52 protein-coding genes and 1 pseudogene (1 of these 53 running past the window's edge) are annotated in these 57,671 nt (G+C 63.6%); 10 read left to right on the forward strand and 43 right to left on the reverse strand.

Going from position 1 to position 57,671, the window contains the following annotated elements:
* The 9 genes from GOEFS_RS08865 to GOEFS_RS08905 all read right to left on the reverse strand — a co-directional run.
* On the reverse strand, positions 1 to 292 hold a 292-nt coding region (locus GOEFS_RS08865; protein WP_007317560.1), incomplete at its 3' end, for a carbamoyl phosphate synthase preATP-grasp domain-containing protein.
* Entirely contained in the window at positions 292 to 1,431 is a 1,140-nt protein-coding gene (gene carA / locus GOEFS_RS08870; protein ID WP_007317561.1) for a glutamine-hydrolyzing carbamoyl-phosphate synthase small subunit, read from the reverse strand. The genes GOEFS_RS08865 and carA, both read right to left, overlap by 1 nt.
* Positions 1,428 to 2,003 carry a PH-like domain-containing protein gene (locus GOEFS_RS08875; protein ID WP_007317562.1) on the reverse strand — a complete coding sequence of 192 codons (576 nt, stop codon included), beginning with the start codon at positions 2,001 to 2,003 and terminating at the stop codon, positions 1,428 to 1,430. Before GOEFS_RS08875 ends, carA begins: the two co-directional genes overlap by 4 nt.
* Positions 2,000 to 3,316, reverse strand: coding sequence for a dihydroorotase (locus tag GOEFS_RS08880; protein ID WP_007317563.1), 1,317 nt, complete (start codon positions 3,314 to 3,316; stop codon positions 2,000 to 2,002). The genes GOEFS_RS08875 and GOEFS_RS08880 overlap by 4 nt, the downstream gene beginning before the upstream one ends.
* A gap of 55 nt (positions 3,317 to 3,371) precedes the next feature.
* Positions 3,372 to 4,304: an aspartate carbamoyltransferase catalytic subunit gene (locus GOEFS_RS08885; RefSeq protein ID WP_007317564.1), complete on the reverse strand. Its 933-nt coding sequence runs from the start codon at positions 4,302 to 4,304 to the stop codon at positions 3,372 to 3,374.
* Entirely contained in the window at positions 4,304 to 4,909 is a 606-nt protein-coding gene (gene pyrR, locus GOEFS_RS08890) for a bifunctional pyr operon transcriptional regulator/uracil phosphoribosyltransferase PyrR (protein ID WP_007317565.1), read from the reverse strand. The genes GOEFS_RS08885 and pyrR overlap by 1 nt, the downstream gene beginning before the upstream one ends.
* Before the next feature lie 62 nt (positions 4,910 to 4,971).
* Entirely contained in the window at positions 4,972 to 5,430 is a 459-nt protein-coding gene (gene nusB / locus GOEFS_RS08895; protein WP_007317566.1) for a transcription antitermination factor NusB, read from the reverse strand.
* 13 nt (positions 5,431 to 5,443) lie between these two features.
* Positions 5,444 to 6,007: an elongation factor P gene (gene efp / locus GOEFS_RS08900; RefSeq protein WP_007317567.1), complete on the reverse strand. Its 564-nt coding sequence runs from the start codon at positions 6,005 to 6,007 to the stop codon at positions 5,444 to 5,446.
* Positions 6,008 to 6,094: 87 nt separating this feature from the next.
* A complete protein-coding gene (locus GOEFS_RS08905) occupies positions 6,095 to 7,195 on the reverse strand; it encodes a M24 family metallopeptidase (protein WP_007317568.1) in 1,101 nt (366 codons plus the stop codon).
* 102 nt (positions 7,196 to 7,297) lie between these two features.
* Here GOEFS_RS08905 and GOEFS_RS08910 point away from each other — a divergent pair, with 102 nt between their 5' ends.
* The 4 genes from GOEFS_RS08910 to GOEFS_RS08925 all read left to right on the forward strand — a co-directional run bounded on the left by GOEFS_RS08910 (position 7,298) and on the right by GOEFS_RS08925 (position 10,971).
* Positions 7,298 to 7,795, forward strand: coding sequence for a B-4DMT family transporter (locus GOEFS_RS08910; protein WP_007317569.1), 498 nt, complete (start codon positions 7,298 to 7,300; stop codon positions 7,793 to 7,795).
* 200 nt (positions 7,796 to 7,995) lie between these two features.
* Positions 7,996 to 9,189, forward strand: coding sequence for a thiolase family protein (locus GOEFS_RS08915; protein ID WP_007317570.1), 1,194 nt, complete (start codon positions 7,996 to 7,998; stop codon positions 9,187 to 9,189).
* Positions 9,182 to 9,823: a TetR/AcrR family transcriptional regulator gene (locus tag GOEFS_RS08920; protein ID WP_007317571.1), complete on the forward strand. Its 642-nt coding sequence runs from the start codon at positions 9,182 to 9,184 to the stop codon at positions 9,821 to 9,823. The genes GOEFS_RS08915 and GOEFS_RS08920 overlap by 8 nt, the downstream gene beginning before the upstream one ends.
* Positions 9,820 to 10,971, forward strand: a complete 1,152-nt coding sequence (locus tag GOEFS_RS08925) for an acyl-CoA dehydrogenase family protein (protein ID WP_007317572.1) — start codon at positions 9,820 to 9,822, stop codon at positions 10,969 to 10,971. Before GOEFS_RS08920 ends, GOEFS_RS08925 begins: the two co-directional genes overlap by 4 nt.
* A 105-nt stretch (positions 10,972 to 11,076) precedes the next feature.
* Here the strand turns inward: GOEFS_RS08925 and GOEFS_RS08930 are convergent, their stop codons facing one another.
* A complete protein-coding gene (locus tag GOEFS_RS08930; protein WP_007317573.1) occupies positions 11,077 to 11,964 on the reverse strand; it encodes a LysR substrate-binding domain-containing protein in 888 nt (295 codons plus the stop codon).
* A 94-nt stretch (positions 11,965 to 12,058) separates the two neighbouring features.
* Here GOEFS_RS08930 and GOEFS_RS08935 point away from each other — a divergent pair, with 94 nt between their 5' ends.
* The 3 genes from GOEFS_RS08935 to fabG are packed head-to-tail and all read left to right on the forward strand — an operon-like array spanning position 12,059 to position 15,293.
* Positions 12,059 to 13,342, forward strand: coding sequence for an acyl-CoA dehydrogenase family protein (locus tag GOEFS_RS08935; RefSeq protein ID WP_083837278.1), 1,284 nt, complete (start codon positions 12,059 to 12,061; stop codon positions 13,340 to 13,342).
* Positions 13,339 to 14,553: a CaiB/BaiF CoA transferase family protein gene (locus GOEFS_RS08940; RefSeq protein ID WP_007317575.1), complete on the forward strand. Its 1,215-nt coding sequence runs from the start codon at positions 13,339 to 13,341 to the stop codon at positions 14,551 to 14,553. Before GOEFS_RS08935 ends, GOEFS_RS08940 begins: the two co-directional genes overlap by 4 nt.
* A gap of 14 nt (positions 14,554 to 14,567) precedes the next feature.
* Entirely contained in the window at positions 14,568 to 15,293 is a 726-nt protein-coding gene (gene fabG, locus GOEFS_RS08945; RefSeq protein ID WP_007317576.1) for a 3-oxoacyl-ACP reductase FabG, read from the forward strand.
* A gap of 98 nt (positions 15,294 to 15,391) precedes the next feature.
* Here the strand turns inward: fabG and GOEFS_RS08950 are convergent, their stop codons facing one another.
* The 14 genes from GOEFS_RS08950 to aspS form a co-directional block, all read right to left on the reverse strand.
* Positions 15,392 to 16,882, reverse strand: a complete 1,491-nt coding sequence (locus GOEFS_RS08950; RefSeq protein ID WP_007317577.1) for a bifunctional phosphatase PAP2/diacylglycerol kinase family protein — start codon at positions 16,880 to 16,882, stop codon at positions 15,392 to 15,394.
* A gap of 150 nt (positions 16,883 to 17,032) precedes the next feature.
* Positions 17,033 to 18,139 carry a 3-dehydroquinate synthase gene (gene aroB, locus GOEFS_RS08955; protein WP_007317578.1) on the reverse strand — a complete coding sequence of 369 codons (1,107 nt, stop codon included), beginning with the start codon at positions 18,137 to 18,139 and terminating at the stop codon, positions 17,033 to 17,035.
* Positions 18,136 to 18,642: a shikimate kinase gene (locus GOEFS_RS08960; RefSeq protein ID WP_245549802.1), complete on the reverse strand. Its 507-nt coding sequence runs from the start codon at positions 18,640 to 18,642 to the stop codon at positions 18,136 to 18,138. The genes aroB and GOEFS_RS08960 overlap by 4 nt, the downstream gene beginning before the upstream one ends.
* 26 nt (positions 18,643 to 18,668) lie before the next feature.
* Positions 18,669 to 19,877, reverse strand: coding sequence for a chorismate synthase (gene aroC, locus GOEFS_RS08965; RefSeq protein WP_007317580.1), 1,209 nt, complete (start codon positions 19,875 to 19,877; stop codon positions 18,669 to 18,671).
* Positions 19,878 to 19,958: 81 nt separating this feature from the next.
* Positions 19,959 to 20,414: an A24 family peptidase gene (locus tag GOEFS_RS08970; RefSeq protein ID WP_245549803.1), complete on the reverse strand. Its 456-nt coding sequence runs from the start codon at positions 20,412 to 20,414 to the stop codon at positions 19,959 to 19,961.
* A 40-nt stretch (positions 20,415 to 20,454) separates the two neighbouring features.
* Positions 20,455 to 21,270, reverse strand: a complete 816-nt coding sequence (locus tag GOEFS_RS08975) for a shikimate dehydrogenase (RefSeq protein WP_007317582.1) — start codon at positions 21,268 to 21,270, stop codon at positions 20,455 to 20,457.
* A 6-nt stretch (positions 21,271 to 21,276) separates the two neighbouring features.
* A complete protein-coding gene (mltG, locus tag GOEFS_RS23775) occupies positions 21,277 to 23,019 on the reverse strand; it encodes an endolytic transglycosylase MltG (RefSeq protein ID WP_245549804.1) in 1,743 nt (580 codons plus the stop codon).
* 88 nt (positions 23,020 to 23,107) lie between these two features.
* Positions 23,108 to 23,545: a Holliday junction resolvase RuvX gene (ruvX, locus tag GOEFS_RS08985; protein ID WP_007317585.1), complete on the reverse strand. Its 438-nt coding sequence runs from the start codon at positions 23,543 to 23,545 to the stop codon at positions 23,108 to 23,110.
* Positions 23,546 to 23,549: 4 nt separating this feature from the next.
* Entirely contained in the window at positions 23,550 to 26,339 is a 2,790-nt protein-coding gene (gene alaS / locus GOEFS_RS08990) for an alanine--tRNA ligase (protein ID WP_007317586.1), read from the reverse strand.
* Between the two features lie 104 nt (positions 26,340 to 26,443).
* Positions 26,444 to 27,805 carry a replication-associated recombination protein A gene (locus GOEFS_RS08995; RefSeq protein ID WP_007317587.1) on the reverse strand — a complete coding sequence of 454 codons (1,362 nt, stop codon included), beginning with the start codon at positions 27,803 to 27,805 and terminating at the stop codon, positions 26,444 to 26,446.
* 23 nt (positions 27,806 to 27,828) lie between these two features.
* A complete protein-coding gene (locus tag GOEFS_RS09000) occupies positions 27,829 to 29,010 on the reverse strand; it encodes a hypothetical protein (RefSeq protein WP_007317588.1) in 1,182 nt (393 codons plus the stop codon).
* A 64-nt stretch (positions 29,011 to 29,074) separates the two neighbouring features.
* Positions 29,075 to 29,989 carry a transglutaminase family protein gene (locus GOEFS_RS09005; protein WP_007317589.1) on the reverse strand — a complete coding sequence of 305 codons (915 nt, stop codon included), beginning with the start codon at positions 29,987 to 29,989 and terminating at the stop codon, positions 29,075 to 29,077.
* The gene (locus GOEFS_RS09010; RefSeq protein WP_007317590.1) at positions 29,986 to 32,538 is read right to left on the reverse strand and encodes a circularly permuted type 2 ATP-grasp protein; all 2,553 of its coding nucleotides are present in this window, start codon (positions 32,536 to 32,538) and stop codon (positions 29,986 to 29,988) included. Before GOEFS_RS09010 ends, GOEFS_RS09005 begins: the two co-directional genes overlap by 4 nt.
* 99 nt (positions 32,539 to 32,637) lie before the next feature.
* A complete protein-coding gene (aspS, locus tag GOEFS_RS09015; RefSeq protein WP_007317591.1) occupies positions 32,638 to 34,413 on the reverse strand; it encodes an aspartate--tRNA ligase in 1,776 nt (591 codons plus the stop codon).
* Between the two features lie 130 nt (positions 34,414 to 34,543).
* On the opposite strand from aspS, the gene ypfJ reads away from it, so the two are divergent.
* Together ypfJ and GOEFS_RS09025 are read left to right on the forward strand one after the other, a co-directional pair.
* Positions 34,544 to 35,413, forward strand: a complete 870-nt coding sequence (ypfJ, locus tag GOEFS_RS09020) for a KPN_02809 family neutral zinc metallopeptidase (RefSeq protein WP_007317592.1) — start codon at positions 34,544 to 34,546, stop codon at positions 35,411 to 35,413.
* Positions 35,414 to 37,048, forward strand: a complete 1,635-nt coding sequence (locus GOEFS_RS09025) for a DUF885 domain-containing protein (protein WP_007317593.1) — start codon at positions 35,414 to 35,416, stop codon at positions 37,046 to 37,048.
* A gap of 122 nt (positions 37,049 to 37,170) precedes the next feature.
* Here GOEFS_RS09025 and hisS read toward each other — a convergent pair whose 3' ends face one another.
* Positions 37,171 to 38,439, reverse strand: a complete 1,269-nt coding sequence (hisS, locus tag GOEFS_RS09030) for a histidine--tRNA ligase (protein ID WP_007317594.1) — start codon at positions 38,437 to 38,439, stop codon at positions 37,171 to 37,173.
* Positions 38,436 to 39,170, reverse strand: a complete 735-nt coding sequence (locus tag GOEFS_RS09035; protein ID WP_007317595.1) for an MBL fold metallo-hydrolase — start codon at positions 39,168 to 39,170, stop codon at positions 38,436 to 38,438. Before GOEFS_RS09035 ends, hisS begins: the two co-directional genes overlap by 4 nt.
* Before the next feature lie 242 nt (positions 39,171 to 39,412).
* Here GOEFS_RS09035 and GOEFS_RS09040 point away from each other — a divergent pair, with 242 nt between their 5' ends.
* Positions 39,413 to 40,423: a peptidylprolyl isomerase gene (locus tag GOEFS_RS09040; RefSeq protein WP_050949839.1), complete on the forward strand. Its 1,011-nt coding sequence runs from the start codon at positions 39,413 to 39,415 to the stop codon at positions 40,421 to 40,423.
* Positions 40,424 to 40,505: 82 nt separating this feature from the next.
* On the opposite strand, the gene GOEFS_RS09045 is transcribed toward GOEFS_RS09040, so the two are convergent.
* The 17 genes and pseudogenes from GOEFS_RS09045 to pdxS all read right to left on the reverse strand — a co-directional run.
* On the reverse strand, positions 40,506 to 42,875 hold the full coding sequence (locus GOEFS_RS09045) for a RelA/SpoT family protein (RefSeq protein ID WP_007317597.1): 2,370 nt from the start codon (positions 42,873 to 42,875) through the stop codon (positions 40,506 to 40,508).
* 46 nt (positions 42,876 to 42,921) lie between these two features.
* Positions 42,922 to 43,485: an adenine phosphoribosyltransferase gene (locus GOEFS_RS09050; protein WP_007317598.1), complete on the reverse strand. Its 564-nt coding sequence runs from the start codon at positions 43,483 to 43,485 to the stop codon at positions 42,922 to 42,924.
* Complete coding sequence (locus GOEFS_RS09055; protein WP_007317599.1) at positions 43,482 to 45,176, reverse strand: ABC transporter substrate-binding protein; 1,695 nt, start codon at positions 45,174 to 45,176, stop codon at positions 43,482 to 43,484. Before GOEFS_RS09055 ends, GOEFS_RS09050 begins: the two co-directional genes overlap by 4 nt.
* A gap of 10 nt (positions 45,177 to 45,186) precedes the next feature.
* Positions 45,187 to 46,533, reverse strand: coding sequence for a protein translocase subunit SecF (gene secF / locus GOEFS_RS09060; protein ID WP_007317600.1), 1,347 nt, complete (start codon positions 46,531 to 46,533; stop codon positions 45,187 to 45,189).
* Complete coding sequence (gene secD, locus GOEFS_RS09065; protein ID WP_007317601.1) at positions 46,530 to 48,173, reverse strand: protein translocase subunit SecD; 1,644 nt, start codon at positions 48,171 to 48,173, stop codon at positions 46,530 to 46,532. The genes secF and secD overlap by 4 nt, the downstream gene beginning before the upstream one ends.
* 122 nt (positions 48,174 to 48,295) lie before the next feature.
* The gene (gene yajC, locus GOEFS_RS09070; RefSeq protein ID WP_007317602.1) at positions 48,296 to 48,727 is read right to left on the reverse strand and encodes a preprotein translocase subunit YajC; all 432 of its coding nucleotides are present in this window, start codon (positions 48,725 to 48,727) and stop codon (positions 48,296 to 48,298) included.
* 121 nt (positions 48,728 to 48,848) lie between these two features.
* Positions 48,849 to 49,946: a Holliday junction branch migration DNA helicase RuvB gene (gene ruvB, locus GOEFS_RS09075; protein ID WP_007317603.1), complete on the reverse strand. Its 1,098-nt coding sequence runs from the start codon at positions 49,944 to 49,946 to the stop codon at positions 48,849 to 48,851.
* Positions 49,946 to 50,551: a Holliday junction branch migration protein RuvA gene (gene ruvA / locus GOEFS_RS09080; protein WP_007317604.1), complete on the reverse strand. Its 606-nt coding sequence runs from the start codon at positions 50,549 to 50,551 to the stop codon at positions 49,946 to 49,948. The genes ruvB and ruvA overlap by 1 nt, the downstream gene beginning before the upstream one ends.
* Positions 50,548 to 51,126: a crossover junction endodeoxyribonuclease RuvC gene (ruvC, locus tag GOEFS_RS09085; RefSeq protein WP_007317605.1), complete on the reverse strand. Its 579-nt coding sequence runs from the start codon at positions 51,124 to 51,126 to the stop codon at positions 50,548 to 50,550. The genes ruvA and ruvC overlap by 4 nt, the downstream gene beginning before the upstream one ends.
* Positions 51,127 to 51,297: 171 nt before the next feature.
* The gene (locus tag GOEFS_RS09090) at positions 51,298 to 52,053 is read right to left on the reverse strand and encodes a YebC/PmpR family DNA-binding transcriptional regulator (RefSeq protein WP_007317606.1); all 756 of its coding nucleotides are present in this window, start codon (positions 52,051 to 52,053) and stop codon (positions 51,298 to 51,300) included.
* Positions 52,054 to 52,148: 95 nt separating this feature from the next.
* Positions 52,149 to 52,895, reverse strand: coding sequence for a pyridoxal 5'-phosphate synthase glutaminase subunit PdxT (gene pdxT / locus GOEFS_RS23780; RefSeq protein ID WP_050949840.1), 747 nt, complete (start codon positions 52,893 to 52,895; stop codon positions 52,149 to 52,151).
* Positions 52,896 to 52,915: 20 nt separating this feature from the next.
* Complete coding sequence (locus tag GOEFS_RS09100) at positions 52,916 to 53,773, reverse strand: acyl-CoA thioesterase (protein ID WP_007317608.1); 858 nt, start codon at positions 53,771 to 53,773, stop codon at positions 52,916 to 52,918.
* A 68-nt stretch (positions 53,774 to 53,841) separates the two neighbouring features.
* Positions 53,842 to 54,357, reverse strand: a complete 516-nt coding sequence (locus GOEFS_RS09105) for a response regulator transcription factor (protein WP_007317609.1) — start codon at positions 54,355 to 54,357, stop codon at positions 53,842 to 53,844.
* Between the two features lie 165 nt (positions 54,358 to 54,522).
* Positions 54,523 to 55,245, reverse strand: a complete 723-nt coding sequence (locus tag GOEFS_RS09110) for an FHA domain-containing protein (protein WP_007317610.1) — start codon at positions 55,243 to 55,245, stop codon at positions 54,523 to 54,525.
* 272 nt (positions 55,246 to 55,517) lie between these two features.
* Positions 55,518 to 56,375: pseudogene (locus GOEFS_RS09115) on the reverse strand (PP2C family protein-serine/threonine phosphatase); the annotation flags it as partial.
* A gap of 155 nt (positions 56,376 to 56,530) precedes the next feature.
* Positions 56,531 to 56,848, reverse strand: coding sequence for a putative endonuclease domain-containing protein (locus GOEFS_RS23035; protein WP_138917946.1), 318 nt, complete (start codon positions 56,846 to 56,848; stop codon positions 56,531 to 56,533).
* Between the two features lie 607 nt (positions 56,849 to 57,455).
* Positions 57,456 to 57,671 carry the 3' end of a pyridoxal 5'-phosphate synthase lyase subunit PdxS gene (pdxS, locus tag GOEFS_RS09125; protein ID WP_050949841.1) on the reverse strand. Its footprint extends 690 nt past the window's final position, so only the last 216 of its 906 coding nucleotides appear in the window; its start codon lies off the right edge, out of view; it ends in the stop codon at positions 57,456 to 57,458.

Here is a 57,671-nt window from a genome sequence, read left to right on the forward strand (position 1 = left end):
GACCGCCGAGAGTCGCGAGCACCGCGTCGATGGGGTGCCCCGCGTCGCGCTCGGCCTCGATGACCTTCTCCACGTATTCCGCGGTGATGGGTTCGACATAGGTGGCGTCCGCGAATTCCGGGTCGGTCATGATGGTCGCCGGGTTGGAGTTGACCAGACTTACTCGCAGTCCTTCGCTGCGCAGTACGCGGCATGCTTGGGTTCCGGAATAGTCGAATTCACAAGCCTGGCCGATGACGATCGGGCCGGACCCGATGACCAGGATGTGGTTGAGATCGCTGCGGCGTGGCATCAGGCGTTGCCTCCGTTCTTGGAGTGGCGGGCGTCAAGCAGGTCGACGAAGCGGTCGAACAGATAGGCCGCATCATGCGGGCCGGCGGCGGCTTCGGGATGGTATTGCACCGAAAAGGCTTGGCCGTCAAGTAGTTCCACGCCCTCGACGACGCCGTCGTTGGCACAGACATGACTGACTCGACCGCGCCCGAAGTCGGTGTCGAACTCTTCGCCCGCCTCGCCTTCCAGTGCGAACCCGTGGTTCTGAGCGGTGATGGAGATCTTGCCGGTGGCAGCATCGACAACCGGGATGTTGATGCCGCGGTGGCCGAATTTCATCTTGTACGTGCCGCGACCGAGGGCGCGGCCCAGGATCTGGTTGCCGAAGCAGATGCCGAATAGCGGCAGTCCGTCGCCGAGCACATCTCGGGTCAGGTTGACGGCCGCATCGGCGGTCGCCGGATCACCCGGCCCGTTCGAGAGGAACACTCCATCGACGCCGAGGGCGGTGATGTCGGCGAAGCTCGACGACGACGGCAGCACATGTACCCGCAGGCCGCGCTGCGCGAACATCCGCGGGGTGTTGGTCTTGATGCCGAGGTCGATGGCGGCGACGGTGTATTTCGGTTCGCCCGCCGGCTCCACCAGGTAGGTGTCGTCGGTGCTCACTTCACCGGCCAGATCCGCCCCCGCCATTTCGGGCTGATTACGAACGCGGGCCAGTAACTCGTCATGGCTCGCCAGCGCAGCGCCGGAAAAGACCCCCGCGCGCATCGAGCCGTGCTCGCGCAATACTCGCACGACCGCGCGGGTATCGATCCCGGCGATGCCGACGATTCCCTGACGGTCGAGTTCGTCTTGCAGGGATGTGGTTGCGCGCCAATTGGATACGCGGCGGGTTGGGTTGCGGACGGCATAGCCGGCGACCCAAATCTTATCTCCCCTGGACTCGTCATCCTCGTCATTCCAGCCGGTATTGCCGATCTGCGGCGCGGTGGCCACCACGATCTGCCGGTGGTAGCTCGGGTCGGTGAGAGTCTCCTGATACCCGGTCATCGCGGTACAGAACACCGCTTCACCCAGTGTCTCGCCCACCGCTCCAAATTCGGCTCCGGTAAAGACCTGTCCATTCTCAAGCACCAACAGTGCTGTACTCATTCGTCCGTTCCCTGCGTTGTGCTTGTGTTGATGTCGGTAGCTGTCGACTCAGTCGCGCCCTCGTCGAAGTCGGCAACCGGTGTATAGCGCTCGATCCACGTTTCGTAGACCTGTTTGTCGTCCGCGCGTAGACCCGAGTCGATCTCGGTGCCCGATGGCAGCACCCATCGGATGACGAGTAGTCCATCCGCGGTCATCACTTTGCCGGCCAGACCACGTTCGGTGCGGATCGCCGTCAGCGACCCGCGCGGAATCCATATCGCGCTTGCCCCCTTGCGCTGAAACAGAATTCCCGATTCATAACCGACTAGCTCGGTCGCCGCTCGGTCGCCGTAGTCGCCGACGGCGATGCGGTCCTGCCAGCTCGGTGCGAGCGTGGAGCCGACATACAGCCCACTGTGCGGGCCAATGACGATCTCACCGAGATCGTCGGGTACCGCCGGAAATTCGCCGATGATATTCTCCTGGCGCCGTCCGCGATTGCGCCATCCGCGCAGCACCAGGCTGATCAGCAGCAGCCAGAGTGCCAACACTCCGATGACGATGATGATGTTGTAGAAGATCTCGTTCACCGCGACTGCCTTCCGACGATCGCACCATCACGCGCGGTTACCTTGCCGCGCAACAGAGTTGCGGTGATCGTGACCGGCATCGTCATCGTCTCGTACGGGGTGTTGGTCGACAAACTCGCCAAATCGGCGCCGTTGACCACCCATTCGCGGTCGGGGTCGACCAGCGTCAGATTCGCTGGCTCGTTCACCGCGATGGGGCGGCCCTGATCGGCCAGCCGCACGATCTCAGCTGGTCGCTCACTCATCACGCGAGCGACACCGCGCCAGTCGAGCAGCCCGGGCTTGACCATCGTCTCGACGATGACTCCCAGCGCGGTCTCCAGTCCGAGCATCCCGGGACGAGCCTGGGCGAATTCACAACACTTATCCTGGCTCGCATGCGGCGCGTGATCGGTTGCGACACAGTCGATCACGCCGTCGGCGAGTGCCTGGCGCAGCGCGAGGTTGTCGCTCTCCTCCCGCAGCGGCGGATTGACTTTGTTGATGGGATCATATGTTTCCAGCCGCGCATCGTTGAGCAGCAGGTGATGCGGCGTTACCTCGGCGGTAATCGAGATCCCCTGTGCGCGCGCCCATTTCAGCAATTCAACGGTGCCCGCGGTCGAAGCGTGGCAAATGTGAACACGCGTGCCGGCATCGCGCGCCAGAAGCGCATCGCGAATCACGATGGATTCCTCGGCGGCCCGCGGCCAGCCCGCCAAGCCAAGACGCGATGCAGTCGGACCCTCATGTGCAACCGCACCCACCGTCAGGCGCGGCTCCTCGGCATGTTGCGCGATAAGGACGTCGAGTCCCTTGGCGTATTCGAGGGCACGACGCATCAGCAGCGGGTCATCAACACATTTGCCGTCGTCGGAGAACATCCGGACACCGGCCGCGCCAGCGTTCATCATTCCCATCTCGGAAAGCTGTTTCCCCGCCAACCCCACCGTGACCGCACCCACCGGGTGCACATCGACCAGGCCGACTTCGCGGCCGGCGCGGTACACATTGTCGGTGACGGTCGAATTGTCAGCGACCGGATTGGTATTCGCCATCGCGAAGACCGCGGTGTAACCGCCAAGTGCCGCCGCGGCCGAGCCGCTGGCGACGGTCTCGGTGTCCTCACGACCCGGTTCACGCAGGTGGGTGTGCAAGTCGACAAAGCCGGGCAGGACGATCGCGCCGTCGCCGTCGAGCTGATCGACACCTTCGGGCGCAGCCAGCTCGGTGCCGATCTCGGCAATCGCGCCGTCGACCACGAGAATATCGACCGCCTCATCCTGACCATATGGCCGCACCGAAGTGATCAGAATGGACTGACCCGCACTCACGAAATGCCTCCTGTAAAGGTCATCATCAAATCCCCGTCGCTTCGCTCGCCCCTCATCACAACCCCGTCGCTTCGCTCGCCCCGGCTAACAACCGGAACAACACCGCCATCCGCACATGCACACCGTTGCGCACCTGCTCGAGGACGGCGGCCCGCGGTGAATCGGCAACCGAATAGCCAATTTCCATGCCGCGCAACATCGGTCCCGGGTGCAGCACTACCGCGTCGTCCGACAGTGCGGTCATCCGCTTTTCACTCAGTCCGTACCGCACCGCGTATTCACGGGGCGAGGGAAAGAAGCCGCCATTCATCCGCTCGGCCTGTACTCGCAGCATCATCACCGCATCGGCGGCCGGCAGTTCAGCATCGAGTGAGTTGCTGACGGTCACCGGCCAGTGCTCGACGCCGGTCGGGAGCAGCGTCGGCGGCGCGACGAGGGTGACGTCGGCACCGAGTGTCGACAGCAGAAATGCGTTGGAACGCGCGACACGCGAGTGCAGCACGTCGCCGACGATCACTACGCGTCGCCCGTCGAGTGATCCGAGGCGCTGGCGCAGAGTCAGTGCATCGAGCAGGGCTTGCGTCGGATGTTCGTGCGTGCCGTCACCCGCATTGATCACGGCCGGGCCATCGGTCCACGCCGCGATCTGATGGGCCGCTCCCGACGCGGGATGGCGCACGATCAGCGCGTCGGCGCCAGCGGCGTGCAGGGTCTTAACGGTGTCGCGCAGGGATTCGCCTTTGCTCGCCGACGAACTCGACGCGCTCACATTGATGACGTCCGCACTCATCCATTTTCCCGCTACTTCGAACGAAACCCTTGTGCGAGTGGAGTTCTCGTAGAAGACCGTCATGACGGTGCGGCCGCGGAGGGTCGGCAATTTGCGTACCTCGCGACCGGCCAGCGCCTGTTCGAACCGCTCGGCATCGTCGAGGAGTTCGGTGGCCTCGTCGCGGGACAGATCGGCGGTGGACAGGAGATGTCGCATCAGTGCTCCCCCTCCCCCGACCGATTACCCGTCGGCGACGTCAACACCACTTCGTCGACGCCGTCGTGCTCGGCGAAATGAACGGCAACATCCTCGTCGCGTGCGGTCGGAATATTCTTGCCGACGTAGTCGGCCCGCAATGGAAGTTCCCGGTGACCACGGTCCACCAGTACCGCGAGCTGGACGCTGGCCGGTCGGCCGAGATCACGCAGGGCGTCAAGCGCGGCCCGAACCGTGCGTCCGGAGAACAACACATCGTCGACGAGGATCACTCGTGCGTGGTCGACGCCACCACGCGGAACCATCGTGCGTTCGAGTGCCCGGTGCGGTTTATCCCGCAGGTCGTCGCGATAGAGGGTGATGTCGAGATAGCCGGCGGGAACCTCGACTCCGGAGAATTCGGCGATGCGCTCAGCCAGGCGGTGACCGAGGAACGTGCCGCGAGTCGGAATGCCGACGATGACGACCGGCTGCCCGTCGGGGGCGTCGAGCGCGGTCTTCTCGATGATCTGATGGGCCATCCGTGCGATGGTTCGCCCGACGTCAGCGGCGTCGAGCAGAACTCGGCTCGGCCCGGTGGCCTCGCCGTCGCTGCGATTGGACAATCTGACCTCCTTCTCCGCCTCACAGGACGGTCCGTTAAAGGATGTCTTACCGGTCGATCACTCTACACGTCGTCGCCGGCCCGTGCGGCTGACCGCACCTGCGGTGCGAGTTCGGCGATCTTTCCGAGCACACCGTTCACGAAGGCCGGCGAATCATCGGTCGACAATTCCTTTGCCAATTCCACCGCTTCGTCGACGATGACAACCGGGTCAACATCGTTGGCATTGAACAACTCCCACGTCGCCAAGCGCAGGATGGCGCGGTCGACGGCTGGCAGGCGTTCGAGGGTCCACTCCTTCAAATGCGATGCCACGACGGCATCGATCTGCGGATAGTCGCCGGCGATTCCCTCGATCACCGTCGCGGTGTAGTCGTGCACCGTGCCGACGCTCTCGTCGTCGCGCACCAACTCGCGGCGCTCGACGATCAATTCCGCCGGAGACACATCCTTGGCCTCCGCTTCGAAGAGCAGATCGACGGCGCGCTTGCGCGCCTTGTGCCGGGTTCCCGAATGCTTCACGTGCTACTACGACCTAGCTGTTGACGCGACCGAGGTAGCTGCCGTCGCGCGAGTCGACCTTCAGCTTGTCACCCGTGTTGATGAATAGCGGGACGGCGATCTCGGCGCCCGTCTCCAACGTCGCCGGCTTGGTGCCACCGGTCGAACGGTCACCCTGCAGGCCGGGGTCGGTCTGCGACACGACGAGCTCGATCGTCACCGGCAGTTCGATGAACAGCGGGTTGCCCTCGTTCAGCGATACCTGGACGGTCATATTTTCCAGCAGGAACCGCGACCCGTCGCCGACGATCTCCGGAGAGAGCGGCAACTGCTCGAATGTCTCCGAGTCCATGAAGACGAAGTCGGTGCCATCGTTGTACAGGTAGGTCATATCGCGACGGTCGACCGTCGCGGTCTCCACCTTCACACCGGCGTTGAAGGTCTTGTCGACGATCTTGCCCGACAGCACATTCTTGATCTTGGTGCGCACGAATGCGGGGCCCTTACCCGGCTTGACGTGCTGGAACTCCTGGATCTGCCACAACTGGTTGTCCATCCGCAGCACGAGGCCGTTCTTGAAATCTGAGGTATTCGCCATTGGCGTCGCCTTCCTCTTTGCTCGTCCCGGCGACTTCTCATCGGCACCGCCGCCCGATGTCGTCGGGTGGCAGATGCCGAAAGGCCGTCACAGGACCGTAAACGTCTTGTCGGTAGTGGTCAGCAGTAGCGGGTCGCCGTCGGTGACGACAAGTGTGTCCTCGATGCGGACGCCACCTGCGCCGGGCAGATAAACACCAGGCTCCACAGTCACTGCTGCGCCGAAGGGCAGTGTACCGGTCGCGGCCGATCCGATTCCCGGCGCTTCGTGTATCTGCAGGCCGACGCCGTGTCCCAGCCCGTGGGTGTAATGGTCACCATGGCCGGCGGCAGCGATGAGATCACGGGCGGCAGCATCGATACCGCGCAGGTCAGCACCCGGTTGCAAGGCAGCGCGGCCAGCCGCCTGGGCGGTTGCGACCAGGTCGTAGATATCCCGCTGCCAATCGGCCGCGTGATGAAGGACATAGGTGCGCGTCATGTCTGAGTGGTATCCGCCGACGACCGCGCCGAAGTCGAGTTTGACGAAGTCACCGGCGGCCAGCACCGCTTCGGTCGGGCGGTGATGCGGGATCGCTGAATTAGTTCCGGCCGCGACAATCGTCTCGAACGCGATCGCGTCGGCACCCTCGGCATACATTTCCCATTCCAGTGCGCGTGCCACCTCGCGCTCGGACCGGCCGGGCTCGAGAATCCCCTTCTCGATGATCGCCGCGAGGGCCCGATCGCCGACCGCACAGGCGCGAGTTAATAGTTCGATCTCGCCGGCGTCTTTCACGCTGCGCAGGTCTTCCACGACTCCCGACGTCGGGATGAGTTCAACCTTCCCGTCGAACCGTTTCGTCAGCCGATTGAAGGCCGCGACGGACAGGGCTCCAGCTTCGAAAGCGACTCGGCGGATGCCGTTGTCCACCGCATGCGTTAATAGAGCACCGACGACGTCACGTTCGATCGTTGCGGGCAGGTCGGGACTCTCCTGAGCGACCTGCGTCGTATAGCGACCGTCGGTGGCGATTTGATCGGCGTCGTCGCCCGCATCGATCGAGCACAGCAGCGCGGCATTCGACCCGGTGAACCCGGTCAGGTACGAAACATTGATCAGATCGGAGACGAGGAACGCGTCGGCGTCGAAGCCGGCCCGCAATCGGTCGCGACGAGCCCGGTGACCTGTGGAGATCGAAGCAGTCATGGCTGCCAACCTACTCGCCTCGGCTGCCACTGCACCGCTGGCCGGGCCCCAATCCGCGGGTTGTGATTCCGTTCACCATTGGGCGTTGATAGGCTCGCCCCCATGAATTCGTGGTTGCTCCGTGGTGTTGTCATGTCCGCGGTACATATCGTCGCGCGGGTGATACTGGGCATCCTCATTGTCAACGTTCCCTTGCACGGCACGTTATGGAAGACGCTCACGCTCGCCGTGGTGGTACTCATCGCGATTATCGCGGGCGGCATCGACGGTCTGCGCGACGCCCACGCTCACGATGATCCCGACGATTACGAAGACCTCACGGTCCGCTGGCTCAAAGCCGGGCTGTTCGCCGGCTGGGTCGCCGGATTCGTGTGCTGGCTCCTGGGCACACTGGTCTTCTCCGGAATCGGTGAATCCAGTTTCTGGATTGAGATGACCGCGGGCGCGTTCTTTACCGCGCTGATCATTTTTGTCCCGGCATTCGTCGGCGCGAGCCTGGGACGGATGCTGGTACGCCGACAGCAGCGCAAAGAGACGCAGCGATCCGACGACGCGGACGGATCGAATCCGCAACTGGCTGACGCCGCAGTCGCCCAGTAACGCAAGATCTTTCGATGCCCCCGACCAGTTGTGGTCGGGGGCATCGTCGTTTCGGCGGTCTTGGTTACGCGCATCGTGCGGGGCGACTTCTTGCCCGCGCGGGGTTTCGCATGCTAGACCAATATAACGAGCGTTAGATCGGGAAGGCGTTTGGTCATCGTCCGACGCGCTCTCAACACAGTCTTGAGAAGGGACTCCACATGCCCGAAGCCGTCATCGTCGACGTCACCCGCCTCGCCTCCGGCAAAGGAAAACCCGGCGGCGCCCTGTCGGGTACCAAACCGGTCGAACTACTCGCACATGTCCTGCGCACCCTCGTCGAACGCAACGACCTCGACCCCGCCCTGGTCGACGACGTCATCGGCGGGTGCGTCGGCCAGGCCGGCGAACAGGCCCTCAACATCTCCCGCACCGCCCTCCTCTCAGCCGGTTTCCCCGAGTCGGTGCCCGCGACCACGGTCGACCGTCAGTGCGGATCGAGCCAACAGGCCGCCCATTTCGCCGCGCAGGGCGTGATCGCCGGGGCATACGACATCGTGATCGCTGCCGGCGTGGAGTCGATGAGTCGCGTGCCGATGGGTTTCACCTTGGCGGGTCAGAACCCCTACGGCCCGTCGATCGCTAGCCGCTACCCAGAAGGTCTTGTCGGACAGGGCATTTCAGCGGAGCTCGTTGCCGCGAAATGGAAACTCGATCGCGAAGCACTCGATACTTTTTCCGCCGAGTCTCATCGTCGCGCTGCAGCGGCGATCGCTGACGGCTTCTTCGACCGCGAGATCACCCCGATCGAGGTGACCGCCGCCGACGGCTCCCCCGTTACGCATAGCGTCGACGAAACCGTCCGCGCGTCGACAACCGCCGAAGGTCTCGCCGGCTTGAAATCGTCCTTCTACTCCGAGGAGTACTCGACTCGCTTCCCGGAGATCGGTTGGCACATCACGCCCGGCAACTCATCGCCGCTGACTGACGGCGCTTCGGCCGCGCTGATCATGAGCGACACGATGGCGGCGAAACTGAATCTCACTCCGCGCGCGCGGTTCCACTCCTTCTCGGTAGCCGGCGACGACCCAATCTTCATGCTGACCGCGCCCATCCCGGCGACACATAAGGTCCTGGCGCGTTCGGGACTCTCGATCGACGACATCGACGCCTACGAGGTCAACGAGGCTTTCGCCCCGGTTCCACTGGCTTGGGCGCACGAGTTCGGTGCCGATCCGGCGAAACTCAATCCACGCGGCGGAGCGATCTCACTCGGCCATGCGCTCGGCTCATCCGGTACCCGCTTGCTATCGACTCTGGTCAATCACCTCGAAGCGACCGACGGGCGATACGGTCTGCAGACCATGTGCGAGGGCGCGGGTATGGCAAACGCAACGATCATCGAACGTGTCTGACTGGCGCACAACGGATCCGGTGATCTTGACGCCGATTTTGGCAGCGGCCAAGACGTCGTTTCACGCTCGCGGATTCCACGGCACCTCGACCCGCGATATCGCGTCGCGTGCCGGGGTGTCGTTGCCGACGCTGTATTACCACCACGAGAACAAGGAGGGCATCCTTCTTGCCGTGCTGATCAGCGCGATGGAATCGGCGCTGGCTCGGGTCAGCGCCGCCATCGACGATGGGGATGATCCCCGCGAACAGTTCGCCAACGGCATCGAGGCAGTTGTCCTGCATATGACCGCCGATCAGGAACTCGCCGCCAGCGAAGGCGAAATCCGCTACGTCGAGACCGATAATCCGTTGCGCCGCAAGTACATCGATATGCGTGCGAGTTTGGAGAGTCAGCTCGACGACGTATTGCGACGTGGCATCGCGGACGGTTGTTTTCAGATCGACGGCGACGTCAAGAACATGCTGCGCTACCTACTAGGCGCGTGCCGATCGGCGGCCGACTGGTACCGACCCGACGGCCCACTCACCCCCGCCGACGTCGCTGCGTCCTATGTGGAAATTTCGCTGCGCGCCGTCGGCGCCAGCCTCGACCTACTGAAGTCACTCAACCATCAGGAGTCTGAAAAGCGATGAAACGCAACGTTTTCGAACCCGAGCATGAGCAACTACGCCAGACCGTCCGAACTTTCCTCGAGCGCGAGGTTGCGCCCCATACCGCCGACTGGGAACGCAACGGACAGGTAGATCGCGAGGTCTACCGCAAAGCGGGGGAAGCCGGCCTACTCGGCTTCAATGTGCCCGAAGAATTCGGCGGCGCCGGCATCAGCGACGACTTCCGGTTCAATGCCGTGATCGCCGAGGAACTCGGCCGATTCGGCGGCAGCGCACCAGCTTTCACACTTCAGAACGATGTCATCGTGCCCTATTTCCTGCATTTGGCAAATGATGAACAGCGGGCTCGATGGATGCCGGGGATGGCAACCGGCGAGACCATTCTGGCCATCGCGATGACCGAACCCAGCGCGGGCAGCGACCTCGCCGGCATCAAGACATCTGCGACCGCTGACGGCGACGACTACATCGTGAATGGCTCCAAGACGTTCATCTCGGCGGGGATCAATTCCGACCTCGTGGTCGTCGTGGCCCGCACCAATCCCGACCCGTCTGCTGGCCATAAAGCGTTCTCGCTCATCGTCGTTGAACGCGGTATGGCAGGTTTCGAGCGCGGTCGAAAACTCGACAAGATGGGCCAGAAGGCACAGGACACCGCAGAATTGCATTTCGACAACGTGCGAGTCCCCAAGGCGAATCTCCTCGGCGAGGAGGACAAGGGGTTCTATCACCTCATGCACAATCTCCCGACCGAACGGCTGTCGATCGGTATCGCGGCGATCGGTGGCGCGCGGGCAATCTTCGACGAGACGCTTCAATATGTGAAGGATCGCAAGGCATTTGGGCAGCCGATCGGCGCGTTTCAGGCAAATCGATTCACGATGGCCGAGCTGTCGACCGAACTCGACATCGCCGAGCAATACATCGATCGGTGCCTGCAGGCCGCGCTCGATGGCGAACTGACGGCGGTCGACGCGTCGAAGAACAAGTGGTGGTGTACCGAGCTCGCGAAGAAGGTCATCGATCGATGCCTGCAACTACACGGCGGTTATGGCTACATGAACGAGTACCGAGTGGCAAAGGCGTACACGGACGCTCGTATCCAAACGATCTTCGGCGGTACGACCGAGATTATGAAAGACATCATCGGGCGAGATCTGGGACTGTAGATCGGTCGTACGTTGCCCGAAACCTGCATTCTGGCGTCGGCGAGGGAAAATGCTCCTTCGTCGACGCCAGGAAGCAGTTTGATCCGGCGGCGGCCACGAAATGACTCACTCCCGCAAGGCGAACATGGCATCAAGCACCGCACGCAACGCCGGATTTGTGTCGTCGCGGCGCCATGCCGCACGCAGGTCCACATCCGGTGCGTCGTCAGTGAGGGGCACAAACGACACATGCGGCTCGTGGACATTGCGCGCTACCGACGCCAATGTGAGGTGACAGCCGACCTCGGCACTCACCAGCGCCAGCGCCGTTTGTGTATCCGGCGCCACCTGAATGATGTTGGCTACGAAGCCTTTTGCCTGGGTCACTCGCCGCAACCGGTCAGGCATAATCGCGCCCTCGTGTAGAGGTAACGACACAAATCCGTCCTCGGCCAACGCAGCGATGGAAATACTCGGCAGTTCGGCCAGCCGATGCGTATCCGGCAATGCGACAACGAGTGAATCGGCCATCACCACTTCGGTCGCGACCTCGGCGGGCACCACATCCCATCGTCCCAACGCGAGGTCGGTCTCGCCGATGACGACCTTCTTCATCGCTGGCTGCGCGAAGTTTTGGCTCGACAACTCCAGATGCACACCTGGATGCCCGGCGCGGACCGCACGGGCGACTTCGGCTACCAACAGGTGGGTGGATAGGCCGGCGAACGCGATCCGCACCTCGCCCACCTCACCGTTGGCCGCCGATCGCACCGCGATCTCGGCGCGTCGTATCGCCTCCAACACCTCACGCGATGGTCCGACCAACGCTGCTCCGGAAGCGGTGAGCTGGACCGACCGGGTGTTCCGATCGAATAGGGTCGCACCGAGCTTGCGTTCAAGTCTTTTGATCGTCCGGCTGAGCGGAGGTTGCGCCATGTGTAGCCGCGCCGCCGCGCGACCAAAATGCAACTCCTCCGCGACTGCTAGAAACGCCCGAATATCAGCGAGATCCACGTGTACACCTTCACAACATTAAGACCCCATTGGTATCACAGAACGATCAATTCAATATTGGACTGATCATAATGATGCCGGGCATAGTATGACCATGGTCACTAATACTCCCGAAGTCGACGACGACGTATTCGCCGAGATCCTCAAGCAGATCAACCATTTCGTGCGGACGCGAGTACTACCTCGGGAGAACGAGATCATGGCCGCCGACGCGGTGCCGGCCGATTTACGCAACCAGGCCGCCGAGATGGGGTTATTCGGCTACGCGATCCCACAGGAATGGGGAGGCCTCGGTCTTGACCTACGCCAGGACGTGGAAGTCGCGATGGAACTCGGCTACACCTCGCTGAGCGTCCGCTCGATGTTCGGCACGAATAACGGCATCGCCGGACAGGTGTTGGTCGGTTTTGGAACCGACGAACAACGCTCGCGCTGGCTACCGGGCATAGCCTCCGGCGACGTCGTAGCGTCCTTCGCGCTCACCGAACCGGGTGCCGGTTCAGATCCTGCCGGGCTGAAGACTACGGCGCGTGCCGACGGCGACGGCTGGATCATCAACGGCGGCAAGCGGTTCATCACCAACGCGCCTGACGCCAATCTCCTGGTGGTGTTCGCACGGATTGATCCCGCACCGGGCGCCGGGAGCGAAGCGAGCGGGCCCAAAGTAGCGGGCGCCGGGAGCGAAGCGAGCGGGCCCAAAGTAGCGGGCGCCGGTAGCGAAGCGAGCGGGCCCAAATCAACAACGAGTAGCGGAATCGCGGTGTTTTTGGTGCCGACTGATACCGACGGGGTCGAGGTCGGCCCGAAGGACGTCAAGATGGGCCAGGAGGGGTCGCGTACCGCCGACGTCACCTTTACCGACGCCCGGATCGGCTCGGATGCCCTCGTCGGCGCCGATGCCGCTGTGGGCTACCGCGCGGCTATGACGATTCTCGCGCGCGGTCGCGTACATATCGCCGCGGTCGCGGTCGGCCAGGCACAACGTGCCCTTGATGAATCAGTCGCCTACGCTGCGACCGCCACTCAAGGTGGCACTCCGATCGGTGACTTCCAACTGGTTCAGGCGATGATCGCCGACATGCAGACCGGTGTGATGGCGGGCCGGGCCCTGGTGCGCGACGCGGCGAAGGCGTGGGTCGACGAAACAGATCGTCGCATCGCGCCGTCGGTCGCGAAATTGTTCTGTACCGAAATGGCCGGCAAAGTGGCCGATCTGGCTGTTCAGGTACACGGCGGAACCGGCTATATGCGCGAGGTGCCAGTGGAACGCATTTACCGCGACGTTCGGTTGTTGCGGCTCTATGAGGGCACCAGCGAGATCCAGCGGCTCATTATCGGCGGCGGCCTCGTCCGGGCGGAAAAGAAGAAGGCACAGTGACCCTTCCGCTCGAGGGCTATACCGTCGTCGCGATTGAGCAAGCAGTGGCGGCGCCGCTCGCTACACGCAATCTCGCCGATCTGGGCGCCGAAGTGATCAAGATCGAACGGGTCGACGGTGGCGACCTGGCGCGCGGCTACGACCATGTCGTCGAAGGCACGGGTGCGCATTTCGTTTGGCTCAACCGTGGCAAGAGGTCACTGGCAATCGATGTGAAATCGGCTCGCGGACAACAGATTGTCCGAGGAATGATCGATCGTGCCGACGTCTTCGTCCAAAATCTCGCACCGGGCGCGACGGATCGGTTGGGCTTCGATGCGCGGACCCTGCGCGCCGACCACCCCGAGCTCGTCGTCGTTAACCTGTCCGGCTACGGCTCCGGCGGGTCGCATTCGCACCGCAAGTCCTACGACATGTTGATCCAAGCCGAAGCCGGGCTGATCTCGCTGACCGGTACGCCGGACGAGCCGGTCAAGACCGGCATTCCCACTGCCGACATCGCGTCGGGAATGTATTGCGCCCAAGCAGTTCTCGCTGCTCTGCTGCGTAGGGCGCGCACCGGCGAGGGGGCCGAGATTGAGGTGTCGATGCTTGAGTCGACGGTCGAGTGGATGGGCCATTCGATGTACACCCAGCTACATACCGGCGCGCAGCCGCCGCGAATGGGTGTGAGCCACAGTGCGATTGCCCCCTACGGCTCCTTCCCCACCGCCGACGGCGACATCCTGATCGGCGTCCAAAGTGACAATGGGTGGCAGAGTCTCGCGGGCGATGTGCTCGATTCACCTGAATTGGCAGCAGATACAAGATTTCTCACCAACGTCGGCCGCGTGCGACATCGCGCGGACTGCGACGCGGCCGTCGCTTCCCTCACTGCTCGTTGGTCCACCACCGACCTCGATACTCGCCTTGCCGCAGCGGGAGTGCCCGCCGCGCAAATCAAACAGGTCGACGACATGATCGGTCACGAGCAGTTGCGGGCGCGAGATCGGTGGCGCACCGTACACACCGAAAACGCCGATGTCCGTGCACTATTGCCACCGGCAACCTTCACCGACTACGAGTCCCCGATGGGTGCGGTACCCGCCCTCGGTGAGCACAGCATCGAAATACTTGCGGCCACTGGGCTCGACGAGGCTGAGATCACCGACCTGGTGACGTCGGGCATCGTCGGCACGGCTTCGAAAAGCACTACTACCCCAGCTATCTGAACTAGGAGACGTGAATGTTGCAAGATAAGACCGCGGTGATCACCGGCGGCGCTCAAGGTATTGGCTTGGCCATCGCGCAGACCTTCGCCGAGCATGGCGCGCGAATCGTGATCGGCGACCTCAACGAGGATCTGGCCAAGAAGGCCGCGGCAACTCTGCCCGACGCGATCGGTGTTGCCTGCGACGTATCCGACGCTGCCGACGTCGGCAAGCTTCTCGCCGCCGCTGTCGAGAAGTACGGCTCGCTCGACGTTATGGTCAATAACGCTGGCATTACTCGTGATTCGACAATGCGCAAGATGACCGAAGAGGATTTCGATGCCGTGATTTCGGTCCACCTGCGCGGCTGTTGGAATGGCACCCGACAGGCTGCCGGCATCATGCGTGAGGCTGGCGGCGGCTCGATAATCAACATGTCGTCGATCTCCGGCAAAGTCGGCATGGTCGGTCAGACCAACTATTCGGCAGCAAAGGCGGGCATCGTCGGACTTACCAAGGCGGCGTCGAAAGAGGTTGCGCACCTTGGTGTTCGGATCAATGCGATCCAGCCCGGTCTGATCCGTACCGCGATGACCGAGGCGATGCCACAGAAGGCGTGGGATTCCAAAATGACCGAGATCCCGATGCAGCGCGCGGGCGAACCGTCCGAAATCGCCTCGGTCGCACTGTTTTACGCATCAAACCTGTCGTCGTATATGACCGGCACGGTGGCCGAAGTGACCGGCGGCCGACACCTATAGGTTGACGCAAACCCGACCGGGTCGGACATTCCCGACCCTCGTTCTGGGTCGGGTATGTCCTGGCGAGTTGGGTTTGCGAGCTATTCGACGGCCGCTGCTCACGGCACCGGACGAAATACCTTCAGTGCCCGGTAGCGCACGCTGAAGCTGGCTTCGTCCACCTCATCGGACAGTTCGCCGTCGCGGGCGAGCAGGGTCGGTCCGTCCACCGCGGTGAAGCGGAATTCGGGCACCCGCAATTCGTGATAGAGCGGGCTGCGAACTAGGCGGCCCAGCACCAGCGAGGTGAGGATGCGCGCCGTGGCGAAGGGACGCTCGGTCTCCAGGATCCGGATATCCATCAGCCCGTCGTCCATCCGCAGCCGCCGCGCCGGTGCGAATCCCGACGGTAGGTAGGACGAGTTGCCGAGGAAGAACAGCGACGTCCGCAGGGTCTTGTTGTCGTAGGAGATGCGCACCGGTTCGTCCCGCCGCAGCGTGTGAAACATGGCGTAGGCCCCGGCCAGCGGCTTGCCGATCTTGTGCTCGAGCTTCTCCCTGGTCTGCACGAACGTGGGATACGCACCGATGCTGGCGGTGTTGATGACGGTTCCCGTCTCGTTGAGCCGCAGGACGTCCACGCAGCTGACGTCGCCGGCGCGGATGGCCGCTACGGTCTGCGCAACGGTGTCACAGCCGATGTCCTTGGCGAAATGGTTGAACGTGCCGCCGGGGAAAACGGCTAACGGACGGTCGGTCGCTAGGGCCACCCCCGCCGCAGCGGCCACCGTGCCGTCGCCGCCGCCGATCGCGATAACCTCTGCCCGCTCGGCCGCCGCGCGGAGGACATCCTCGACGTCGTCGTCCTTGCCGACCTCGACGATCTCCATCTTCGGCAGGGCTTCGCGAGCCTCAGCGAGGACCCTCGCCCCGGTACCGCTGCCCGACGCCGGGTTGATGACCAGCACCACGCCGTCGCCGTCCGGACGCGGCGGGGTGTCGATGCGCAGGGGGTCGGCGACAGGGATGCGCGCCTCCACGATCGGCGGCACGATCTTGCCGCCGAGCACCGCGACCGCCGCGCCCACGCCGAAACCCGCCAGCACGTCACCGGGATAGTGCGCACCGGTGGCCACCCTCGACACCCCGACCATCCCTGCCAGCAACGCGAGGCCGAGCCCCACCGGGGCGCTCTCGAGGCCCACGCCCACGGCGAACGCCGCGGCACTCGCCGAATGACCCGACGGCAGGGAGTTCGACGTCGGCATCCGCCGCGACCTCCGGATGACGGGAACCGGGGTGACGTTGGGGCGCGGCCGCTTCCACACCCGCTTGGCCAGCTGGTTGGTTACCAAGCTTGTCACGGCCAGCGATGCCACGCCCCGGCCGGCACCGCGCTGCACCGACGAGCGGCGGGTGGCCATCAGCGTGGCCGCGATCGCCAGCCAGAGCTTGGAATGGTCGGCGGCCGCGGTCAGTTTCGGCATGAAGCCGTCGAGCAGCGGGCTCGGGGACTCGGCGATGGTCTCGAACACCTCACGGTCCAGCGTGCCAAGACCCTGACCGATCTGTCGGATGCCCTGCTGTCGTTCCCCGGGAAATAGCTTCATACCAACCAACCTACTGGGGATACGAAAGCGCGTCGGGCGCAACCAAATTGTCACGTCAGCCCGCAAACCCGACCTGCGCGGACATTCCCGACCCGAGTTTCGGGTCGGGAATGTCCGCGCGGGTTGGGTTTGCGAAGGGCGACGTTTCCCCTACAGCAGGACCCCACCCGACGGCGCTCCGCCGCGGGCTACCGCGGAATAGGCCGCGGCGATCAAACTCGGGTCCGGCCCCTCTAGTCGCGCCGGCTTCGCCAAACCGTCGAGTACGACGAAACGCAGTACGCCAGAGCGGTTCTTCTTGTCACCGGCCATCGTCTCGAGAAGGTCAGGCAGGGCGTCCGCGTCATAGCTGACCGGCAACCCGACCAGTTCCAAGATGCTCCGGTGCCGGTCGGCGGTTGCGTCGTCCAACCTCCCCGCCAGGCGTGCCAGTTCGGCCGCGAAAACCAGGCCAACGGAAACAGCCGCGCCATGACGCCACTTGTAGCGCTCACGACGTTCGATGGCATGGCCGAGAGTGTGTCCGTAGTTGAGGATTTCGCGTAGCGACGATTCCTTGAGATCCGCCGACACGACGTCGGCTTTGACCTGAACAGAACGTCGAATCAGTTCGGGCAGCACAGACCCGGTGGTGTCCAGCGCCGCCGCGGGATCGGCTTCGATGAGGTCGAGGATCACCGGGTCGGCGATGAAGCCGGTCTTGATTACCTCGGCGAGCCCGGCCACCACCTCGTGATGCGGCACCGTCTCCAGTGTCGCGGTATCGATCAGCACCGCGTCGGGCTCATGGAATGACCCGACGAGGTTCTTGCCGGCATCGGTGTTGATTCCCGTCTTACCGCCCACCGCGGCATCGACCATCGCGAGCAGCGTCGTCGGGATATGAATAACACCGATTCCGCGCATCCAGGTGGCCGCGACGAATCCTGCCAGGTCGGTCGCCGCGCCACCGCCGAGTGAGATCACCTTGTCATTGCGTTTGAGGCCGATCCGCCCGAAAACCTCCCAGCAGAATGCGGCGACCGTCAGGTCTTTGCCAGCCTCGGCATCCGGGATCTCGATGCGATGTGCGTCAAACCCTTTGGCCGCCAGGAATTCTCGCACGGCCTCGGCAGTCTGTAACAGCGGCGGCTGATACAGAATGGCGATGGAATCGGCGCCGGCGGCAGCGGCGGCGACGTCATCGAGCAACCCACGACCGATGAGGACGTTATAGGGCGCACCGGCGTTGACGGTGATCGATACTGGCTCGCTCATGCCTGCTCTCCTGTGGTTGCGGCCTGCCCACCAGCGTCGGGCAGCGCGTTGATTATGGTCGTGACGAGGTTGTCCACCGCGTCATTGGCGTCGACGGTATGCGTGGCAACCGAACGGTAGATATCGCGGCGGGCGTCGAGAAGTTCGGCATATCTGTCGGCAGGGTCGTCGGCGGCCAGTAGCGGACGGTCGGTCCCGGCGACCCGCGCGAATCCGTCGGCAGCCGAAATTTCCAGGTACACAACGTGATGTCCAGCGAGAGCAGCACGGATCTCCGGGACGGTAACTGACCCGCCACCGAGCGAAACGATCCCGCTCGAACTGGCGAGAACATCGCGGACCGTCGCCAATTCCAGTGTCCGGAAAGCCTGCTCGCCGTCGTCGGCGAAGATCTCCGCGATCGCGCGGCCGGTCTGACGTTCCAACTCGCTATCGGTGTCGGTGAAATCGACGTCGAGCGTCCGCGAAAGCGCTTGTCCGACAGTGGATTTACCGGATCCCATGAACCCAGTCAGTACGACGATCGGCGTCATGGCCGGGGCGGTCGGGCAGCGATACGCTCGCGGTAACGCGTCACATTGTCCGCGGTCTCCCCCGCCGAGTCGCCGCCGAATTTCTCCAGCGCCGCCTGCGCGAGAACCAGCGCGACCATCGCTTCGGCCACGACACCCGCAGCGGGCACGGCGCACACGTCCGACCGCTGATGGATCGCCGCGGCCGTCTCGCCGGTCGACATATCGATCGTCGCCAGCGCACGCGGCACCGTCGAAATCGGCTTCATCGCGATACGTACGCGCACCGATTCGCCGTTGGTCATTCCGCCCTCGAGGCCACCGGCACGGTTCGTCGAACGCAAGACTCCGTCGGGACCGGGCACCATTTCGTCATGTGCTTCGCTACCTCGACGTCGGGCGGTGGTGAAACCGTCGCCAACCTCGACACCCTTGATCGCCTGAATGCCCATCAGCGCGCCGGCCAGTCGCGCGTCGAGGCGCGTCTCCCCGCTGACATGGGAGCCGAGCCCCACCGGCACTCCGGTGGCGACCACTTCGACGATTCCGCCGAGCGTGTCGCCATCCTTCTTCGCCGCCTCGATCTGGGCGATCATATCGGCTTGCGCGGCCGCGTCGAATGCCCGAACCGGGCTCTCATCGATGGCCGGCAGATCGTCGATCGTCGGCGGCGGACCATCGTACGGCGCGCTCGCTCCGATCGAAATGACATGGGAGACAACCTCAATGCCCAATACCTGGCGCAGGAAGTTCCGCGCGACGGTGCCCGCGGCCACACGAGCGGCCGTCTCTCGTGCGCTGGCACGTTCGAGTACCGGACGAGCGTCATCGAAGTCGTATTTGAGCATGCCCGAGTAATCAGCGTGTCCAGGACGCGGACGAGTCAGCGGCGCGTTACGTGCGCTGCCCTCCAACTCGGCGTCATCGACGGGGTCGGCCGACATGACCTGCTCCCACTTGGGCCATTCGGTATTTCCGATCTCGATAGCCACCGGACCGCCCTGGGTCAGCCCATGCCGCAAACCGCCGATCACGGTGACCTTGTCGGCCTCGAATTTCATCCGAGCGCCACGCCCATAGCCAAGACGACGTCGGGCCAATTGTTCGGCGATATCGGACGAGGTGACCCGCACCCCGGCGACCATCCCCTCGACCATCGCCATCAGGGCGGGGCCATGCGATTCTCCGGCAGTTATCCAGCGCAACACAGTGCTCAATTCTTCCATGCCGAGTCCCCGACATCCGCATCCGCCCTGCCGGCCGAGCAACTCACCTTCGCACGAGGTGCCACGATTGCCTCAAATCCCTCAGCCCGCGACGAGTATCGTCGCGCCGACCAGCGCCGGACCATGTGGAACCCAGCGGGAGTCCCGGCATCTCGACGGCCCGATGATCATCGCCACCTGCGCCAGCAAGACCAGAACCAAGGCCGTGAGCGGATCACCCACTATCCCGCCGAGCACATATGCCAATTTCACATCCCCGGCGCCGCAGTGCCCGAGCCCGAAAGTCGTCAGATAGGGCGACATCGCGACACACGCGGCGATGAGCGTGGTCGGATCACCACCGGTGACGTCACCGATCCCCGCCGCTGATACCGCCACCAGCGCGGGAAGGGTCCACCTGTTGGGCAATCGCATCGTGCGGGCATCAACGCCGGCCAGAGCGAGCAACCACAGCGCGATGCCAACTCCGGCAACCGATTCCACCACGTGATCGATCATGGCGTCGCGATCTCGGGATTCACGGCGCCCAGAAGGCATTCGGCCGTTCGCTGGGGATGGCGACAGGTGCTGTGGACGGTTACCGCGAGTCGTCGAGTGCGGCTGCCATCGCCGCCTTCGGGGCTGGCAAACCGGTGAACAGTTCGACCTGGCGGTAAGCCTGATTGAGCAACATCACCAATCCGCCGACCACGATTCCGCCAGCGGCGGTGACGGCGTCGGCCAGTGGCGTCGGCCACGGTGCGTAGATGACGTCGATGACTCGCTCGGCCGGCGCTATCGCCGCGGCGATAGTCGCCGATGCCGCGGCGGGCACCGTCGATATCGTGACCGCGGCGTCGACGGCGGCATCGGTCAGCGCCGGCGAAGCCTCGAATGGCAGGTAATCCACCGCCATACCCAATTCATCGGCGACCTCGAAGGTCCGAAGCGCGCGATCGCGATCACGGGCGACAACAGTCAGATGTCGTACACCAGCGGTGCCTAGTGCCGCCAGAGTCGGCATCGCTGTGCCGCCCGCACCGATCACTACCGCGCGCGGTCGTACCGCGAAGTCCGCACCGATTTCGGTCAATGCGCCAGTCATGCCGTCAATATCGGTGCAGTCGGCATACCAACCGCGTTCGGTGCGAACCAGAGTGTTCGCCGACCCGACGAGCGCCGCGCGGTCGGAAACCTCGGTCGCGTATCGCAATGCTGCGAACTTGCCCGGCATAGTCACCGAAAGTCCGACGTAGGAATCATCAAGGCCGTCAACTAACGCGGGCAAACTATCCGCGTCGCATTCGAGTCGTTCGTAGGTCCATCCAACAAGGCCAAGCGCCGCGTAGGCGGCCAGATGCAAATCTGGCGAACGAGAATGGCTAATTGGCTTACCGAGTACGGCTGCCCTCATAGTCGCTTAACCGCACCCAACCGATAGGAACTTATTCTCACAGGCCTTCTCACGATTCTTCTTATGCTCGGCGTAGTCATCGGCGAATAAGGTGGTACCCGCCTTATCAACGGTGATGAAATACTTCCATTTTCCCGGTGCGGGATGTTCCAGAGCTTGCAGCGCCTTCACTCCAACCGTCGCAATCGGCGTCGGAGGCAGCCCCTTCACACGGTAGGTATTCCACTCGTTATCCGAGTTGTACGCATCACCGTGGACATCGATATTGGTTATCGCAGCGGTGTAATTGGCCGTCGAGTCCATCTCGAGACGTTGGTCGTCGGCCAGACGGTTCAATATGACTCGCGCCACCTTGGGGAAATCATTGGCTTCTCGCACTTCGCGTTCCACCACCGACGCCGCGACAAGTGTCTGATAAGGACTCAGGCCGGAATCGTTAGAACTCAGCAATCCCCATTGCTCGTACTGGCGAGCACTATCGGTTATCAACTGACGCAGAATGTCAGTCGCCGACGCTGACGGGTCGATCGACTCCCACGTCCCCGGGGCGATAAGCCCTTCGATGCGACGATGATCGCCATTCAGTGCGGTGACCTCGGTCTTCGCCCACTGCGGTATTCCGAGCTCCTCCAGCGACGCGCTCGCCGCTGCCGTCGCCAATTCGTCGATGGTCGGGCCGACCTTAGAACCATTCACTGTTGTCGCCGTTGCCTCGGCGATCCGCTGGAAAACACCCGGAGTGACCTTGCCGTCGATACCCTTCTTCGAGTCCAGCTGCGCGCCTTCCGGTATCACCACACGGCCCACCCGATAACTCCACTGGTCGTCGGCAAGCATGGCGACCGCTTTCGACGCCGGGATCTGGGTCCGCATCTTATAGATACCCGCCGACAACATCTTTCCGTCGGCGGCACGGGTAAACGCTTTAACGCTGCCGACGACATCTTTGTCGGTCAGAATTCGTCCGAAATCGCGCAGCGTCGAATTTTCGGGAATCGTGACCAGTACGTCGCCGGTGCCCTGCGCATTCGAGTAATCACTTGCTCCGACTACGCCGAAGAATCGTAATCCGTAGTAGCCGACGCCGCCGACCATGACAAGCAGACAGACAATCACTGCCGCGAGTACGACGGTGCGACGTCTGCGTCGATCAGGCGCGTCATGATCCGATGCGTCGACATCATCGAACGGATAGGCCGGCTCGACGGTGTCATCGACCGCCGAATAGGCGTGATGGGTGACGGGCGCGAGGTCAACCGATTGGGCATCGTCCACATCGGGGATGTCGGCCACATCTTCGGTGAACCGATCATCGACGCTCTGCTGGTCGGCGATTTGCTGGTCGGCGATGTCGTCGGCAAACGACGATGTCGCCGCGGTCTCCGCGGAAGTCGGTTGATGCCGTCGAATGTTGGGTTCGCGAACCTGCCCCTGCCGGCTCGGCCGAATCGCGGGTTCGGGTGCGGGCGGCGCCGAATCGAAGCGCTGGGGCGAGTCAACGCGCTGGCCTGGTTCTATACGCTGAGGCAGCACCCGTCCGGTGCCGGCATCGACGACGTCGTCAACGCGTGGCACTTGGCCGGTCTGCCAGATGGGCACCGAAGTGTCACCGTCGAGGCGCCTGCGCCGATGTCGGGTATTCGGGCGAGCCGCCGGATCGATCTCGGTGAAATACCGCCGACGATCGGCGTCGTCGGCGCCGCCGCGATGACGACTGTGCGGCCGGTCGGACTCGTTGTCAGAACTCACCGGGCGATCACCGACAAAAACCCCGCATTCTCACAATTGCGCATCTCAATTTTTGGCTTGTCGATACCAATCGACATGCCTAACCCCGTCATCGGGCAAAGTCCAACCACCCCTGAAGAATAGCGACTGCCGCCGCCTGATCAATCACCGAGCGTGCCGATTTCGCACTTACTCCCGCTGAACGTAACGCACGCGACGCACTCGCGGTGGTCATTCGTTCGTCGAAATACTCTAGTGGAACTGGGGATATTCGCGCCTCGATCTCAGTTCCGAAGGCGCGGACCGCATCGGCCGCGAACGACTCCTCACCGGCGAGATTTCGCGGCAATCCGACGATGACCGCGACTGCTTCGTACTCGTCGACTAGCTCGGCGATCCGATCGAGGTCACTTCCGCGGGTCTTTCCGCGCGACCGCGATACGGTCTCGACCGGCGTTGCCAGAATGCCATCGGGATCGCATACCGCGATACCGATTCGAACCGTGCCGACGTCGATGCCCAGTCGCCGACCACGGACCCAGGTCACCCGGCTACCCAGCCTGTCCGGCAAGTTGCGCTACTCGGGCCAGCGCAGCGTCGATGCCAGTCACGTCGTCGCCGGACCCCTGCGCGAGATCCGGTTTACCCCCACCGCGTCCACCGACCAGTGGCGCGATTTCCTTCACAACGTCGCCCGCTTTCAACCCGCCTTTACGTGCGGCGTCGGTGGTCGCGACGACGAAGGGCACCTTCGCCGCGCTGCCGCCGTCGCCGATAACCGAGAACAGCACGACGACGGCCGGCCGGTCACCGACCTTCGCTCGCAATTCGGTTGCCAATCCACGCAGGCCGTTGCCGTCGATGTCGTCGGCGACCCGACCGGAGACAACGAGTGTGTCGCCAACGGTAGCCGCGGAATCGATCAGTCCGGCCGCAGCCGCACCCGCTGCCTCGGCCTTCAGTTTCGCGAGTTGTTTCTCGGCGTCACGCAGCTTGGTGACCAACAATTCGACGCGGTCGGGCACTTCGGCGGACGGAACCTTCAGCGATGACGCCAAACCGGCCATCAACGCACGCTCTTTGGACAGGTAGCGGAAAGAATCCATGCCCACGTATGCCTCGACGCGGCGCACGCCCGAGCCGACCGACGATTCGCCGACCACGGTGACCGGCCCGATCTGCGCGGACGACGCCACGTGAGTGCCGCCGCACAGTTCCATCGAGAATGGACCACCGATGTCGACAACCCGGACCACGTCACCGTAGTTCTCGCCGAAGAGTGCCATCGCGCCCATCGCCTTGGCCTCGGTCAGCCCGGTCTCGAAAGTCCGAACCGGGTAGTTCGCCTCAACGGCAGAGTTGGCGATCTCTTCGATCTCCGACCGTTGCGACTCCGACAGCGGCTTGGCCGAGTGGAAGTCGAACCGCAGATAACCCGGGCGGTTCAACGACCCGGCCTGCGTGGCCGATGGCCCCAAGACCTGCCGCAGAGCCGCGTGCACCATATGGGTGCCGGAGTGGCCCTGAGTCGCGCCGTGACGCCACGATGCGTCGACGGCGGCGATCACCTCATCACCTTCGACGATCTCGCCCTCGTCGACGACCACCTTGTGCAGCCAGACCGATTTGGCGACCTTCTGGACGTCAGTGACGCGTAGGCGAACCCCGGCGCCGGTGGTAATCGACCCGACGTCGGCCATCTGACCACCCGACTCCGCGTACAGCGGCGACCGGTCGAGGATTACGTCGAGTTCCTGTCCCACACCCGCCTGGGCGATCCGCTGCCCGCCAGCCACCAAGCCGAGCACCCGGGCATCGGAGACGAGTTCGTCAAAGCCGGTGAACTCGGTAGGACCGCGATCCACGAATTCGCGATACACCGAGAGGTCGGCGTGTCCCGACTTCCGTGCGGTGGCATCGGCCTTGGCGCGAGTGCGCTGCTGTGCCATGAGTTCGGCGAATCCATCGCGATCGACGGTCAGTCCCGCCTCCGACGCCATCTCCAGCGTCAGATCGATAGGGAATCCATAGGTGTCGTGCAGCGCGAAGGCATCCGAGCCACTGATCTGCGTGCGCGATGCCTTTTTCGTCGCATCCGCGGCGTCGGTGAACAGTTTGGACCCGGCGACGAGTGTGGTGGAGAACGCCGCCTCCTCGCCTACCGCGACGGTGAGGATGTGCTCACGCTGATCGGCGAGCTCGGGATAGGCGGGCGACATGAGGTCGATGCCGACCGATACGAACTCGCGCATCGTGGGCTGCGTCGCACCGAGCAGGCGGACCGAACGAACAATGCGGCGCAACAGTCGCCGCAGCACATATCCGCGGCCGTCGTTGGACGGCAACACCCCGTCACCGATCAGCATGACAGCGGTACGCGTGTGGTCGGCGATAACACGGAATCGAACGTCGTCCTCGTGACTCGCGTGGTGACCATTCGGCCCGCTCGCTGCGCTCCCGGCGCCGTCATCATTCGGCCCGCTCGCTGCGCTCCCGGCGCCGTCATCATTCGGCCCGCTCGCTGCGCTCCCGGCGCCGTACGGCTTGCCGGTCAACGACGCCGCGACATCGATAATCGGCTTGAGTAGGTCGGTCTCGTAGACATTATCGACGCCCTGCAGCAGGCAGGCGACACGTTCGATGCCCATACCGGTGTCGATATTCTTCTTCGGCAGTGGCCCCAGGATCTCGTAGTTATCCTTCGTGGTGCCTTCGCCGCGTTCGTTCTGCATGAACACGAGATTCCAGATCTCGATATAGCGGTCCTCGTCGGCCTCCGGACCGCCTTCGACGCCATAGTCGGGGCCACGGTCGTAGAAGATCTCCGAACACGGGCCGCACGGGCCGGGCACGCCCATCGACCAATAGTTGTCGGCCATTCCCCTTCGTTGAATACGCTCGGCCGGCACGCCAATCTCGTCGCGCCAAATGGTAAAAGCCTCATCATCGTCGAGAAAGACTGTGGGCCAAAGTTTTTGCGGATCTATGCCGTAGCCGCCGTCTGCCACGCTGTCGGTCAGCAGGCTCCACGCGAACCCGATTGCCTCGCGTTTGAAGTAGTCGCCGAAGGCGAAGTTGCCCGCCATCTGAAAGAAGGTGTTATGTCTGGTGGTGATACCGACTTCTTCGATGTCGAGGGTGCGCACGCATTTCTGCACACTTGTCGCGCGGTCATACGGCGGATTCTGCGCGCCCAGAAAGTACGGCTTGAACGGCACCATTCCCGCGTTGACGAACAGCAGGTTGGGATCGTCGAGGATCAGCGGCGCACTCGGCACCTCGGTGTGACCGGCTCGGATGAAATGGTCCAGAAATCGCTTGCGGATTTCATGCGTTTGCACTCTGGGGGTCCTTCTAGGGGTTTTAACGACAAGTCAAGACCTCTAGCGTACCGCCAGCCACATCAGCGGCTGCGGTCGCCGACGACGTGAGCGCGACCCGCGCCTTACCGCAAGCGGCGCACGATTGCGCGCAGCCGCGGCAAACGGGTAACCAAGTCGCGTTCAAAGCCCCGTTCGGTCGGTTCGTAGTAGTCGGCGCCGACCAGCTCGTCAGGTGGATACTGTTGGGGCAGAACACCATCGGGGTCGTTATGCGGGAATTTGTAACCAACCGCATTGCCGAGTTTCTCGGCCCCGGCATAGTGTCCGTCCCGCAGGTGCGGTGGCACAGCCCCGGATTTGCCAGCCGCCACGTCAGCCATCGCCGCGCCTAGTGCCGACGTCACCGCCCCCGACTTCGGCGCGGTCGCGAGATGAATCGTTGCCTGCGCGAGTGCGAGTTTGGCCTCCGGCATACCCACCAGGGAGACCACCTGCGCCGCCGCCACCGCGGTTTGCAGGGCAGTCGGGTCAGCCATCCCGACATCCTCCGAGGCGTGGATCATCAGCCGGCGGGCGAGGAACCGCGGGTCCTCGCCCGCGGTGATCATCCGGGCGAGGTAGTGCAGCGCGGCATCGACGTCAGAGCCACGGATCGACTTAATGAACGCGCTGATGATGTCGTAGTGCTGATCACCGTCACGGTCATAACGCACGGCCGCACGATCAATTGCCTGCTCGACGTCGGCAATACCCACCACCGGCACATCGTCAGCGTCGGACGATAGGTCGTCGAGATATGGCGCGGTACTCGCTTCCAGTGCGGTCAGCGCACGACGCGCGTCCCCGCCTGCGACGGCAACCAGATGATCAAGTGCCTCGTCGCTCACCGCCAACGCACCGTTCAGGCCGCGCGGACTAGCGATCGCCCGAGCCAAAACTTCACGAATATCGTTCTCCGACAACGTTTGTAGCCGAAGGACCAACGAACGAGACAGCAGCGGTGCGACCACTGAGAACGACGGATTCTCGGTAGTTGCCGCCACCAACAGCACGATCCGGTTCTCCACCGCGTCGAGCAGTGCGTCCTGCTGTGTTTTAGAGAACCGATGAACTTCGTCGATGAACAGCACCGTTTGTTGTCCGGCGATCAGCCGTCGGCGCGCAACGTCGATGACCGCCCGCACCTCCTTCACCCCGGCCGACAATGCCGACAACGCCTCAAACCGGCCGCCGGTAGCTCGCGAGATGAGCGACGCCATCGTGGTCTTGCCGGTTCCCGGCGGACCGTAGAGCAAAACCGACGCCGCTCCCGAACCGGCGATCAGCCGTCGCAGGGGTGACCCCGCGGTAAGCAGGTGCTCTTGACCGATCAGGTCGTCGAGTGTCTGCGGCCGCATTCGGACCGCGAGCGGAGCGTCCGCTCCGTCGGGCGGGCCGAGCGGCGGCGTCGCAGCGCTCGGAACCGGATCGAAAAGACTATCCATCGCTGGTTCGTCAGCCCAGGTGGTCAGCTCAACCAGGCGCGCTGCAATGCGAGCCCAACCGACGAGGCGAACTCGGCGACCTGTGTCTCGCCCGAACGGGCCGCGGCGTCGGCGAGATCGGTCCAGCGTGCGACGATCACCCGCGGGTCGTTGCTGTGCAGGGCCCAGTCATGCGAGAGCACCGACGCCGGGTCTTCCACAATGCCACCGGGCAACGGCGCGGGATCGGTATCGAAGGTGCCCTCGGGCAACATCCACACCGTCGATAACCACGACCACAACAGCCAAGCGGTCAGCAGCCGCGAATTGAGTTCGTCGTCATTTCGTAGCCGCGGCCAGATTCCCTCGACCTCCGAGCGCCACGCGTCGACCAATGCCGATTCCAGCTCGGCTCGACGGCCAAGATTGATCGTCGACAGATGCTGGCCGAACGTAGCCACGGCATAGGCGATATCGAGCATGGCGTCACGGAACCCGCCCCATTCGTAGTCCATGAACTGGACGCCGTCGTCATTGAGCAGGATGTTTTCCGGGCCGACATCGGATGGGCTGAATGCGCGGTGGTCGCCTCCGGCGAATAGTTCACACCCCGCCTCAAGCATCTGCGCGACCGCGTCGGGCAACTCGACATCGAGTAAAGCCGCGGCCGACGCCGCCGAACTCGTCGCCAAACGTGCCCAGCGCTCGCCGACGTCGTCGCTTACGCCGACTTTCCCGTTGCCGCGCCGCAACAGTGCCGCGAAATCCTCTTCGCCACCGAGCGTCGCCGCGTGCATCCGCCCCAATGCCTGTCCCCACGCCGACACCGCCCGCGACGTCGCGACGACGTCGGTACCCGACAACAAATCCTTCATCGACTGACCATTGCCGAGGTCCGATAGCACCAACAGGCGGCGGTCGTAGTCAGAAGCGATCAACTGCGGGCCGGGCCGCGATTCATTTGGCAGCGCCGTCACATACTGATACGACACCACCTCACGCTGAAACGAGCGCGGATCCTCATGTGGGGGTAGCGATTTGATCACCAACGTGCGATCCATGGATACTGGATTCTGCGCAACTCGGGCGCGTACCACCGTGGTCCGGCCGCTACCCCCGAGATCCTCGGCGTCGGCAAGTGACACCGGTGCCCCCGCACGAGTAGTAAGCAGCCGTTCGGCCGCGTCAACCGCGCCGGACAGGTGATTGTCAGCAAGAACAGTCATTGCCTCTAACCTACCCAACTTCACGGCATAACGGGTAACGGTCGGGCGATCGGAGGACTCACGATTACGCGTTCACTTGCGGCGTCGAGACCGGAGTGACGTCGACCGACACGTCGATCTTGCTGTTCGTAGACTCGCTGAAGATCACGCCGCGCAAGGGCGGGACATCGGCATAGTCACGCCCCCATGCCACCGTTATGTGCCGCTCCCCAACCAGCACGTTATTCGTTGGGTCGAAGGCGATCCACCGGTCACCCGGCAGCCACACCGCGGCCCACGCGTGCGAGGCGTCGGCGCCGAAAACGCGTTCGGCCCCCGGCGGCGGATCGGTTGCCAGATATCCGGACACATACCGGGCGGCCAGCCCCTGCGACCGCAGACAAGCAATCGCGACGCGGGCGAAGTCCTGACACACGCCTTCGCGGTATTCCAGTACCCGATCGACCTTGGTACTGATCTCGGTCGATCCGGACCGATAGGTGAAGTCCTCGAAGATCCGGCCGTTCAGATCGACGATGGTCTCGATCAACGGCCGTTGTGGGACAAAGACTTTCGAGGCGTAGTCACGCACCGACGCGGTGATCTCCGGCGGATAGAGGTCGAGTTGATATTCGACGGCGCGTGCGCCGCTACGTCCCGACGGTCGCGCGAATTCCCACGGTGCCCGCGCCGACGACGACGTCAACAACTGCTGGTCGACCGGATCAACTTCAACCGTCGAAGTTCCGATGACCTCGAGGCGCCGGTGCGGGGTACGTACCTGGAAATAGTTGTCGGTGTTGCCGTAGATGTCGATTCCAGTGGAAACGTCGTCGGGATGCGGGTCGATAGTTACCTGCGCGTCGAGCACGCGCTGGCCGGGTAAAGCTCGCGGTTGCAGGTGGCAACGACCATAGGAATTTGTCACGACGTCGCCATAGTCGTAGCGCGTTTGATGTGTCACGCGATAGCGGCGCGCGTTGGCCTCCGGGCCGGTCACGACCGGACCTTCGATCCCGTTCCCCACAGGGGTTGGGTGTGTGTCGGATAGGCGAAGCGCGTACGCGCCAGGATGTCGGTAAGCTCGCGCATCCCGGCGCCGACCGTTTCCAGGAGAACGACGAGGTCGTTGCGCCGGCCAGCGTCGTCAACCGAAGCGAGGTCCACCGGATCTATTCGACGCAATGCGGTAATCACCTCTTCGACGACACGCTCGCCCGCGGCCGAGCGCACCGCGTCGGGCAGCGTCGTCAGATTGGTGCGCAGCGTTGCGAGCTGATAGATCATCGACCGCGGATTCGCGTCATCGAAGAGCAGCACCGCGAGCACTGCGGCTAGCCGGAAGACGCCGCGATTGCGCCTCCGGTAGATAATCGCCGACTCGTTGGCGGTCAAGTAGGCCTCCATCAGCCCAACGTCAACGTCGGGATCATGCTGCTCGGCCAATACCGTCGCGGTGAACGTCGCGAGCATCTGCGCCCGTTCCACCCGGCGACCGATATCCATGTACTGCCAGCCCGGGTCGCGCACCATCGACTCGGCCTGCAAACCCGACAGGGCCAGCAATCCCCGCAGAACGTCATCGTGGGTGCGACCCAGATCGACGGCTTCGGGATCGGTCGCCGACGATGTCACGAGTTGATCGAGTGCCCGGCCGATGGTGCCGAGCACCATCGGCGTACTCGTCGACAACTGGTCGCGGATCGCGCGGGCCGCCCTCGACAGATGATCAACGGCATACGCCACCGAACCGGACGTCGTGCGATCGACAGTCAGCGTGTGCAGGATGACAACCGCCTCGTTCGCATCGTCGGGTGCCGGCGCCGGGCGTGTCGCACCCGCCGGTCCGGTAGCCGCGATTACCGCGGTGAGGAACAGCGGGATCGACGCGGCACCGGTCATCCAGGGGCGATACCGGAAGTCCTCATATCGTTCGCGCGCGACTCGCACCATCCGGGTGGTTGATTCGGCGCGCTCGCCGTACCGGCCGAACCAGAACAGATCCGACAGCACGCGCGGTGATGAGGCGAACACCGTATCGGACACGAAGGCAATGTCCTGCCCCGCGCTCAGCGATCCGGTACCGGATACCCGACGTCCGATAGCGTCGTCGGCCGACGCGGAACTGGAGTCGGCGATAACCCAAATATCTTTTGCGGCAACAGAATTCATGTCACCGACCGTATTGTCGGCAAGTACGGAACCCAGACCGCCCGGCATCACCGCATACCCCGTTCCCTGCGCGATGCCGAATACCCGGAAGCTGACCGGCGCCGCGCGCAGACTTGCTCCCGCACGCCCGGGTCTCGCCGGCGTCGCCGACGGCGCGACCGAGAAGTCCGGCCGGACCTGACCGACCCATTGCCATGGGGTCGCGGTGATCCGCTCGCGCAACGTCGTCAGCTGAGCCGTGGTCAGGCCAGGTCCCGCGAACTGCTCAGCGGTCCGAAAATTCGTGGTCGTCATCGTTGGCAGGCCGCTGAGCAACCCGTCGAGTTCGTGTGCCGCACCTCCCCATAGTGTCGGCGCCGACTCGAGGACCAGATCCTCGTCGAGCAACGCCCGTGAAAGCGCCGGAAGGTATCCCGCCAGGGCCGGGTTCTCCAGCACCCCGCTGCCCAGTGTGTTCACGACGGTGACGGCACCGCGGGCGACCGCCTCGACGAGTCCGGTGACACCCAGCCGCGAATCGGCACGCAGATCGAGCGGGTCGGCATAATCAGCGTCGACGCGACGCAGAATCACGTCCAACCGTTTGAGTTTGCCGAGCGAGCGCATATAGACGGCGCCGTCGCGGACCACGAGGTCAACTGCCTCGACGATCGGAAAGCCAAGTGCCGCAGCAAGATACGATTGATCGAACGTCGATTCCGACTGAGCGCCCGGCGCCAGTACCGCGACCATCGGGTCCTCGACACCCGGGGGCGCATAGTCGACCAATGCCAGCCGTAGAGCCGCGACGAATGCGGTCAAGGGTCGCGGCATACACGCCTGTACGAGGTTGGGCAGTGCCCGAGCCATCAACTTGCGGTCGGCAACCGCGTAACCGATACCCGACGGCGCCTGGACACGGTCGGCATAGACGACTAGCTCGCCGGTAGGAGTACGGCCGACGTCGCCGGCATACATAACTAGCGTGTGCGCATGAGTCCGGGCATGGCGCACCGCCCGGCGCAGATAGCCCGGATGGCCATAGACCAACTCCGGCGGCAGTACGCCCGCCTCGATCATTCTCTGCTCGCCGTAAACGTCGGCGAGCAGGGCATCTAGTACGCGGGCTCGCTGCTGCACGCCACGCTCGACCGTCGACCAGTACTCACTGTCGACAAGCAGTGGGACACAGTCGAGTTCCCATCGGCGCGGTGTGGTCGAGTCGTCGGCCGGTGTGATGTGCGTTATGCCGTCGTCGTCGATGAGGTTGCGCAACCGCTGATCCGCGCGCCGCAAACCAGCATCGCCGAGTCGCGCGTACCGTTCGACGATCGGTTTCCAATGCGCCCGAATACTGCCGTCGACATCGGCTAGTTCGTCGTATCTGGGGACATTCACTGGACACCCCTCACGACAATCCACCTCGTTTGCGTGGATCCACCCTGGCTATTCACCGGGGTGCATCCGCAGAAACGAGGTGGATGTACGGAACCACCGCTATGACTCTTTCTTGGCCCCGGGCTTGGCGTCGATCCCCGACTCTTTGCGCTGAGCCGCGGTGATTGCCGCGGGAGCAGCGGTGAGCGGGTCGACGCCGCCACCCGACTTCGGGAACGCGATGACCTCGCGGATCGAATTCTGCCCGGCGAGCAGTGCGGTGATGCGGTCCCAGCCGAACGCGATTCCGCCGTGCGGCGGTGCGCCGAACGCGAAGGCATCGAGGAGGAAGCCGAACTTCTCCTGCGCCTCGTCGTGGCTAATTCCCATGATCTCGAAAACGCGCTCTTGGATATCACGACGATGGATACGGATCGATCCACCACCGATTTCGTTGCCGTTGCAGACAATGTCGTAGGCGTAGGCAAGCGCCGCACCGGGATCGGACTCCAGTACCTCAAGGGATTCCGGCTTGGGCGAGGTGAAAGCGTGGTGCACCGCGGTCCAGGCGCCGGACCCAACGGCTACGTCGCCGCCGGCTTGGGCATCCTCTACGGGCTCGAACAACGGGGCGTCGACGACCCAGGTGAATGCCCAGTCGTCGTCGTTGATGAGGCCGAGCCGAGCTGCGATCTCACCGCGAGCCGCACCGAGCAGCGCACGCTGCGCCTTGGCCGGACCGGCGGCGAAGAACACGCAGTCACCCGGCTGAGCTCCGACATGCGCGGCCAACCCCGCGCGCTCGTCGTCGGAGAGGTTCTTGGCGACCGGGCCGCCGAGCGAACCATCTTCTTGCACAAGCACATACGCGAGCCCCTTGGCGCCGCGCTGCTTGGCCCATTCTTGCCAGGCGTCGAGTTGACGACGCGGCTGCGAAGCGCCACCGGACATAACGACGGCACCGACGTAGGGAGCTTGAAACACCCGGAAGGGCGTGTTGGCGAAGAACTCCGTGCATTCGACCAGTTCGATGTCGAAGCGAAGGTCGGGCTTGTCGCTGCCGTAGCGACGCATTGCGTCGGCGTAGGTCATCCGCGGGATCGGCGTGGAAATCTCGACGCCAATCAGCTTCCACAACGCGACCAGAATGTCTTCGGCGAGTGCGATGACGTCGTCCTGGTCGACGAAGCTCATCTCGATGTCGAGCTGAGTAAACTCCGGCTGACGATCGGCACGGAAGTCTTCGTCGCGGTAGCAGCGCGCGATCTGGTAGTAACGCTCCATCCCAGCGACCATGAGCAACTGTTTGAACAGCTGCGGACTCTGCGGCAGCGCGTAGAACGTGCCGGGCTGCAGCCGCGCGGGAACCAGAAAGTCGCGAGCGCCCTCGGGCGTTGAGCGAGTCAGCGTCGGAGTTTCGATCTCGGTGAAGTCATGGTCGGCCAGCACCGCACGGGCGGCGGCGTTCGCCTTCGACCGCAGCACAAGCGCCTTATGCGGTCCTTCACGGCGCAGATCGAGATAGCGGTAACGCAGTCGAGCTTCCTCGCCGGGTGATTCGTCGAGCTGGAACGGCAGCGGCGCTGACTCGTTGAGGACTTCCAGACTCACCGCGTTGATCTCGATGGCACCCGATTGGAGGTTCGGGTTTTCGCTGCCCTCCGGGCGGGCTTCCACGACGCCGGTCACCGCGACGCAATATTCGGCGCGCAGGCGGTGGGCGGCCTCGGCGACGGCCTCATTGCGGAATACGACCTGAACCAGGCCCGAATTATCGCGCAGGTCGATGAAGACGACACCGCCGTGATCACGGCGATGAGCGACCCAGCCGGCAACGGTCACGGTCTGTGACGCGTTCTCCCGGCGTAACGAACCTGCGAGATGGGTGCGGAGCACTGATTGTCCTTTCCGAACACGATGAGAGTTTGCGCTGCTCATCCTATTCGACAGCGATCGACCGCTTCCCACCGCGGCCGACCCACCAGCACTATGCTTACAACCGCTGATTCTTCGCGACAGGAGCACCATGACTTTTCAGGGCAGTGGACCGCTGGACACCAGCACCGTTTCCGGCGGTGGTGGTGGCGGGGGCGGCGGCACCCGCATCGCGTTGGGCGGTGGCGCGGGCTTGATCATTACGATTGTCGCGTTGTTATTCGGAATCAATCCGGGCGACATCACCGGCGGAAGTGGCACGGGCGCTCCGGCCGGCAACAACTCCTCTCAGTCGGCGATCGACGAACACATCCGGTCGTGCACCATCGAGAAGGCGAACACCGACGACATCTGCCGGATCACCGCGACTGTCAATAGCGTGAACAAGGTGTGGGCCGAGCAAATGCAGGGCTACAGCCCTCCGCAAACCAAAATCTTCAGCAATTCAGTCAACACCGGCTGCGGCGCGGCGTCGTCATCGACCGGCCCGTTCTACTGCCCCGCCGACCAGACCGCCTATTTCGATCCGTCATTCTTCGCGACACTCAAGCAAATGGGTGGCAGCGACGGTCCGTTGGCCCAGGAATACGTGGTCGCGCACGAGTACGGCCACCACGTCCAGAACCTCACCGGAGCGCTTCGCAAGGGCCAGCGCATGGGATCGCAAGGTCCCAAGTCGGGATCGGTACGTGTTGAGCTGCAAGCAGATTGCCTCGCCGGGGTCTGGGCCTACCACGCGGACAAAGGTCCCAATGCGATGCTCGAGCCACTCACCGACGATCAGATCGCCTCGGTCATCCAGACCGCCAAGGCAATCGGCGACGACACCATCCAGGGCGCCAATTCCAATCCGGAAGGCTGGACCCACGGCTCGGCTACTCAGCGTCAACGGTGGTTCACCATCGGCTACCAAGGCGGCGACCCATCTCGCTGCGACACCTTCGCGACCAACGACCTATAGATGACACATCCGCGCAGCGCGATTGACGCGATCGCCGACGACTACCTCGCCACGACAGCTCGTCTCGACCCGCTGTTCGCCACCGAAGCCGGCATAGCCGGATACGACCATCTGCTCACCGATTTCGGCCCGACCGCAAGCGCCGAACTGGCTGACGTGGCACGCAACGCGATCGCACAGTTGTCGGCGACCACCGTCATCGACGACGTCGATCGCGTCACCGTCGCCACCATGGTTTCGACCCTTGGGCGCCAGCTCGCACTGTTCGACGCCGGGGAATCGGTCGGCACACTCAATGTCATCGCCTCTCCCCTGCAAGCCGTGCGCGATTCGTTCGATCTCCTGCCGATAGACACCGCCGAGCAACGCGAAATATTCGTGGAGCGACTTCGAGCCATTCCAGCCTGTGTCGACAGCATCATCGACGGTCTCGACCATCGGTTCGCGACCGGACCGCCGCTCGCCCGGCGTCAAATCGGATTGGTTGCGGCGCAAAGCGATTCGGCCGCCGACGGAATCGCCGTCGCTACCCGACCGATCCTCGCCGACGATGCGCTGCGCGGTGCCGCGTCGGATGCGCTCGACGCGGCTGCCGCTGCCTTCGGCGGGCTCGGCACACGATTGCGCGCCGGACTGGAGTCCGGCGTCGATGCCGACGGCATTGGCCGGGATCGGTACCTGCTGCACCTGCCCGCCTACCTCGGAACCGACGTCGATCCGGTCGAGGCCTATCAGTTTGGGCTCGACCGACTGTCGCAGATCATTGCCGAACAGCGCGAGGTGGCCAATCAGCTTGGGGCAGAGGGTGATATCGCTGCGGCCATCGCGATTCTCAACGCGGACAAGCGCTATCAGATCGATTCCGGCGAGGAGTTCGTCGCCTGGATGCAGGAGCTGTCGGATCGGACAGTCTCGGCTCTCTCCGGAGTTCATTTCGACCTTCCGGATCGGTTGAGCCGCTTGGAATGTCGACTCGCGCCGTCGTCGACCGGTGCAATCTATTACACGCAGCCGTCGGCCGATCTGAGTCGGCCCGGCCGAATGTGGTGGTCAGTTCCGGCCGGTCAGAAGGTCTTTCACACCTGGCTCGAATCGACGACGGTCTTCCATGAGGGCGTGCCCGGCCATCACCTGCAGCTCGGTTCGGCGGTGGTCAGCGAAGAACTCAACGACTGGCGCAAATTGGCGTCGTTTACCTCGGGACATGGCGAGGGTTGGGCGCTCTACGCCGAACGACTTATGGGCGATCTGGGCTGGCTCGATGATCCGGGTGACCGGATGGGAATGCTTGACTCCCAACGACTTCGAGCGGCGCGCGTGGTGGTCGATATCGGCGTGCACTGCGGTCTTGCGGCTCCCGAGTCGGTCGGCGGCGGCACTTGGGACGCCGACAAGGCATGGGCGTTCCTCACCGATGCCGTCGCGATGGACCGTGAGGTGCTGCGCTTCGAACTCGACCGCTACCTCGGCTGGCCGGGCCAAGCACCGTCGTACGCATTGGGGCAGCGCGTCTGGGAACAGACCCGCGACGCGGCGCTGGCCGCGCATCCCGACTGGACGCTGCGCGAATTCCACACCCGCGCACTGCGTCTGGGTGGTGTGACGCTAGACGTACTGCGCGACGAGCTGGGCTAGCGCTCCCGCCCCATCCGCAAACCCGACTTGCGCGGACGTTCCCGACTCGGTTTCGGGGTCGGGTATGTCCGCGCAAGTCGGGTTTGCGAGTGGGGTCGGGTTTGCGAGTGGGGGTCGGGCCCCTACCCTTCCAGCAAGCCCTGCACCGACGCTACGACGTCGTCGAGCGAAACCTGCTGCTGCTCACCGGTTTTCAGATCTTTCACCTCAACCCGACGATCGGCCAGTTCGCGATCACCGAGCACTAACGCGAGGTGCGCGCCCGATCGGTCGGCAGCCTTCATCGCGCCTTTGAGTCCACGGTCACCGTAGGCCAGATCGACGCTGATACCGGCAGCGCGCAACTTCGCGGCGACGCCGGCCAACTCCGTCTTCGCGTCGGCGCCCATCGGGACACCGAAGACCGAACAACGCGCCGGCGACGCCTGCTCGACGCCCTCGGCCTGCAGTGCCAGGACGGTTCGATCCACACCGAGACCGAAACCGATACCCGACAAATCTTGTTTTCCGCCGATCTGACGCATCAAACCGTCGTAGCGTCCGCCACCGCCGATGCCGGACTGCGCACCCAAACCATCGTGGACGAACTCGAAGGTGGTCTTGGTGTAATAGTCGAGCCCGCGCACCAACCGCGGATTTAGCTCATACGCCACTCCGACGTTGTCGAGGAGTTTGCGCACCACCTCGAAATGCTCACGTGCCGAATCGCTGAGATAGTCGATCATCAGCGGCGCGTTGGCCGTCGCCTCTTTAATCTCGGGCCGCTTGTCGTCGAGGACCCGCAGCGGGTTGATCTCGGCACGCTTGCGCGTCGCCTCGTCCAGATCGAGCCGAAATAGGAACTCCTGCAACGCTTCCCGATATCGCGGACGCGACTCGTCGTCGCCCAGCGAGGTCAGTTCCAGCCGATAGCCCGACAATCCGAGCCGTCGATACCCCTCGTCGGCGATCGCGATGACCTCGGCGTCGAGTGCGGGATCGTCGACGCCGATCGCTTCGACGCCGACCTGTTGCAGCTGACGGTACCGACCGGCTTGCGGCCGCTCATAACGGAAAAAGGGACCGGCGTAGACGAGTTTCACCGGCAACTGGCCGCGGTCGAGGCCGTGTTGGATCACCGCGCGCATCACACCCGCGGTCCCCTCTGGCCGCAGGGTGACCGAGCGGTCACCACGGTCGGCGAAGGTGTACATCTCCTTGGACACCACGTCGGTCGACTCCCCCACGCCGCGGGCGAAAAGGCCGGTGTCCTCGAAGATCGGCAATTCGATATGCCCATAGCCGGCCAAGCTGGCCGCCTCGGTCAACGTGTCGCGTACCCGAACGAAATCCGCCGACGCCGGCGGGTAGTAGTCGGGAATACCCTTCGGCGCCTGAAACTCCGCGCTCACAGTCCGTTACGTCCCTTCTTCGGAATATTGTTGGTGGTAGCTCCCCCGGCCACCAGATCTTGCAGAAATGGATTACCCGCGCGCTCGGCGCCAATCGAGGTCTGAGGTCCATGACCGGGTAGCACCACGACGTCGTCGGGCAGTGGAAGTAGTTTGGCGGCAATGGAATCCAGCAACTGCTGATGGCTTCCGCCGGGAAGGTCGGTGCGCCCGATCGAACCGGCGAAGAGCACGTCTCCGGAGAAACACACGCGGGCCGCCGCTGGGTCAGTTCGGTCTTCGGACGGTACGTCGAGGCCGAGTAGCACCGATCCGCGAGTGTGGCCGGGCGCCAAGTCGACACTGAACCGCAGCCCGGCGACGTCGACATCCTCGCCATCGACGAACTCGATGACCTTCTCCGGTTCACGGAACACCAGCTCACCGATCAATGGCGCCAACGCGTGGCCCAATCCGATCCCCGGATTGGCCAGCATCTCCCGGTCGTCGGGATGGATATATGCGGGAATGGAGTACTTATCGCAGATGTCGGCGGCATTCCAGGTGTGATCGAGGTGTCCGTGCGTCAACAGCACGGCCACCGGGGTCAACGAATGTTCGGCCAGCATCGCGTCGACCTGCGGCGCGGCATCCTGCCCGGGATCGATGACGATAGCGTCTCCGCCTGGGGCGTCGGCGACGATATAGCAATTGGTCGAGAACATGCCGGCGGCAAATCCGGTGATCAGCACAGCATCGCTCCATTTCAGTGCCCCGCGGGAAAGTGATACTCCCATTGTCGCAGGGTGCGCGGCCGACCTTCCACATGCCCCGATCCCGCGGCGTCAACGCACCGAAGACACCCGCTGTGAGACGTTCACAGGTTCAACTGGCAGACTGGCTTCTCGACGTAGCACGGTTTTCAACTCACAGGTTTTCAGGAGGGTCCGCCAGCGTGTCCACGAATGACGACGGCCAGGAAGACAAGATCGACCTGGACAAGCCACAGGATGCGTCCGAGCCCACCTCGGCAGCACCGTCCAACGAAGAGCGCAGGCAGGCCGCCAAGGCCAAACTGGAGCAGCGCCTCGAACACGAGCACCAGCAGGCCCGCAGGCGCAAGATCATCATCGCGTCGGTGTCAACCGCTGTCGTCGTGGCGGTGGTCGCCACTGTCACTACCATCGTCGTGAAGAATATTCTCGACGACCGCGAAGCCGCCCGCTGGACCTCGTGCACATATGCCGCGGCGGAAAATCCGCTCGATAATCTGCCGAAGACGGTGCCCGCCAACGTCCCGGCCGATCAGCGTGCGAACTACCAGAAGCAGATCGACGAAGCGCAGCGGCAGGCAGCCCAGGCCCGGCCGCTCGAGCGCACCTCACCCAAGCCCGACGCCAAGCAGTTGAAGTCGGGCACCGCGGCATGGCAGCTCAACACCAGTCAGGGCCTTATCCCGATCACCCTCGACCGGGCCGGTGCGCCGTGTAATACCGACGCGATCATCGCGCTGACTCAAAACAAGGCCGCGCTGAAGTCGAATCCAAAGGTGACGTTCAATTCGTTCTTCGACCAGACGTCGTGCGGTCGCATGACGACGTCGAAGACGTTGAATGTCCTGCAATGCGGTGATCCGACCAAGATCGGTGTCGGCGGCCCGGGCTGGTCGAGCCCCGATGAGCCACCGACCGACCTGAAGCCGAGTCCGTCGCAGAACCCAATGGCCGGCGATCAGAACGTCATCTACCCGCGCGGCACCGTGGCGGTCTACAACCGGAACAACCCGCAGTCGGGTTCGGCGAACACCGGCGGCAGCCAGTTCTTCATCGTCATCAGCGATAGCCAGTTGCCGGCCAACTACTCGGTGATCGGCAAGGTCGACGACGCCGGACTTAAGGTGCTGGACAAGGTTTCCAAGGCCGGCGTCGTCCCGACGTCGCCGGACCAGCCGGGTGAAGGCGCCCCCAAGCTGCCGGTCGACATCAAGACCGCGACGATCAGCTAGGTCTGCTGCTGGAAATGTCCCCGTGGTGGGCGCAGGCGCTATATCGCCGTCTGCGCCCACCACGGGGACATTTCCAGTGACGCTACGCCGCTGACGTCACCCGATAGACGTCGTAGACACCCTCGACGTTGCGCACCACATTGAGCACGTGACCCAGGTGCTTCGGATCGCCCATCTCGAAGGTGAACTTACTGACGGCGACCCGATCGCGGCTCGTGGTCACCGATGCCGAGAGAATATTCACCCGCTCGTCGGCGAGTACTTTGGTCACATCGGACAGCAGCCGATGCCGATCAAGTGCTTCGACCTGAATCGCCACCAGAAACACCGACGACGGCGATGGCGCCCAGGCGACGTCGATCAATCGCTCCGATTGTCCTTGCAGCGAACCAGCATTCGTGCAATCGGTCCGGTGCACGCTCACGCCGCCGCCGCGCGTGATGAATCCGAGAATCTCGTCGCCGGGCACCGGGGTACAGCATTTGGCGAGTTTGATCAACACATTGTCGACGCCCTCGACCACGACACCGGCGTCGCCTCCCTGCCGTGGGCGCGATGGCATATTCGACGGCGTTGACCGCTCGGCGATTTCGTCGGCGGCTTCGTCAATACCGCCGAGCAAAGCGACCAGCCGCGAGACTACATGCTTGGCCGACACCTGATTCTCGCCGACCGCCGAGTACAGCGCACTCACATCGACATAGCGCAATTCGTTGGCGACAGTTGCCATCGAATCGGCACTCATCAAGCGCTGCAACGGAAGTCCGCCGCGACGTACCTCTTTCGCGATGGCGTCCTTGCCAGTCTCCAGCGCTTCTTCGCGCCGTTCCTTAGCGAACCACTGCCGGATCTTCGCCTTGGCGCGGGGCGACACCACGAAACCCTGCCAGTCCTTCGACGGCCCGGCGTTGGGCGCCTTCGACGTGAAGACCTCGACCACTTCACCGTTGTCGAGGGTGCGCTCCAGCGCCACCAGCCGCCCGTTGACGCGGGCGCCGATACACCGGTGCCCGACTTCGGTGTGCACGGCGTAGGCGAAGTCGACCGGCGTCGAACCCGCCGGCAGAGTGATCACATCGCCCTTGGGGGTGAACACGAAAATCTCTTTGACGGCGAGGTCGTAACGCAGAGACTCGAGGAATTCGCCCGGGTCGGCGGCTTCACGCTGCCAGTCGAGTAGTTGACGCATCCACGCCATGTCATCGATCTCGGCCGACTCGGCGCGCTTGGCGCCCTTGCCTTTCGACTTATAACCGCTCTCCTTATACCGCCAGTGGGCGGCGATACCGAACTCCGCGGTGCGGTGCATATCGCGCGTACGGATCTGCACTTCCAGCGGTTTGCCCTCGGGGCCGATCACGGTCGTGTGCAGCGACTGGTAGACGCCATAGCGTGGTTGCGCGATGTAATCCTTGAATCGGCCGGCCATCGGCTGCCACAGCGAATGCACCACGCCGACGGCGGCGTAACAGTCACGCACCTCGTCGCACAGAATGCGCATGCCGACGAGGTCATGGATATCGTCGAACTCACGACCTTTGACGATCATCTTCTGATAGATCGACCAATAGTGTTTCGGCCGTCCCTCGACGGTCGCAGTGATCCGTGAACCGCTCAGGGCGTTGTTGATATCGGCGCGCACCCGGGCGAGATAAGTGTCGCGCGACGGCGCCCGATCGGCGACCAGACGCACGATCTCCTCGTAGCGCTTGGGATGCAAAATGGCGAACGCGAGATCTTCGAGTTCCCACTTAACCGTGGCCATGCCGAGCCGATGAGCAAGGGGCGCAATGACTTCCAGCGTTTCACGGGCCTTACGCGCCTGCTTCTCCGGCGGCAGGAATCGCATTGTGCGCATGTTGTGCAGCCGGTCGGCGACCTTGATGACCAATACGCGGGGGTCGCGCGCCATCGCGATGACCATCTTGCGGATGGTCTCGGCTTCGGCGGCACTGCCCAATGCCACCTTGTCGAGTTTGGTCACACCGTCGACGAGATGAGCGACCTCCGGCCCGAAATCTGATTCGAGTTCGTCCAGGCCGTAGCCGGTGTCTTCGACGGTGTCGTGCAGTAGTGCGGCGACCAATGTCGTGGTGTCCATGCCGAGGTCGGCGAGGATGGTGGCCACCGCGAGCGGATGCGTGATGTACGGGTCGCCGGACTTCCGGAATTGCCCCTGATGCCGCTCGTCCGCGACGTCATAAGCCTGTTCGAGCAGTGCGGTGTTGGCCTTGGGATAGATCTCCCGATGCAGCGTGACCAGCGGTTCGAGCACCGGCCGCACCGTCGAGCGGGTGGCCGTCATCCGGCGGGCAAGCCGAGCGCGCACCCGGCGCGACGTCGAGGTGGTTGCCGCGATTTGCGCGCCCGCCCCGGTCGTGACCGCGGGTTCGGTCGGCGCGGCGCCCGATTTATCGGTGCGCGCCGAGGAGACATCCGACGTGTCAGTCACGATGAACCTCCTCAGTGATAGCGAACCAAGTTTAGTCTCGCATAGTTCAGTCAGTCGTAAGGGCGTGGACCACGGTCGCTTCGCCCAGTTCACGTCCCACCGCGGCGCGCCCGCCGAGACCCACCAGTTCCATGATGACCGCGATCGATGACACTGTCGCGCCGGCTCCGATGAGCAGCTGTGCAGCGGCTACAACGGTTCCGCCGGTGGCGAGTACGTCGTCGACCAGCAACAGCCGACGTCCTTCCAACGCGATCGCGCTGGCAGGTATTTCCAACGCGGCGGTGCCATATTCCAGGTCATAGGTCCGTGCATGAACCGGCGGCGGCAGCTTGCCCGCCTTACGCACCGCAAGCACGCCGACACCCAGTTCCCGCGCGACGGCCCCGCCGAGCAGGAAGCCACGTGCGTCGATGCCGGCGACCAAATCGATCTCGCCGCAGCCATGCGTCAACGCGGTCACCACCGCCGCAAGCCCGGCGGGATCTGCCAGCACCGGCGTCAGATCCTTGAAATCGACGCCCGGCTTGGGAAAGTCCGGCACCAGCCGAGTGTGCGTATCGATTGCCGCGCGCGCCGCTGCCAGTGAGTCGGTCGTCGCGTCGGTCATTGCTTGCTCACTTTCCAGCGGTCCATATTCCAGCCGGTTCCGCTACGCGCGGCACTCGGTACGACGCTACCGACCGACGGCGCCAATCCCTGCTGACGCGGCGTCGCGAATAACGGGATCGATGCCATCTCGCGCCACGCCGCCGTCTCGATGGAGCGTGCCAGCCGCAACCTGTCTTCGGCATTCACGGTGACCGCGAGCTGGTCGATCGCCGCGCTGGTCGGCGGGTCGCGGAAATCACCGATATTCAGCGGATCGCCGCCGCGCAATTGATAGCTAGTTCGGGCGGAATCGTTGGCACCGGCCGCGGCGAAACTAACACCGCTCGTGAGAACTAGCCCGTCGACGGTTCGGCCGAGGTCGCCCACCGTCGTTGTCGGCGACGCGGTGTCGGTCACGGTAATCCCAGCCTGTTTACATGATTCCGCGATCGCGGCGACCATCGCCTTATTCCGGCTGTCGCGCCCGCGATATGCCAGTCGGATCTTCAGCGGTCGTTGCGCGGCGAGTTGCCGCGTTCGCGGCAGGTCGGCGCGCTGATACCGCTTGCCGAACTCGCCGTTGATCGCCGAACCGAGCGTGTCCGCCGGTGACAGGAACCGCAAATTCCATAGCTGCGCACTGGCACCGAATCTGCGCGTGAGGTCGTCGCGGGGCACACATGACGCAAATGCGTGTCGCGCAACGGCATTCGCGAACACTCCACTGGTACTCAGGACGATTTCGTCGACTCCCAACGCACGGCGGGGATCAGCGACCTTCACATTCGCGGGCCGCAATTGATCGGCTACCGGTTTGCCATCGCGCTCGGCGAGAGTCCCATCGGCGATGTCGACGACGTCGAACCCGCCCGGAAAATTTTCCGGTGATGATGTACTCCACACGACGACCCGGTCGGTGCTCGCCGGATCACCCCACCATTTCTCGTTGCGGGTGAGGACCAAACCTCCCTCGCTGGTGAATGAATCGACCTTGTACGGCCCCGACGACACCAGCAGTTTGGGATCTACCGCCCCGGGACGCAATGTAAACCCGGTGTTCCAGGCCTTCGCGAGTTTCGCAATGACATCGCGATTGTTGGACTGTATCGGCTTGACGACATCGGCGACGCCAGCTTGACGCGCGACGACATGACTCGGCATCAATGTGCCTGCGCCGAATAACCCAAGCCAGTCGCGGTAATCGCGGCCTTTGGCGAAGGTGACCGTCGCGGTGCGAGCGCCCGCGGTGCAGTCGACGTTGGCGATATCGCGGTACCCGGCGGTCGTGGCCGGCGCGAAGTCGCTAAATCGTCCGCTCTGCGCCGCCCAGGACAACAGCAGGTCGTCGCAGGTGATCGCATCCCCGTCGGAGAAGACCGCCTTGGGATTGAAGTCGTAGCGCACGGTCAGTGACGGCCCCGGTACGACACTCGCGGTACCGATGTCGTGGTCGGGAATGACCTGACCGGATGCCCCCAGAAAACTGAAGCCAGGAAGCACCCGCGCGAACGCCATCAACACGCCGTCGGCGTTGCCGGACACCGTATTCGGGTTATAGGTACTGATCCGAGCATCGACGAGGTAGTTAATCGTCGGCGGTGTGTCATCACCGCACGCGGTCACCAGACCCAGGCCGGCGACCACGCTCGCCGCGAAGGTCGCGGCGCGCAACGCACGACGACCGCGTCGGCCTTTTGAAATGCTGTGCACGTCAGTGAGGTTAACGTGCCCGACGACGTTTTCCGGCCGGACTCGCGGCGCTGCCCGACTTGCGAGCCGCAGAACGGTCACCCGACACAACCGCAGCGGCGGCCACCGGCTCGCCGGAGTCGATGCGCGCACGCCGCTCGAGTACTCGCCGAGTGTGCTTACCGATGTCGTCGCGACGCTCCTTCAACGTCACCAGCAACGGTGCCGCGAGGAAGATCGAGGAGTAGGCACCAACCACGACGCCGACCAACTGAATCAGCGCCAGGTCTTTCAACGTGCCGACGCCCAGCATCCAGACCGCGATCACCATCAGCGCAATAATCGGCAGCACCGAGATAACCGTGGTGTTGATCGAACGCATCAACGTCTGGTTGACGGCGAGGTTGGCCTGTTCAGCGTAGGTACGTCGGGTCGTCGACAACACCGATCGAGTGTTCTCGGCGACCTTGTCGAATACCACGACGGTGTCGTACAACGAGAAGCCCAGAATGGTCAGCAGACCGATGACGGTCGCCGGGGTAACTTCCCAACCGACAAGCGAGTACACACCGGCGGTACAGACGATGTCGAAGAACAATGACACCAACGCGGCGATCGACATCTCACGGTCGAACCGCACGGCGATGTACACCGTGACCACCAGCAGGAAGACCGCCAAGGCGATCAACATCTTCTCGGTGATCTCCCGGCCCCAGGTGGAACTGACATCCGACACCGAAATTTCGGCTCGGGTCAGTTCCGGGCCGAATTTGGCTGCCAAGGCATTTTCGATGTTGCGGTTCTCATCGGGCGACAATGTCTCGGTGCGCACGACAATGGTCTGGCTAGCGCCGGTTCCGGCGGTCTGCACCGACTCGGGTGACTCACCGAGCGCCGTGGAGAACACTTCGGATACCGACTCGGTGGTCACCGCCGACGACGACGGAACTGAGATTTGGGTGCCACCCTCGAAGTCGATACCGAAGGTGAACTGTCGCGTCGCGATGGACAGGATCGAAATCGCGATGATGACCGCGGTGACGATGTACCACATCTTCCGCTTGCCAACGACCTCGAACGCGCCGGTACCGGTGTACAACCGGGACAGGAATGAGCGACGCTCGTCGGCGACGTAATCCGCGTCGGGTGCCGACGTCGCGGGTGATACCTCGGCGTCGGACAGCTCCGACGTCGCGTCAACCGAGGGATTCTCGACAGCCGTTTCGGTGCCCGCCTCACCCGCGGCGGCCTCAAGGGGCTGACGTGCGCGGCGGCCGGTCTTCTTGATCGGAACCCGCGGCGGGGGGTTCTTACCCTTGCCGCCCGCGCGACCGGTCAGGCTGTCGTTGGATTCAAATCCCTTGCTGGAGAAACTCATCGCTTCGCCCCCTCGTTCTGCGCCGCGGCGTTCTGATCGGCGGCGTGCCGCGCGACTGCCTTGCGACGCGCCTCACGTCGAGAGCGGGCCACTTCGCTGACCGCGCCCAGACCGTTGACACTCGGACGTGACAGGAATTCCGAACGGGTCGCCAGGACCACGAGCGGATGGGTGACCAGGAAGACGATCACAACGTCGAGGATCGTAGTGAGGCCGAGCGTGAACGCGAAGCCTCGGACCTCTCCGACGGCCAGCGCGTAGATGACCACGGCGGCGATCAAACTGACGGCGTTACCCGTCCACACGGTTCGGCGGGCGCTGACCCAACCGCGCGGCACCGATGATCTGAATGTGCGACCGTCGCGTATCTCGTCCTTGATGCGTTCGAAGTACACAACGAAGGAGTCTGCGGTCATACCGATACCGATGATCAGACCGGCGATGCCGGCAAGGTCAAGGGTGAATCCGATCCACCGACCGAGCAGCACGATGATGCCGTAGACCATCGCGCCGGCCAGAATCAACGACGCGATACTCAAGAAACCGAGCATGCGGTAATAGGCCAACGCGTAGATCGCGACGGCGATCAAACCAACCAGGCCAGCGATGAGACCGGCTTTCAGCGAAGCCAATCCCAGTGTCGCGGAAACACTTTCGGTGTCAGACGACTTGAACGACAACGGCAGCGAACCGTATTTGAGAATATTCGCGAGGTCGTCGGCTTCGGTCTGCGTGAAGTTGCCCGAGATCTCAGTACTCGGCGTGGTGATGGCACCGTTAATCTGTGGCGCCGACACCACCCGCGAATCGAGGGTGAACGCTGTCTGCTTGCCGGTGTTCTGACCGGTGTACTTGGGCCAGAAATCCCGAGCGGCGCCCTTGAACTCGACGTTGACTACCCAGCGACCAGACTGTGATGACAACACCGACGACGCCGTCTTCACGTCACGACCGTCGATTATCTGCGGCCCGAGCAGATAGACCTCTTTGCCGTCTTGGGAACAGGAGACCAGATACTGATCAGAGAGGTCGTTACCCAGAAGCGGATCGCTGGAGTCCGTTGAGCAGTCGACCTTAGTCATCTGCGCTCGCAGTTCGGCCAGTCGCGCCTCTGTGGCGTTCGCCGGAGCCTGTCGCAACTTCCGCTGCTCGGCGATCTGGCGTGCCGTCTCCTCGGATACCGATGTATCGGTGTTCTTGGGGGCGGGCGGCTTTGCCTTCTGCGGCGTCGCCGGGACAGAGCCCTCTACCGGCCGGACATAGAGCCGCGCGGTCTGACCGAGCGTTTGTGCCTGTCTGCCGTCTTCCCCGGGAACCGTGATGATCAGATTGTCACCATTGATGACGACCTCGGACCCAGCGACACCACGCGCGTTGACACGGGTCTCGATGATCTGTTTTGCCTGATCAAGCTGCTCCTTGGTCGGCTTCTTGCCGTCCTCGGTCCGCGCGGTCAGCGTGACTCGGGTGCCGCCCTGCAGGTCGATGCCAAGTTTCGGCTCGAACGACCCGCCGCCGGTAAACGCGATCAGACCGTAAACCACGGCCAATAGAACGAAGAAGGCGAGCAGCGGTTGCCACGGTGGAACTTCGCGGCCCGGCGCGGACCGCTTTGCCGTTGCCCGGCGGGGAGTAGTCACGGTTGTTCAGGTCTCCTCGGTACGGACAGCATCGCTAGGGGCGTCCGATTTTGTGCCGATAGTCGCAGGTCAGCGACTATCCGGTGACGCCGGTTGGCGCCAGGGTAGTCAATACCGACCAATCACTTCTCGTCGGCTGGCTTGTCCGTCGTGTCTTTCTCGAGCGACGGCACGTCCGACGACCCATCCTCGGGAGCGTCTTTGATCAGGCTCGGACCGTCGACTGCGGTGTCCTCATCTGCCTCGTCGTCGTTTTCATCGAGCAAAGCGCCCGGATAGGTGGCGGCAGCGTCCTCGGTGAGCACGACCTCGCGAATGGCCAGCTTGTTCCAGCGGGTCACGACGCCGGGAGCGATCTCCACGTCGACACTGTCACTGTTGGTATCGATCACGGTGCCGTACAGACCCGAAGTGAGCTGGACACGAGCGCCGGTGGTCGCCGAACTCTGCATCTCCTGGACCTCGGCCATGCGCTTCTTCTGCTTACGAATGCTGAGGTACATGAACCCGCCCAGCAGTACGAGCAGAATCGGGAAGAGTAGTTCCGAACCCATGATGTTCTAATCAGTCCTCAAGCAGTTGGAGTCAGGGCATACGACAACGACATGCGTTGTGCACGGACTCCAGTGTGCCATGACGGGCACCGATGATGTCGCATGCGCCCTGTCAGGCGTACTACACGTCGTCGTCGAATAGCGTGGTCGTCTGGTCTTCGCGGCTCCGCACGCCCCAGCTGGCGTTCAGCGCGCCGGCCGGCGGCGTCAACCCCAGATGATGCCAGGCCGCCGCCGTAGCGACCCGACCGCGAGGTGTTCGAGCCATCATGCCCGCGCGGACGAGAAATGGTTCACACACCTCTTCGACGGTCGCCGGTTCCTCGCCGACCGCGACCGCCAGCGTCGACACACCGACCGGTCCCCCGCCGAATCCGCGCACCAGCGAACCCAATACCGCCCGGTCTAGCCGATCGAGCCCGAGTTCGTCGACGTCGTAGACCTGCAGTGCGGCCTGTGCGATCGCGACGGTAATAATGCCGTCGGCACGTACCTCAGCGAAGTCGCGCACTCGACGCAGCAGCCGGTTGGCGATGCGCGGCGTGCCACGCGAGCGGCTGGCGATCTCCGCCGCCGACACCGCGTCGATCTCAATACCGAGAATCCGTGCCGAGCGGGTAAGGACCTGAACCAATTCCGACGTCTCGTAGAACTCCATATGCGCGGTGAAACCGAAGCGATCCCTCAGCGGGCCGGTCAACGAGCCGGACCGTGTTGTGGCTCCTACCAGCGTGAATGGCGCGACGTCGAGCGGAATGGAGGTAGCCCCCGGCCCCTTTCCGACCACAACGTCGACGCGGAAATCTTCCATCGCGAGATACAGCATCTCTTCGGCGGGTCGCGCGATCCGATGAATCTCGTCGATGAACAGCACGTCGCCCTCGATGAGGTTCGAGAGCATCGCGGCCAGGTCACCCGCCCGCTCAAGCGCGGGGCCGGAGGTGACGCGGATGGCGGAGCCCATCTCACTGGCGATGATCATTGCCAGTGACGTCTTGCCAAGGCCCGGTGGACCCGATAGCAGGATGTGGTCCGGGGTGCCTCCGCGCCCCTTCGCGCCATGCAGAACCAGTTCGAGCTGTTCGCGCACCTTAGGCTGACCGATGAAATCCGAGAGCGATCTCGGGCGCAGGTTAGCGTCGAGATCACCATCGGAGTTGACTCGACCCGCATTAACCGTGCGATCTGACCAGGTGTCGTCGTCAGGTGCGACGTCCATCAGCGACTACTCCCCTTACCCAGCATTGACAGTCCCGCCCGTAAGGCGAGCGCGGAGTCGGCCTCCGGCGTTTCGGCCAGCACGGCCGCGACGGCCTTCTCTGCCGATGCGAGCGGAAAGCCAAGTCCCACAAGCGCTTCGGTGACCTGCTCGGCCACCGATCCAACTGGGGTGGCGATCGATCCGGGCAGCCCGGACGATGCCACGGCGGCCACTTTGTCGCGTAATTCGACGACCAGCCGCTCAGCCACCCGTTTACCGATACCCGGCACCGTGGTCAACGCCTTCACATCCGACTCGGACAGCGCCCGGCGCAATGCTTCCGGTTCCAGGACCGCCAGAGTCGCCATCGCCAACCTCGGCCCGACGCCCGTCACCGTCTGCAACAGCCCGAATAGATCGCGCGACTCGGGATCGGTGAAGCCGTACAGCGTCATCGAATCCTCGCGCACGATCATCGCGGTCAGTAGGGTCACCTCCGCGCCACGATGTACCGACGACAGCGTCGGCGGGGTCACCAGCACCCGGTATCCGACACCGGCGCAGTCGACGACGACGTGGTCGAGCGCGACGTCCATGACCGGACCTCTCACTGCCGCAATCACTTTCGTACCTCCTGAGCCGCTGCACGCGCCTGCGCGATGCGTTGTTGGTGATGACGTTGAGCCGCTTTCGCTCGACGTTCGGCCTCAGCCATCCGTTCCAGCATGGGCCCGCGCCAGCAGTGGGTGATCGCCAGCGCAAGCGCGTCAGCGGCATCGGCTGGCCGCGGCCTGGTCTGCATCCCGAGAATTCGCGTCACCATCGAGGTCACCTGCGCCTTGTCCGCCCTACCCGAACCGGTCACCGCGGCCTTGACCTCCGACGGAGTGTGGAATCGAACCGGGATCTCGTTCTGCGCCGCCGCGAGTGCGACGACTCCCGCGGCTTGCGCGGTCCCCATCGCGGTCGACACCTGGTTCTGCGCGAACACCCGCTCGACCGCGACGACGTCGGGGTGATGCGTATTGATCCAGTGAACCGCCGCGGTATGTACCGCCAGCAGCCGGTCCGCGAGATCCATATCCGATGGCGTGCGCACCACATCGACGTCGAGCGCGACAACCGATCGTCCCGCACCCGACTCGACGAGAGCGATACCGCACCTGGTTAGGCCGGGATCAACACCCATGACCCGCACACCACACCTCCGACGACTCCAAAGCGAACAGCTGTTCGAGAGTCTAGCGGGTGGGTGCGACAGCGACCGGCAGCAACACGCACTGCATATCCGGACGCACCCAAATCTGCCGACGCAAGGACAATCTGCCGTCGCGACGGCAGATTGTCCAAGATTGAGTAGGTTGTGTCGCTAGTCCGCGTCGAGTTCGGCGAGCACGTCGTCGCTGATGTCGACATTGCTGTAGACATTCTGGACGTCGTCGGAATCCTCGAGGGCATCGATCAGTTTGAAGACTTTACGCGCGCCATCGGCGTCGACCGGCACCTCGACCGATGCACGGAAGTCTGCTTCGGCGGACTCGTAGTCGATGCCGGCCTCCTGCAGCGCGGTGCGTACCGCGACGAGATCTGTTGGCTCGGAGACAACTTCGAAAGTATCGCCGAGGTCGTTAACCTCCTCGGCACCGGCATCGAGCACGGCCATCAAGATGTCATCCTCGGTCTGATCACCCTTCTCCAGGGTCACCACGCCGCGGCGAGTGAACAGATACGCGACCGATCCGGGGTCGGCCATATTGCCGCCGTTGCGAGTCATCGCGGTTCGGACCTCGCCCGCCGCTCGATTGCGATTGTCGGTGAGGCATTCGATCAGTACCGCAACACCATTGGGGCCATACCCCTCATAGGTGATGGTCTGCCAGTCGGCGCCGCCAGCCTCTTCACCGCCGCCGCGCTTGCGGGCACGTTCGATGTTGTCGTTGGGAACCGACGACTTCTTCGCCTTCTGAATCGCGTCGTACAACGTGGGGTTGCCAGCGGGGTCACCACCACCGGTACGGGCCGCGACCTCGATGTTCTTGACCAACTTCGCGAACATCTTGCCGCGCTTGGCATCGATGGCCGCCTTCTTGTGTTTGGTCGTGGCCCACTTGGAATGTCCACTCATCGCGCTACAGCCTTCCCTCGCACACGTCTTCGGCACCCGCACGACGCTGGCGGGCCCGACCTTCAACGCCTCGCGGCGCATCAACCTCTGTGATCTTACCGACGTACCTTAGCGACGAAGTATTCGTGCACCCGTCGGTCGCCAGTCACCTCCGGATGAAACGATGTCGCGATCACATTGCCCTGCTCAACGGCAACGATTCGCCCGGCAGCACTAGCCGCCCCGCTCGCTTCGCTCCCGGCGACGGGCACATTCGTCCCGCTCGCTTCGCTCCCGGCGACGGGCACATTCGTCCCGCTCGCTTCGCTCCCGGCGACGGGCACATTCGTCCCGCTCGCTTCGCTCCCGGCGACGGGCACCCGCGCGAGCACCCGAACGCCGTTACCGGCCTCCTCGACCCAAGGCGCCCGAATAAACACTCCGCGCATCTTGGCCGCGCCCGGGCGATCGGTGATGCCGACGAAATCGATATCGGCTTCGAATGACTCCACCTGACGTCCAAATGCGTTGCGCCGCACAGTGATATCGAGGACGTCGAGATGCCGGGCGTCGGGCCGGGTATCCAGAATCCGGGAACTGAGCATGATCATGCCCGCGCATGAACCATAAGCGGGCAGGCCATCGAGCAATTTGTCCCGCAGCGGCTCGAACATACCGAAGACGCCCAGCAATTTGCTCACCGTCGTCGACTCTCCACCGGGCAAGACGATGCCGTCTATCTCGTCGAGTTCCCCGGCCCTTCGTACCGGCACGGCCTCGGCACCGCTCGCATGCAACGCGGCGATATGTTCGCGAACATCGCCCTGCAACGCCAATACCCCAATGACCGGACGCGCCGCCACGCCGGCTGGTTCGAGTTCACTCACCTAGCGTCCCGGCCGATCTGCTGTTCGAGAGTCTGATTACGACCGGTACGGGCCAGCCCTTCCTGCGTCACCGCAGCGACCATTCGGCCGGCCTGGTCGAAAATACGTCCCTGCGTCAACGCGCGACCCGAACCCGCCGACGGCGAAGTCTGATCGTAGAGCAGCCATTCGTCGGCGCGGAACGGGCGCATGAACCACATCGCGTGGTCGAGGGACGCTCCCTGCGGGTGAATGCCGGGATGGATGACATTGGCCGATCCGAGCAGCGTCATATCGGACATATACGCCAATGTGCAGACATGGAAAACCTGGTCGTCGGGCAGTCGGTGCCGGTAGCGAAACCACACTCGCTGTTGTGCCGCAAAGTAATCCGACGTCGAGAGCTGGTCGCGCGGCACCACCCTGATGTCGAAGTTCTCCCATTCGCGCAGAACCGCCGTCAGATGCTCGGGTGCCTCGTCGACGCGACTGACCAGTCCATCAGGGTCGGGGGCGGGTGGCATTCGGTCCTGATGTTCGATGCCCTCGTCATCGAGAATGTGGAACGAGGCCGACATCGTGAAGATGGCTTCGCCGTGCTGCACCCCGGTCACCCGTCGGGTGACGAAGGACCTGCCGTCGCGGATTCGGTCGACGAGAAAGACCGCGGGCACGTCCGGATCACCGGGTCGTAGAAAATAGCCGTGTAGCGAGTGGACGTGAAACGCATCCGGCACCGTACGCGTAGCCGAAATCAGAGCCTGACCGGCAACCTGTCCACCGAAGGTGCGACGCAGGTGGGAGGGGAAAGACGGCCCACGATAGATGTCGGCCTCTATCGCCTCAACCTGCAGGATTTCTTCAATGGTTGCCACGTCTTCAGTATCGCCTACCGTGTCGTCGCGGGTGCAACCACTCCCGCCGACACCGACGCACCCGCGAACTACAGCTCGTCGAGCGAGATCAACCCGTCCTGCACGGCACGGGCGACAAGCGCGGCCTTAGTTGGTGCGGGGCGGCCGATCTCGGCGTACTTCGTACGAATCCGGGTGAGATGGGTGTTGACGGTGCCCAGCGAGATGAAAAGTTCCTGCCCCACAGCGGGTTTGGAGTCGACGAGCAGCCAGGTTCGGAGAACCTCGGCCTCGCGTGGGGTAAGGACCGGCCGGGGCAGATCGGTGCGTACCCGCGAATCGGCACCCGCCGAAGTCTCAACCGTGGCGACATCTTCGATCGAATCATCTTCGGACACAGGAACTTTCACCTCACGAAGCAGCGGTCGACGACTCTGGGTCGCAGGTGCCGGCCAGGTGGCGGAGTGTTGCCCGGGCAGCTGCATCCGACGAGCGGCCAAGCGCGCCAACGCCTCTTCGCGGCGTCGGGCCGATTCGACGCGACGCCGAGCGCTGTGTTCGACGGCGACGCTGGTGTAACCCTGCGAGATCATGGCTGCGGTCATTTCCCTCATCCTCACTACCGTGTTGTGCCCCAACGCCTTTGAGGCGGCGAGCAGTTGACTTACTGGTGTTGAGGAGAACGCTATGAGAAATAGTCACACCCGTCGATGGGGAGAACTACCCATGATATAACCGCAGCTCAGACGGGGTAAATACGCGCAGAGACGCTAGGCGCCCTGCGCGTTGCGATGCGCTTCTTCATCGATCAGCGGTAAATCATCGCGGGTCACCACTCGGGATGCGATCGCATATTCGACAAGTTTGGTACGACGATTGCTCGCGAGTTTGCCACCGCCGCCGCGCATTCCGGACACCCCAAGCTGATCGAGTTTGTCGCAGACGTTATCGAGCTTGCGATTGAATTTCGTCAGCGACCAACCCAGCCGTGCGGCTGCCTGTGCCGACGACGGGATTGCGCTGGAGCCCGTTCCGTCGCGACGCAGAATCTGTTCCGCGAGAACGACGATGAGGACCTTCTGCGACTCGGTCAGTCTCGGTACACCAACCGTCGTCTGACCTAGTTTGATGTACGGCTGAGTCACTTCGCCAACTCCCGGCGCGCCAGCGAATACATCGAGTTCGTATGTCGTCGGACCGGCGGTGAAGACAATAGTTGTTTTGCCGAACACGAGCGGCATCCGCGCGCCCGGGCCGACCACTCCGGAAAACCCGACGTCGCCGGCCGAGACGCTCGCCGAGAGATGCGAGCCCAGATTCGACAGCCACCACATGCCGCCCTCGAAATGCAGCACGAGGAAGCGGCGGTGCAGATATGGATTGTTGTCGACGGACAGATCGGCCTCGCGCCCGATGAAGAACCGTTTTTCGGGCGATAGCGAGAATCGTTCGCCGCAGTATTCGACGAAAGTGCCGGTCTCGTCGGAACTCATCTGACCACGCCACCACCGCTGGACTCGTCGGCATCGGATTCGTCCGCGTTCGGTTCGTCGCTGTCTTGCTCGCGGTCGTCGTCTGCCGACAGTTCAGCGCTCGCGTCGTCGGCTGCGTTCTGCACCTCGACGTCGTCGGCTACCTCGATGTCACCGTCGCTTGGTGTGTCCGCGGGCTCGCTGACAGCAGCTTCGTCCGTCGCACCTTCTTCGTCGACAAGCTCGGCGTCCGCTACAACCCCGTCACTCGGGCCATCGGTAGACCCGTCGTCGGCATCGTCGGTATCCGAAGCACCGTCGGTCTCCCCGTCGCTGCCCGTATTCGCATCGGACGACTCAGCGTCATCGACCGCCGACACCGAAACCACGATTACCGTCACATTGTCGTGGGCGCCCAGCGCCAGCGCGGCATCGACGAGCGTATCGACCGCCTCGGCGGGCGTCGCGGCCGAATTCAGCAATTCGGTCAGTTCTTCGTCGGGCAGTTCTCCGGTGAGCCCGTCCGAACAGATCAACAGTTTGTCGCCGGGCTCGGTCTCGAAGGCGAAGAAGTCTGCCTGCGGCTCGGACATCCCCGCACCGAGGGCACGCGTGATCACGTTGCGGCGCGGATCGACCCGCGCCTGATCCGGCGTCATGAATCCGGCGTCGACGAATTCCTGCACCTGCGAGTGATCGATGGTGACTTGCTCCAGGATTCCGCCGCGCGAGCAGTAGGTGCGCGAGTCGCCGATGTTGAAGACCAACCAGTGCGGCGCTTCGGAATAGGTCACCAACACCGCACCGGTCGCCGTGGTTCCCGCGCGGCGATTGCTCTCCGAGTCGATATCACTGATGGCCTGCTGAGCCTGACGCAGCAGACCTTCGAGTTCATCGCGGGTGCCGTCTTGATCACCAAACTGGGGCGTCGCCGACAGCGCGAGCAGTGCGGCCTCACTGGCAAGTTCACCGCTTTCGTGGCCACCCATGCCGTCGGCGAGAAGGAATCGTCCCGGTAACACCAGGGCCGCATCTTCATTCGCCTCGCGCACGCGCCCGACGTTGCATGCCGCGGACCAGTCGAGCCGAAGCCCGCCTACGACATCAGATCCAGTCGCGGTGTCGTCCCGCACGATGTGTGCCGCTGTCATGATCAGCAGATCCTACTCATGTCGACAGCGCGCCAGATGATTACCACCCTGTATTCGCTCCCAGTTGCCTGAAACCGCACCGCACGACCCCGCCGAGGGCATATTGCCCTCGACGACACCAACAGGTGCGGTTTTCCGCAGCCCGGAGGTCATCGCTACCGCCGGTCTCGGTGCCGACCTGTGTCGGTCAGAGCGCGGATCTCGCGCAAAACAACAGGCCAGTCAAATATCACTTCGTCGTACATCAGTCGGATCACGATCCGATGCCCGATCAACGTTTGCCGATCAGGACGACTATCTGCCGTACGCGCCTGTTTTGATGTGTGAAATCCAGCGGAATCACATTCGATGACCAACTGCCCGACGACGAGATCCACCCGTCCGACTTCCTCGATCAACACCTGCACATCGACGTTGAATCCGAGCACGCGCAGGCGTAGCCGAACGATCGACTCGGTTCCCGACCATCGCATTTGGCCAGCATGAGCTCGACCTATCGCGGTACCGGCCCCATCGTCGTCGGAGCACATTCATTGAGGTGAGCTTCTTGTTGAGGGCACTGTCGACGGCCGCGACCCAATCCTCTTCGGACATACATCGCGCGGCGCATGCGAGTGCGGTCTCGACATCGTCGACCGCTCGACGAGTCGGTATCTGGCGTCCGAATGGCGCGCATCGGCGCTTCCCGGAGTCCTCACCGTGTCGACTGAGCCGCACATGAACGCCGTGATATCCGGGAGCTACCCAGATACCGCGCAGCCGCAGTGCCGACACGCAGGAGAGCACCCCACCGGCCTTGACCGCCATGGCAACGGTCTCATTGGCAGAACCTATCGCCCACCAGCACGGTCGCAGGTCGAGCAAGTCACCATTGCGCGCGGCGACCCGGATCGACGCAGTACTCTCGCCCATCCGCAGCAACTCAGCGGTCCGATAGACGCCCCAGTCTTCTCCCATACCGATTAGGACGTCGCGACCACCGGCTCTGGTTCCCCGACCGCTGGAAACAGCACCGTCCGGACCCGCCGGGGGCAATGTGCCCTCGGCCGGTCCGGACGGTGCGGTTTTCAGTAGCTAGCGTTACCAGCCGCGCTCAGCGAGGCGGTGCGGCTGCGGGATCTCGTCGACGTTGATCCCGACCATTGCCTCGCCGAGACCACGCGAGACCTTGGCCAGCACGTCGGGATCGTCGTAGAACGTCGTGGCCTGGACGATCGCGGCGGCGCGCTGTTCCGGGTTACCCGACTTGAAGATTCCCGAGCCGACGAAGACGCCTTCGGCACCCAATTGCATCAT

Source organism: Gordonia effusa NBRC 100432 (assembly GCF_000241305.1).
Classification (GTDB): domain Bacteria; phylum Actinomycetota; class Actinomycetes; order Mycobacteriales; family Mycobacteriaceae; genus Gordonia; species Gordonia effusa.

Excerpts from the sequence above, each read along its gene's own strand:
- carA (WP_007317561.1), bottom strand. The coding sequence starts at position 1,431 with ATGAGTACAGCACTGTTGGTGCTTGAGAATGGACAGGTCTTTACCGGA.
- GOEFS_RS08885 (WP_007317564.1), bottom strand. The coding sequence starts at position 4,304 with ATGCGACATCTCCTGTCCACCGCCGATCTGTCCCGCGACGAGGCCACC.
- efp (WP_007317567.1), bottom strand. The coding sequence starts at position 6,007 with ATGGCGAATACCTCAGATTTCAAGAACGGCCTCGTGCTGCGGATGGAC.
- GOEFS_RS08905 (WP_007317568.1), bottom strand. The coding sequence starts at position 7,195 with ATGACTGCTTCGATCTCCACAGGTCACCGGGCTCGTCGCGACCGATTG.
- GOEFS_RS08910 (WP_007317569.1), top strand. The coding sequence starts at position 7,298 with ATGAATTCGTGGTTGCTCCGTGGTGTTGTCATGTCCGCGGTACATATC.
- GOEFS_RS08915 (WP_007317570.1), top strand. The coding sequence starts at position 7,996 with ATGCCCGAAGCCGTCATCGTCGACGTCACCCGCCTCGCCTCCGGCAAA.
- GOEFS_RS08925 (WP_007317572.1), top strand. The coding sequence starts at position 9,820 with ATGAAACGCAACGTTTTCGAACCCGAGCATGAGCAACTACGCCAGACC.
- GOEFS_RS08935 (WP_083837278.1), top strand. The coding sequence starts at position 12,059 with ATGGTCACTAATACTCCCGAAGTCGACGACGACGTATTCGCCGAGATC.
- fabG (WP_007317576.1), top strand. The coding sequence starts at position 14,568 with ATGTTGCAAGATAAGACCGCGGTGATCACCGGCGGCGCTCAAGGTATT.
- GOEFS_RS08950 (WP_007317577.1), bottom strand. The coding sequence starts at position 16,882 with ATGAAGCTATTTCCCGGGGAACGACAGCAGGGCATCCGACAGATCGGT.
- aroB (WP_007317578.1), bottom strand. The coding sequence starts at position 18,139 with ATGAGCGAGCCAGTATCGATCACCGTCAACGCCGGTGCGCCCTATAAC.
- GOEFS_RS08960 (WP_245549802.1), bottom strand. The coding sequence starts at position 18,642 with ATGGGATCCGGTAAATCCACTGTCGGACAAGCGCTTTCGCGGACGCTC.
- aroC (WP_007317580.1), bottom strand. The coding sequence starts at position 19,877 with ATGGAAGAATTGAGCACTGTGTTGCGCTGGATAACTGCCGGAGAATCG.
- GOEFS_RS08970 (WP_245549803.1), bottom strand. The coding sequence starts at position 20,414 with ATGCCTTCTGGGCGCCGTGAATCCCGAGATCGCGACGCCATGATCGAT.
- GOEFS_RS08975 (WP_007317582.1), bottom strand. The coding sequence starts at position 21,270 with ATGAGGGCAGCCGTACTCGGTAAGCCAATTAGCCATTCTCGTTCGCCA.
- GOEFS_RS08995 (WP_007317587.1), bottom strand. The coding sequence starts at position 27,805 with ATGGATAGTCTTTTCGATCCGGTTCCGAGCGCTGCGACGCCGCCGCTC.
- GOEFS_RS09000 (WP_007317588.1), bottom strand. The coding sequence starts at position 29,010 with ATGACTGTTCTTGCTGACAATCACCTGTCCGGCGCGGTTGACGCGGCC.
- ypfJ (WP_007317592.1), top strand. The coding sequence starts at position 34,544 with ATGACTTTTCAGGGCAGTGGACCGCTGGACACCAGCACCGTTTCCGGC.
- GOEFS_RS09025 (WP_007317593.1), top strand. The coding sequence starts at position 35,414 with ATGACACATCCGCGCAGCGCGATTGACGCGATCGCCGACGACTACCTC.
- GOEFS_RS09050 (WP_007317598.1), bottom strand. The coding sequence starts at position 43,485 with ATGACCGACGCGACGACCGACTCACTGGCAGCGGCGCGCGCGGCAATC.
- secF (WP_007317600.1), bottom strand. The coding sequence starts at position 46,533 with ATGAGTTTCTCCAGCAAGGGATTTGAATCCAACGACAGCCTGACCGGT.
- yajC (WP_007317602.1), bottom strand. The coding sequence starts at position 48,727 with ATGGGTTCGGAACTACTCTTCCCGATTCTGCTCGTACTGCTGGGCGGG.
- ruvB (WP_007317603.1), bottom strand. The coding sequence starts at position 49,946 with ATGGACGTCGCACCTGACGACGACACCTGGTCAGATCGCACGGTTAAT.
- GOEFS_RS09090 (WP_007317606.1), bottom strand. The coding sequence starts at position 52,053 with ATGAGTGGACATTCCAAGTGGGCCACGACCAAACACAAGAAGGCGGCC.
- GOEFS_RS09105 (WP_007317609.1), bottom strand. The coding sequence starts at position 54,357 with ATGACCGCAGCCATGATCTCGCAGGGTTACACCAGCGTCGCCGTCGAA.
- GOEFS_RS09110 (WP_007317610.1), bottom strand. The coding sequence starts at position 55,245 with ATGAGTTCCGACGAGACCGGCACTTTCGTCGAATACTGCGGCGAACGA.
- GOEFS_RS23035 (WP_138917946.1), bottom strand. The coding sequence starts at position 56,848 with ATGCGATGGTCGGGAACCGAGTCGATCGTTCGGCTACGCCTGCGCGTG.